The following is a 57671-nucleotide window of genomic DNA, read 5'->3' as shown; positions in this document are numbered from 1 at the left end:
TAGTAGACGCCAAGGGTGCCACCTGCGACGGCGCCCGCATTGGCGTTGTTGGGAGCTTGAATCCCGCCAATGGATGCGTAGACGGTTGAACCCGCTCCCGTCCCACTGTATGTGCCCGAGGTCCAAGTAAAAACGCTCTCAAAGTAGGTCCTCAGAACGCCGTACTCCGTCGTGGTGCGTGTATCTACAAGCAGGTCTGCACGAGAGCGCCAAGTGTAAGCGTTGCTCAGACGGTTGCGAGCTCCCCCAGCACCAGCATTGCCTACATCATAAATACCGTTCGTAAGAAGTCCGGCTTCAGAGCGCACGTACCCCCCCAATTTAATGCACGTTTCTGTACCAGGGATGTAGTAGAAACTGGGTCCGTACAATGAGCAGGTCTTCACGTACTCGATCGACGCTGCCTTGACAGGCAAATCGGCCGCTTGCGCCGCACCCGCTGTCATCATACCCAGCACCGAACCTAGCAAAAAGGCTCTCCAATAGCTCATGAACTCCTCCACGTTGCACCACCACAAAAGTGACCACTCGCTCAGAAAAAAAGTAGGCTTCCGCCGCCGCCAACGGATCGGTGATTTGCCTCGACCTCAACTAACGCTTTAAGGCGTCGTGGTGGAGATAATCCGCCGCTTGTCCGCTTAGCTAGCAGCTTGCGCTCATGTTCGACGCAGAAACTTTGTACGCAACGCACGAAAATGGATGCGCGTCATTAGTGCGTGTTACGGCCACCTCACAACCGTACACGTCGTACAAAACTACGACGTATGAAGCGTGATTTCTGCGGCGACATGTGCACAGTCAGATCGCGCTGTCTGCAGCGAAAAGTCGCGCGTTCATACGGCCATTGGAGCCGTGAAAGTACGCATACGATGAAGACCGCCTGATTGACGCATGCGCGCGGGCACAGTGAGATCTATGATTTGTTGCAGGGCAGCAGTTCATGCGTATCCATCCGAGCTAGGCCGCGGACATGGGCTCACCGTGCATCCTGATGAGCTCGGACAGGTTATCGATGCCGAAGTCGGTAAATGCCATGACCTGGTCGTCCCCTATGCCGTAAACCCAGATGACACCATCCTCTGTGTCCATTCAGTCCTCGTCTTCTCCAAGCTCATTGGCGACGCGACTGAACGTGCATGGCTACGCCGCCTGGGTGGAGGGTGTCGGCGAAGGAGGCGTCCAGTTCCAGGGCAACGACTCGTGCAGGCGGTTCTGCGGCATATCGGGGATGCACGCGAAGACGTCGGCAAGCCAGGCTTTCGGGTCGATGTCGTTGAGACGTACGGCAGCTCACTCCGCGCCGCGATCAGAACCGGCGAACAACCATGCCTTTCTTCCCAGGACAAAACCGCGCAACGCCCGCTCTGCTGCATTGTTTGTCATGCAGATCCTTCCATCGTGGACAAGGCGGGCAAAGCCCTCCCAACGGTTGAGCAGATAGTTGATTGGCTTGATCAGGTTGGACGAACGCGAGAGCCGGGCAGATTCCGCCCGGAGCCAAGCCTCAAGGTCGGTCAGCAGTGGCGCGCTTCTTCCGGAAGCGGGTCCGAACCATGGCGGTCAAGCCGCCGGAGAGTGTTGGGTAAAGCACTGCGGCGAAGTGAATCAATGAGCTGAAAGGGCAAGAGAACAGGGACGAAATGTGCTCTGGTAGGCCCAATGACGCCGCCCGATCTTAGCCTCCCGAATGACTAGAGCGTTTCACGTTTTGATGGAAGCGCATCCAGCGTTGGCGAAGTAGTTGCTGCATTCGTTGAGCTGGATGGAGGTGATGAGGTCGCCGAGGTGTCAGCAAATGTCTTCGAGGGTGCGCTTCTGGGCGATGCGCATCCAGTGCTTGATCTTGGCGAAGATCTGTTCGATCGGATTGAGGTCTGGCGAGTAAGGCGGCAGATACCAGAGTCTGGCACCCACACCGTGGATGATGCGGCGCAGAGCAGCGGACTTGTGGCTGCCGAGATTATCCATGATCACGATGTCGCCTGGCTTGAGAACCGGAAAGAGCTGCTGTTCGACATAGGCTCGGAAGCATTCGCCGTTGATCGGCCCGTCGAAGACGCATGCGACGAGGCTGTCAGAGCGCAAGGCGCCGAGGAAGGTCAGCGTTCGCCAATGGCCGTGGGGTGCAAAACCTCGCACCCGTTCGCCCTTCGGCGCCCACCCGCGCAACGGGGCCATGCTGGTCTTGATCCAAGTCTCATCGATGAAGACCAGATCGAGGCTGGCCTTCCACGACTGCCAGCGGCGGCGCCGGCGCGCTACGTCCGAGCGGGCTTGCTCAAGGGCAAACAGCGTTTTTTTTTGAACCGCAGGCCTTCACGCCGCAGGAACGTCCAGACCGCGTTGTGCGAGACCTCGACCCCTCGGGCAGCAAGTTCGCCTTCAGCTTGTGCAGCGTCAGATGCGGCGTCTGGCTGATCCGCTCCTTGATGAAGGCTCGATGCGGTTCCAGCACCGGCTTGCGGTGTCCGCCCATCTTGCCGGGTGCCACTGAACCCGTCGCATGATAGCGCTGCGACCACTTCACTACCGAGGATACCGCCACGCCAAATCGCGTCGCAACCGCCCAGCAGCTCTCCCCCCACTCACGGCTGCAACAACCCGCTCACGCAGATCAATGGAAAGAGGTCGACTCATCAGATGCTGGCCCCAGACCCAGCCAACATCTTGAATCACAAACCGGCCGGTCGGGGAATCCCTACCGATTCAGCCTAGCCATGAATTGCTCTAGAGACGCTGAAGGCCATGGTGCTTGCCATGGCCGAGAAAGCGGCCCGCGCCGATGCTCTGGAGAGCGAAGTCGCCGATCTCAAGGCCCGCAACGCCGATGCCGATGCGCGCATCGAGCGGCTGACGCAAATCCTGAAGGCCTTCGACCGCGCCCGGTTCGGCCGACGATCGGAGAAGCTCGGCTCGGCGAACGGCGACGATGAACAGCAGGCCCTCGTCTTCGAGGAGATCGAGACCGGCATCGCTGCGATCAAGGCCCAGGTCAGCAAGGGCCGTGCGCAGGCGGATGGCAAGCGTGCACCGCGTCGGCGCAAGGGCTTTGCGCCCCATCTGGAACGGATCGAAACCGTCATTGAGCCGGAAGAGCTGGCTGAGCATGCCGGCAAGCAGAAGGTGCTGATCGGCGAGGACGTGTCGGAGCGTCTGGATGTGGTGCCGGTAAAGTTCCGTGTGATCGTCACGCGCCGTCCCAAGTATGCGTTCAAGAACGCGGACGGCGTGATCCAGGCGCCGGCCCCGGCCCATATCATTGAAGAAGGAGGCATCCCGACGGAAGCGCTTTTGGCCCAGATCGCCGTCGCCAAATATGCCGACGGCCTGCCGCTCTACCGGCAGGAGGCGATCTACGCCCGCGATCATGTCGAGCTCGACCGCCAGCTGATGGCGCAATGGATGGGCAAGCTCGGCTTCGAGCTGGAGATCCTGGCCGACTACATCTTCAGCGAGGTCAAGAAGGCCGAACGGGTCTTTGCCGACGAAACCACCTTGCCGACGCTCGCTCCCGGCTCTGGATGACAAAGACGGCCTACTTATGGGCCTATGCCAGGGATGACCGAACGTTTGGCCGCGACGGTCCCCCGATGGTGGCTTATCGCTTCGAAGACAGCCGCTCCGGCGAATGCACGGTCCGGCACCTCAATGGTTATCGCGGCATCCTGCAGGTGGATGGCTATGCCGCCTATAACAAGCTCGCGCGATCCGATCGCGGCAATGATGGCATCACATTGGCTGGCTGCTGGTCACACTGCCGGCGCAAGTTCTACGAGTTACATGTTGCAGGGAGCTCAGAAGTGGCAACGGCGACGGTCGAGCGGATGGCGAAGCTTTGGCAGGTCGAGAAAACCGTGCGCGGCCAAAGCCCCGACGCACGCGTCGCCGCGCGCCAGCAAGCCTCCGCGGCGATCGTCGCAGATCTCTTCGACCTCTGGCAGCAGAGCTTGCGGCGGATCTCCGGCAAATCAAAACTGGCTGAGGCGATCCGCCATGCCGTCTCGCGCCGCGCCATCTTCGAGCGCTTCCTGGCCGACGGCCGCATCGAGCTCGACTCCAACATCGTCGAACGCGCCATCAGGCCGCAAACAATTACGAGAAAGAATAGCCTCTTCGCTGGCAGCGGCGGACGAACCTGGGCGACCATCGCAACGCTGCCGCAGACAGCGAAAATGAACACCGTCGATCCGTTCGCCTGGCTCGCCCTAGATACGCAGCGACAATGTTCAGTTCTTGACAATTGTTTGCATTCGACGTCCGAAACGTTCAATAACCAGAAGATCTCTGATTGATCGACTGCCAGCCGCCGTCCTTTGACCAGCTTTCGCACACCTAGAGACGGCGCACCCCGATAAAGACATCCACGTCCAGACGTAGAGATGCAAATGAGCGGCGAGCCGTCACGAGATTGCGGTCTCGGCCTTATCGAGCCGTCGCCGCACGCTATTCACGGCCATCTAATAGATTCGCAATGCTGCAACCCGTCGAACTATCGGTGAAAGTAACGTGCCGACACCACATTGAAGGCCCGTCAATACGAGGTCAAGCGTGCTCGGCCTCTGTTTGTTAGTAGGTGTTGCGGTGGCTGAGCTCGCGAGTTTTCGAAACCACCTTCGGTGTGGCGAGCCGACGAGGTTGGCTAAAAACCGCACTCAGATCCTTCAGCGAGTTAGCTAAGAATAGCCTTCAGACTCTGGTCTTCCGGAGATCGGAGCTTACGACAGTCATCGAGTCGAGGTCCGTGCCACGCGCCGATCCAGAAAACGTTCGGCTTGCCCTGCTTTCACGGGGCTCAGATAATCAAGAAAAATTGTCGAGCAGTGGTCGATTGGTGGACATAGCCGTCTACCTTATGCAGCACTCATCGTATAGACTTCACACTGGGCGGGAAAAAGTAGCCATGAAATTCGGTGGCATTGGAGGGTGCTTGACAGAAATCCGTGTTCTCCCCTCGCGGACCGCCTATCTGGCGCAGAGTGAAATTGGCGTGCGAATAGTACGCGGCGAGGGGCCCTACCTGGTGAGTGCCGACGGGACGCGTTATCTGGATGCATCGTGCGGGTCAGGATCTCTCATCTTTGGTCACGGCGACGAGAAGATCATCGAGTCACTTCAAGCTCAAAGTCGTAAGTTGACGGTCTTCCCGTCACGACATTTTAGGTCGGAAATAATCGAACGTTACGTCCTTCAGTTGCTAGATTTTGGTCCATCAACTATGTCGCGGGCGATCACTTTCAGCAGCGGTTCTGACGCGGTAGAGGCATCGCTCAAATTGGCGCTTCAACATCATTTTGCCTCAGGCTGTCCGCAACGGCGCAAGATCCTAGGACGCAATGCCTCCTATCACGGAAATACGATCTCTGGCTTGGCCGCCGGAGGGTTCGTCGCGCGTCGGAAACCGTATGAGCGGGCGCTAGCGCCGTGCGCAAAGGCTTCCCACGCGCATTGCGCCGGCTGCGAGTTCGGGCTTGAGGCTCAGACTTGCGCGCTAGAATGTGCACAATCGCTCGAAAATGCGATCCTAAAGGAAGGTCCCGAGAATATTGCAGCTGTGATCGTCGAGCCGATCGTCGGTGCCGCGCTGAGTGCCGCGCCGCCAGATCCGCGGTATTTGCCTCGGGTTTCGGAGATCTGCCGCTGCCATGACATACTACTCATCGTCGACGAAGTCATGACAGGTTTTGCCCGAACTGGACGTCCGTTCGCAAGCATGCATTGGAACGTAGATCCGGACATTATTGTCTGTGGAAAAGCGATCAGCGCTGGCTACTACCCATTGTCGGCTCTTTTAGTGAGTGACCGGCTTGTTCAGGGACCATTGGCACGCGCGAAGTATTTTCAGAATGGTCAGACATTTGCGTGCAGTCCCGCTGGTGCGGCTGTGGGATTGGCGGTCTTGGACCGATTAGCGAATGGAGTGGCCGCTGCAAACGCGACGCGCATGGGTGAACTGCTGCGAGCTTCGCTTCGCAAGAACCTGCCAGCTGAGCTGATCAGCGGAGTCCGCGGCATGGGATTGATGGTCGGTTTTGATATCAGAAATCCGCAAAATAATTCGCAAGGGCAGTCCGGCGATCGATTTCAGCGCGCCGCGCTTAAGCGCGGATTGGTGATTTACCCGAGCAGCGGTGGCGCCGCGAGCGAAGCAGGCGATCATGCGATGCTGCTGTTACCACTGACAATTTCCGAGTGCGAAGTACAGGAGGCCACATTATCGCTTGTAGCAGCGGCAAACGACGTTCTCGGAAGTGATAACGAGCAGCGCACATGACATTGTCGGACCATCTCCTCCGCACCTTTATGGTGCTACTTGCCTGCGAGCGGACGAGAGAGCAACGAACGCACGTCAAGGATTGGGACGGCTGAGGGGTCGACCTCCCATTCCGGCACTTTTTAGTAGGCTGTTAGATATGAAAGCTGCACGTATACCTGCTTCCCCCCGTGCCTATGAGCTGAACATTTGGTGGGATCGAGTACCCGGCGATCCGACAGTCCAAACGACATTTTTCGAAGATGGGATAGTCACAAGGTTGCTGGCGCGCTGTGCATAACTGCCGCGTCGTTGGGCATAGCGGCACATTTTTATGGAATGGATTCCATCCGGGATCATGCCCGCCAATGCGCTTTTTAGTGCCCTTACCCATAGATCTCAGATGTTGCTGCAATCGGCGGGCTTCCGGATGGTCGCTCTAGATATGCGGGTTTCACCCGCTCAAATATGTCGAACGAGCTTACCGAGGCGCAGGCCACTGAGCCAAACGTCAAAAGCGCCTGCCAACCTGGATGTCTCGTCGCCCAGACGAACGGGCTGTTGAGGCAGTTGCCTGATGCGCAGTTCATGCTTGAAGCGCTTCCTACGTGAAGCGTCTTGCGCGCGTGATGTCGCCGGCGACATTCTTCTAGAAGACCATGATTCACATTGTTAGCTCGTTTGCTCTCCTTGGTGCCCGCGAGCGTGGTCAACAGCAGTTCTTTTGAACTTGTGCAACTGCTTCATTGTGAAGCACAGCTAATCGCCACTGGCGCCGCCATCCTTCAACCTTTTGTCGTGTTTCGCCTTGTGCGGTTCAAGCGCCCATGTAGGAAGCGCGACAAGCCTGAGTTGCAGAAATGCCCCGACGTGGAAGGGAACGAATCGCTTGTCCTGCTTCAGCTGGTCTTCGCTACATGGCACACCGATTGCTAGAACAAGGTGAACTTGTTCAGTATCGAAGGAAGCCGACTTGCAACCTCCTTACGTGATGTTCGCAGGAAGCGTGGTCGATGCGCTGGGTCCGCGGGCTTACAGATTGGTCAGCTACGAACGCATACAGCCAGATTAACTGCTCCACTCAATCCCGGCTAGAGAGAATGGGTGGGAAGCGAGCAAACATTCAAGGAGAAGTGCATGCGAGTAGCAGTTGTGTGGAACGAGCCTAAGATCGATCCATCTCGTCAGCTCAGTTTGGAAGAGTACCGCGCAACAATCAGAAGCGTGGTGGAGGCACTGCATGAGAGCGGCCATGAAACGTTGCTGTGTGAGGGCGACCGAGGATTGCCCACCACGCTTGAGCGGTTCATGCCCGCTGGTCCACAAGCGCGTCCCTCAGGAATGGTATTCAACAGGGCGTACGGAAGTAAGGGCCAATGGCGCTCCAGCCAGGTTCCGAGCATGCTTGAAATGGCAGGCATTCCGTACACTGGGGCGAGTCCGCTCGGGGCGGCACTAGAGCTCGATAAGGTCATAACAAAGAAGCTCATTCGTGCTGACGGGGTGCCGACGCCAAACTTCTGTGTAATGACCCGCGGTACCGAAAGCGCCGGCGACCTGAGATTCCCGCTGATAGCGAAGCCACGCTACGAGTCCGACAGTTTGGGGTTAAAGATTGTACATGAGCCCAGCCGACTGAGGCAAGCCGTAGAAGAGATCGTCACGGATTATTCGCAGGATGCAATCGTGGAAGAATACATCGATGGGCGAGAAATCAGCGTCGCTCTACTAGGAAACGAAGAGATTGAGGTGTTGCCTCCGGTGGAGCATGACTTCGGTGACCGCGAAACACGTCTCATTACCTGGGAAGACAAGCATCATAAGACGGTGGGCGGGCCGGAGAAGGTGTGCCCGGCGCAAATTGAGGGTAAGCTTGCAACGATGCTGCGAGACATTTCGATTGCGAGCTTCCGCGCCTGCCTTGGCCAGGACTACGGTCGTGTTGACCTCAGGATCGACCGTTCCGGGCAACCTTTTGTCCTTGAAATCAATTTCAGTCCATCACTCAACATCATGCATTCTTACGTCCGAGCTGCGACGGCCGCCGGTTACAGCTTTCCGAGCTTGGTCAATCGTATCCTCGATCTCGCCCATACGCGGTATTTCGGAATTGGTATATCCGGGGGCTGAATACGCGTTCAATTGTGGACTGCCCCCGGTACTGTCTTCATTGTAGATTCAAGCTATGCGCATGCTCCCGTTACCGCCTTGACTCAACCGCGAAAATTGCAATGAAATCGCCCATCACAGGCGTTATCGAGGATAACTATGAGCGAATGCCTCGACAGATGAGGGTCGTCGCGCGGTGGCTACTCGATCACCCGACGGAGGTCGCGTTGTTGTCCATGAGAGAGCAGGCCCGCCGCGCCGGCGTATCGCCGGCGACCCTGACAAGGCTTGCACAGCGCCTCGGCTTCGATGGTTTCGATCGATTGAAGGATAAATTTGCGGAAACCATTAGAGAAAGTTGCGCTCGGCGCGCAGGACAGCTGTCGGCACGGGAGCCTGACGGCGATGCCGCTCTCATTTGTGATACGATCAATGCCTTCCATGGCCACTTGAACGACCTCGCCAACCCATCCACCATTGCGGCGCTGGCAGCCGCCGCCGAACTCATTGAAAAGGCGCAAAGCGTCTTTTGTCTCGGTTTCCGCTTAAGCTTTCCTGTGGCTTATCTGCTGCATTGTGTTGGTTCAATGCTCGGCTCGTCAACGGTACTGATCGAGGGACTGGGTAAAACGCCCAATGAAGCGCTGCGATCTATCGGGCCAAAAGACGTTTTACTGACGGTTGCAGTGTGCCCATACGCGCCCTATACGGTGCGGGCTGTCGAGTTCGCGGTGTCACGCGGTGCAACGCTAGTCGCTCTGACGGACAGCGAAATATCGCCAATCGGCAAGCTTGCCGCAGTCGCAATTCCAGTGCGGACCGAAGCGCGTTTATTTTGTCACATGATGACCCCCTCCTTCGCTGCGGCCGAGTGCCTCTTGAACCTGATCGCGGCCAAGCGCGGCAGTCGCGCGCTCGAAGCATTGGAGGCTAATGAAGCACACCTCGCGGCATTCGATACTCATGTAAGATCGTGTCGCCGCGAGCCGTGATGGAGAGAGGAGAGCTTCTGATGTAAAGCGCTAAGTTCAGCGGCCGACGACGGTATATCTAGGCGTTCGAGACTTCATACGGTGTGCAGGCAGGGCGGTATCGCGGGATGGTGGAGCGACTGAATCATCAGCGTCAGTTGGAATTGCCTCTAACCTGACCTTTAGGATGATCGCAATCACGTCGGGTCGACTAATCTGGCTTGCGTTAAATTGATCTCGCCACGGTCGCACGTTGTCACGCTCGCCAATTTCAGTGCTCTGAGTTCTCGACCACGGTTTTGCTTCGCAGCACAAAGCTGTGTCCCAAGCGGCGGCTCGGCGAACAGGGCCGCATGCCGGCGCTGGCTTCGCCGAGAGACACAATGGATAAGTGCCGGCCCTCTCTGGCTGCGGACCGTTGAATGGAACTGCTCGGTCAAGCTGTGTCTTCAGAGATATCATACGCCGGCTTTGATCTAGCCGACTTAGCATTCTGCTCTGGTGACATCGCGCCTCGAGGTTATAAGCGACGACCGATCTTTCGAAGACTTGTGGCCACCGCTGGACCGAGGTGGGCTGTTCACCACCTAGCGCGGTGTAAGCGAGTTAAGGTCCCGTTCGTGCGTGATAACCGTCATCTTCATTTAACCTCCATGCTAGCACATTGCAAGGAGGCGAATGCCTAGGCAACTTCGCCTATGACCCTATCATCCTCGAAGCGACTACGGCAGCTCAACCTATCTAGCTTAGCGCAATTCTTGGGTTGTGGGGTGCGGCCCCAGTCTCCGCCATCCACGATCACACGGAACTTCGCCGGCACAACATCCAGGCGCTCCGACACGTTCTAGCCGATCAACGCTTTTGCTTGCCCGCATGCTTAGCCAGCTCTTCCGGCTCAATGACAGTTTCGAACCGTTCCAGATGGGGCAAAGCCCTTGCGCTGGCGCGGCGCACGCTTGCCTTCCGTTTGCTAACGGCGCTTGCTGACCTGGGTCTTGATCGCTGCGACGCCGGTCTCGATCTCCTTGACGACAAAGGTCTGCTGTTCATCGCCGCCGTTCGCCGAGCCGAGCTTTTCCGATCGTCGGCCGAACCGGGCGCGGTCGAAGGCCTTCAGGATCTGCGCTCAGCCGCTCGATGCGCGTATCGGCATCGGCATTGCGGGCCTTGAGATCGGCGACTTCGTTCTCCAGAGCAGCGGCGTGGGCCGCTCTCTCGGCCATGGCAAGTACCATGGCCTTCAGCGTCTCTAGTCATTCGGGAGGCTGAGATCGGGCGGCGTCATTGGGCCTACCAGGGCACATTTTGTCCCTGTTCTCTTGCCCTTTCAGCTCATTGATTCACTTCGCCGCAGTGCTTTACCCAACACTTTCCGGCGGCTTGACCCCCATGGTTCGGACCCGCTTCCGGTCCATCCCATCCGCCAGTGCCATCAACTGCGCGGGATTCCATCTGCACCCAATCATGCCCGATTCGCGGCCAGCAGAACTTCGCCCTCTTGGGACGCATTAAATAAAGGCACACGCCGGAGCCATCCCACCATACGATCTTGATTCCGTCGGCACTTTTGGCCCGGAAGACATATAGCGCACCGTCGAACGGATCTGAGCCTGCATCGCGCACAAGCGCAACAAGGCCGTCGATCCCCTTGCGGAAGTCGACTGGATGCCCGGCCTGGAACACCTTCACGCCGGAGAGGATCATGCGGAACGGAGCGCCTGGTTCACTCGCTGCAGCTGCGCCTCGTCGACGTCCGCACCGGCGCGCATGATCACCTCGCCAATGGCAATTTCGATCACTGCGCCTGACACAGACACCACGACACTCCCGTAACTCGAGTGCCGCGAGCGACAATGCCGCTCGGCCTGAGCATCGCGATGCTAGGCAAACACCTGCGACGGGTGAATCCCGAACCGCCGGGCGATCGCCGAGACGCTCGCGCCAGGCTCCAGCGCCTCCATTTGGGCCTTAAACTCGTCCGACCAGCGTCGGCGAAGCTGCCGCGGCGCTCCCTCAAGACGGTCGGCGACCGCTTCGATCATATGGAAGGTTCTAGTTCCAGAACTAGACGCAGACATAGAAGGTCACATCGGCTCACAAACTCAGCAGCCGTTAGCCGATTGCTCCCCCCCTGCGCCAGACGGGGTCTCTTGGCCGCTTACTTTCTTTCCAACCAGCTTACGATTGCGCGACCGCATATCGACCGGTCTCTCGATGACATTCCGACAAGCGGTTCTACAGGGCACTCCGTTGACTGAAAGACAGGCGGGCGCATGAGATATTGAGGCCTGATCGCGCATTCAGGCAGGTTGCGTAGCTTGCTGCCAAGATTCGGCAAGCACCAAGGCGCGCTCGCTTTCTCATCCGCAACCCGCTATTCGCCCCACGCGTTCGCGAACAAGCATCACCCAGAGGCAACTGGACAAATGTATGGAATCAGTTGAGAGAGATATGTAGTTAGGGTAACGTAATGCTCCTAGCTGCCGGAAGTGCCCATAACAGCCATGTCGGCGATTACAATGCTGGCTAGCTACCCGCCTAATGCAGACGCTTGGTGATGCGTCGTGTCTTTAGATTTCACCCTTCGGGCAAATCATCCAACCAGCAGGCACCATCGACGTACCCGCGGGAAAAGATCTTTCCGATCTCTTCGAGGCTCTTATTTTGATGATAACGCATATACACGCGTCCGTCGGCTCCTATATCGAGGATCTCTATCTTTCCTGAGTAGTGGGACATAATGTATTTGAATGTCTTTTGAATGCCGCTGAGGCGTTGGTTGGCGCCACGTACAATTTCTATTCCGCGACTCAGTGGAACCTGAAAATGCGATGCCCCTTTCACCGGCCTGCCCTGAAACAAATAATAGGGGCGGACACCCATCTGGTGGCACTTGGCGAATGTCTCCGCTAGAATCTCGGGATCATCGTTGACCTTCGCAAGAAGGACGGACTGGTTGAGGAACTGCACGCCTTGGGTAGATAACAGGTGAATGTTGCGCTCCGCATCGAGCGAAATTTCGCCTACGTGATCGAAATGTGTCACGATCACTCCGACCTTGCCTGCGTCTCGGATCCGTTGGAACAAGGCCGGTAGAGCGGGATCCTCAAACCGACTGGGCTGGAACGCCACCATCTTGGTGCCGAATCGAATTGATTCCAAATGCGGGATCGGTAGCAGGTGATCAAGAACTTTGCCGAGCCTCACGGTGCTGAGCACGAACGGGTCGCCTCCCGAGAGCAGCACATTAGTCATTTCCGGATGAGCGCCAACATATTCTGCAATCCGGGCGAAATTAGGTGCGATTTCATCGGAATTTTTACCAACGAGGCGTTTACGAAAGCAAAAGCGGCAATATGAAGCGCAGCGGTCTGTGACGAGCAACAACCCAGTCTGAGCGTACTTGTGCTGAAGCCCGGGCAAAACCGTATTGTCATGCTCGCCGCTCGTATCGAGACTGCCAATACTCTCGAACTCCTCTAATGTGGGCTCCACAATGTACTTCAACTGCTCATAGTAAGCACTGTTGGCGATCTGTTCACGATAGAAGTCCGTGACATGATGGCGTGTCATGCTGGTGGCTTGGAGGTCACTCTCGGTAACGAGGCGCTCCCCCTCGATGAACTTCACGACCACCGTGTGCGGTCGTGGGACCCCGCCATTGATCGGGATAGTTCGCGAACATTCCATATGAATTCCTCGTATGACGATAGGGCTGCCGGTATGGCTAGCACGAGCCCCTTGGCTCGTCCCAGCAAACGTCGTGCCACTAGGTGGGCATGAGGCCTCAAGAGGAAACAGACTCTTCTCGCTTGATGGCCCGCCGCATATGCAACGAAGGCGGCTGCCAGATTCCGGCTTTCAGGAGATTCCCAAGGCGGATTTGATCTTCCAGAAGAGCATCGATCAAAGCGGTACCCATCGAGCATCAGCCGCTCGATGCGCACTGAGCAGGTATCGTTCAGAGACCAAGGACCGCCTTGGCGATGATGTTCTTCTGGATCTCATCAGATCCGCCATAGATAGACACTTTGCGCAGATTGAAATAAGCGGGTGCGATCGCCGCCGTCCAGTCAGGTCCGATCGGCGGTTCGTCGGATCCTCCCAAATCTTCATCCGACTGATAAGGCAATACATAGGGGCCAGCTACTTCCATCAGAAGCTCCGAGGTCGCCTGCTGGATTCCCGCGCCTTCGATCTTGAGGACCGAGCTCGCCGGGTCCTGTGTTCCCTTCTGTCGCTTCGATTCGTTTGCAAGCACGCGAAGCTGCGTAATCTCGAGTGCCTTCAGTCGAATCTCGAGTGCGGCAACCTTTTCACGGAATTCGGCCTGGTCGATCAGCCGCTTGTTACCAGAACGAATGGATGAGGCGAGATCCTTGATACGCCGGATGCGCTCCTTGGAAACGCCGACGCAGGCGATGTGGAAGCGCTCGTTGCCAAGGAGGAATTTGGCATAGTCCCAGCCGCGGTTCTCTTCGCCGACGAGATTTTCGGCCGGCACCCGCACGTCATCGAAGAAGACCTCGTTCACTTCGTAGCTGCCGTCAATCATCTGGATAGGCCGTACGCTGATACCGGGCGACTTCATGTCGACCAGGAGGAATGAAATCCCTCGCTGCTTCTTCGCCTCCGGATCAGTCCTCACCAGGCAGAATATCCAGTCCGCCCATTGTGCCTGCGTCGTCCAGGTCTTCTGCCCGTTGACCACGTAATATTCGCCGTCCCGTACAGCCCGTGTCCTGAGCGAGGCGAGATCAGAGCCCGAACCAGGCTCCGAGAAGCCCTGGCACCACCAGTCCTCAAGTGTGACGATGCGCGGTAGAAAACGCCTCTTCTGGACATCGGTACCGAACGTATAGATGACAGGGCCCACCATATTCACGCCAAAGGCGAGTGGTGCAGGCGCCGGCGCCTGGCTCATCTCCTCGGTAAAAATGTACTGCCTCATAGGATTCCAGCCGGTGCCGCCATGTTCAACTGGCCAGTTGGGCACAGCCCAGCCCTTATCGGCCAGGATCCGCGTCCAGCGAACCATTTCATCCTTGTTCGGCTGGACCCCAACGACAAGCTTTTCGCGGATATCGGCGGGAACTGCAGCCCGGAAGAATGTTCTGACCTCGTCGCGGAAGGCGAGTTCGTCGGCAGTAAAACTCAGATCCATCGTTGCTACCATTCCAGAAGATGTCGAACAGACCACCCGCGGCAAGCGGCGCCATAGATTGTCACCACCGAGTACTTGCAGCGTGCTTGCCTTCGAAGAGAATATATGGCGGACGTCGCCGACGGAAATCGTGCCATCATGACAAGCTGGGCGCGATAGAGGCCGCTCCGGGCGCGAAGTGTCGACGCCCCCCCCCCAAGGGAATAGACGCGCGAGCCATATCGATCGCCGCGAGTCCACCCCAAACCAGGCACCGCTGCACCCTCACTGAACCATCCTGAAGACAACGGACCGCTGACCTCAGGCCACATTCCGAACAGCTGGAGCCACCATCTTTTGACTTTCGACATAGCGTGCCTGGTTTCGCGAACCGCCTCTTCGAGCCGGCACTCGCAGGGATCTCGCCCGCCTGACGATTTAATGATCGCCAACCAGAGGGACCTCTATCCTCAGCTGCACTCCTTCAGCGCAAGCAAATTATCCTTCCAAACGCCATCAGAGTACGTTTGTAGGAACTTGTTACCGGCGGCGCTGGTCCGCACACCAACTTCAGCTCTCGTGCCTCCCTCGGCAGTATGGAAAGAGTGAGTTCGTTGCTCGATCAGGCGCACGACGTTGAATACGGTATCCTTCCAACGCCCGGTCCCGTCCGGGTTGGGTCCACCCACGTGTGTGATGTGCTCGTGGGGACTCCGGCGATCAGGCTTATTGACGCAATCGATTCTGTAGTCTGCCATACTGCTACACCTTTCATAAGATTTGGTGACCCGTCCGAAGCTCCGGGTCGTTAACTCAAGGAAGGAGCCGGCTAGGTCCCAGATCAGAATACGACTAACTAGCCGGGCTTCGGCCCATGTTCGATATCAACGCAGCCGGGATGTGCTCCCAATTCGATCGGCTGGCCGCCTGAATGGCCGCCGGAAGGCCTCTATTGACGGAAGCCCGTGCCTCGATTGATCCGCAGAACTTTGATCAGCTGCAGCCCGACCGGGGAGATGACGCAGGGCTGGGCCCTCGCTGCAAGGCGCACCGACCGGAGCGAACCTGTGCAAATGATGCGGTTGCTGTACAGGGAAGATCGAAGACGACGTTGCTGAGGTAAATTCAGGCTGACAACGAACCAGCCTCGATGACTGGAAAGGCGAAACTGATTGGAGCAAAACGTGGTACCTTACTGTCTCCCCGCGAACTCTTGCGAGAGTTGCCGATTCCATACTGCCCTGTCTTCGAAGTCGGCCGACAAAGCTGCTGCATGAGCAGTAGTCACGCTGAGCGAACGATTAAAGGAGCTTGTCTGTACGAATCGTACTCCCTACCCATTTTCTTGTTCTTTGGCTTTCTTCGGGACGCGGCAGGACAGCTCTTCTTCCAGTGCGCCGCCGCCCGCTGCGTCGCCCGCATAGACCACTATATTGGTCCAAGTCCTCCGGCCGCACCGAATTCTATTTGGAAGCAGGAGGCCGGGGTCGTACGCATCCGGCCAGCACCCCGGGCAGTCGCGCCGGTCTGCCGCGGCGCCTCAGGCAGCAGCCGCTTTGGACTGTTGGGTCGCCTTCCAATTCCACGGGAGCAGGTCGGCGACTCTGTTGACAGGGTGATCTGGAAGCCTGGCCAACACGTCAGCGAGCCAGGCTTGCGGATCAACGTCGTTCATCTTGCAGGTTTCGATCAGGGTATAGACAGCGGCGGCACGATTGCCGCCAGCATCTGAACCGGCGAAGGTCCAATTTCGTCTTCCGACAGCCACACCGCGTAACGCTCGTTCGGCAGCGTTGTTCGAGAGGCAGATGCGGCCGTCGTCCAGGAAGCGGGTGAACGCGGCCCAGCGGTTGAGCAGGTAGTTGATCGCCTTTGCAGTATCGTTGCCTGATGAGAGCAACGTTCTCTGCTGGCGCATCCAGATTTCGAGATCGGCGACGATCGACCTCGACTTATCACGACGTACCGCAAGTCGCTGTTCCGGCGTTTTGCCGTTGATGGTCCGCTCGATCTCGAACAGGATATCGATGCGTCGCACGGCCTCGCTGGCAATCGGCGCCTCTCCAGATTTCGCCAGCTCGAAGAACTTTCTGCGGCCGTAGCTCCAACAGGCCGCTTCAAGGATCGGAGCCGGCTTCCTTTGGGCCTTGTAGAGCTGGTTATATCCATCAAAGGCATCGGCCTGCATCAGGCCCACGTAGCCGGCAAGATGGTTTTGCGGATGCTCTCCAGCCCGGTTGCGTGAGTAGTAGAACAGGGCCGCAGGCGGATCCGAGCCGCCAAACGGCCGGTCATCGCGAACATAGGTCCAGATCCGACCGGTCACCGTCTTAAGCTTGGCCAGTACCGGCACCGTCGTATCGTCGGCGTGGATGCGTTCCGCGCTCATGACGTGGATCCGGATGGCCTCAATAATGGGATCGAGTGCTACCACGCAGGCGCCGACCCGATCCGCCAGGGTCGAGACGTCGATCTCGATCCCTTCGCGAGCATAGGTCTTGCTCTGTCGGTTCAACGGCTGATGCAGCAGGAACTTGTTGACCAGAACCATCGCCAGCAGGCTCGGCCCGGCAAAGCCTCGCGGGATCGGATGGGAGGGCGCCGGAGCCTCTGTGATCGCTTCGCAATCTCGGCAGGAGAACTTTTCGCGGACATGCTCGATAATCTTCCAGCGCCGCGGCTCGCATTCCAGGGTCTTCGAGACCACCTCGCCGAGCTTGTGCAGTCGCTCGCTGCCGCACTTACCGCATACGCAAGGCGCGGGTTCGACGACACGTTCGATGGGCAGATTGTCCGGCAGCGGACGTCGCGGCGGCCGCGGATCTTGCGCGCGCTTCTCCTTAGCGGCCCCTGGCGCGGCGATCTCCGCCTTGGTTTCCTGCTCGGCCTGGGTCTCTTCAAGATCCTCGATGGCGAGTTCGAGCTGCTCGACCAGCAGCTTGCCGCGCTCAGAAGATTGCCCGTACTGTTCGCGCCGTGCCTTGGCCAGCATCAGCTTCAGCCGCTCGATTTCCAGCCGGCCGACCGTCACCTCGCTCTTCGCCAGCGTCAGCTGCTCGCGTTGCGCAAGGATCATCGCGTGCGCAGCGGCAAGATCGGCGGGAAGCGGATCGGAGGGCATCGTCACGATGACCAACCAACCATATTCGGCGCAAAAAATCCCGCTGGATTCCTGCCGTGAGTCAAAGAGCCACAGCTTAACCAGAAGCCTGCGGACGCCAAGTTGCCTGCGGCATTCGCCAGTCGATGCCGGACAGGAGATAAGAGAGCTGCGCAACGCTGATCGTCACAACGCCGTCCGCCATTGACGGCCACAAAAAGCGGCCGCGCTCCAGCCGCTTCGTGAACAGACATGCGCCCTGGCCATCATGCCAAATGATCTTGATCAGGTCGCCGCGGCGGCCCCTAAAAACGTAAAGATCGCCAGCGTGTGGATCCCGCTTCAAGCTCTCCTGAACCAGACGCGCAAGGCTCGGGAAGCCTCGGCGCATATCGGTATGGCCGGTCGCAAGCCACACCCGTACATTACCCGGTATGGCGATCATCGGCGCTCAAGCACCTCGAGGACCCGCGCCAGTGCCTCCGGGTCGACGTGCGCATCCACCCGGATGCGTCGCCGGTTGCCAAGATCAATCTCGATCAATCCAGTACGCGCGGACGCTACGGAGCGCACCCGACCGTCACCCGCAGGCAAAAGCTTCGCAGTTTCCTCCACCTCCGTAGCGACGACCTGCACCGGCGCAAAAGATGGTACGACCTGCTCTGATGTCCGTGCTTGTCGACGCCAGGTAAACACCAGGCTCGCCGCGACTCCGTTGCGGCGCGCAACCTCAGTCACCTTCGCGCCCGGCACCAACGTCTCCTCGACAATCCGTGCCTTGTCGTCCTGCGACCAGCGCCGCCGCCGCTCCAGCCCGCCCAAAACCTCGACCCGCATCGCCTGATGACCTTAAAGCTAGACTTAAGGCTACACGCTTCGCGAATTACCTCGCGTCACGCAAGACGGCGCCCGTCGGATGCGTACCCGGGGTCCGCTGACTTCGACTATCCAATGACCCCAACAAAAAGCGGCCCCAGGTAGGGGAAGCCCTGGGTACAGCTCGCCCGGGATCGCCGATCAGCGATTACATTTCCCGCCGACCGCGTGGCTGCACCTATCCAAGGTACCGCCTGCCCGTTTAGTCCGAGACGCGCTCAACTTCGCTCTTCTCTTCGCGCGCTGTCATCTAGACAGCCCATCGCCCTCCGGCTCTTTCCGACCGCAATATAGATCTGCAGGGTTCATGATCATGACGTCGCACACGCCGTTTCCACCGTCCAGCGCACGATTATCTATCCAGCGGCCCGCATCGAAAATGCCGTCCCCCCGTTATATGCAAGATGATGACCGGCCCTGACACCTCCAACGCATCAGGGCGTCCCGTGACAGCCCATCTCCCCGTGCGTCCTGTTCGCTGGTACAACCTCGCAAGATCAAATTGGGCGGAGCAGCGCAAGGCCCCTTGAGAGATTGCAGCTGTTTGTTGTGCAAAAGATCATGCAATCCAGCATGCTGTAGAACTGCGAGTTCATTCTCCTTGCCAACGGCTGTACTCTAGTGCCCCTCGCCAATTTTAGTCGGTGAGCGATCCTGCTATACTCCGGTGTTGGCCGCTTTGCTGGAGACCCGCATAACTGTGGTATGCTCCTGACAATTGACCTGTGACAGGTTGATTTCTCTTTGAGCCGCGGAGGCACGATTCATTGCATGAGGGTGCGAGCGATCAAAATGCGTTCCTAGCGGCCCATCGTTCCTCCGCGTGGATGAGGTGACGCCGACCTACGCGAGGTGATTGCGGGGCAGTCCACGTGTACGGAGAATGGATTCCTTGGACCCAATTGCGTAGGGTTGGACGCCCCTCGTGATCCATTATGATAATGGATAAACCAGCAGTCCTGATAGCCAATCTGTGTTCAGTTTGAGAAGCCGGTTGGCCCTGGCACCGTCTGACAACGGCAGAGCATTGCGCCAACCAGACCTTCGCATCCAGGCGTCGATCTTTAACATCTTTCAAGATGCTATCTCCCTGGTCGGGAGTCTCGCGACCGTCCGCGCCCTCGTCTCGTCGCGCGATCAGCGTCCCGGTTCACGCAGTCCTGGCCTGTTTTATTGTCTCGGCCAGAGAGACTTCAAAGATGTCAGCGCCCTGGTTCAAGGTCTCCGGGTCGATCGTGAGCGCAGGCAGGAATTTTATCACCTGATCACGCGGGCCGCACCGCTCGATGATCAGCCCCTTTTCAAATGCCTTGCGTGTCGTCGCCTCAGCAATTTCAGCATTGTTGCAATCAAATCCGAGCGCCATCCCCCGTCCGCGAACAGCAAAACTGTTTCCATGTTCGGATGCAATGGCATCAAGCCGGCGGCGCATCAGCTCTCCCATCCGCTGCACTCCTTGCGAAAAGGCCGGGCTACGCCAATAAATGTTCAAAGCTGCGGTGGCGGAGACGAGTGCAAGATTGTTTCCGCGGAACGTGGCCGTGTGTTCTCCCGGTTGCCACGCGTCTCGATCCTCCTTGATCAACAACATCGAGAGCGGTAGGCCGTACCCACTCAGCGACTTCGACAGCACAATAATGTCGGGCGACAGTCCCGCGAATTCGAAGCTGAAGAAATCCCCTGTCCGTCCGCAACCCATCTGGATATCGTCTACTATGAAAAGGGCACCAACATCCCCCGCTATGGCCTGAAGTGACTGCAGCCATTCCCTGCCGGCTACATTTATTCCCCCTTCTCCCTGTACAGTTTCGACGAGAATGGCTGCCGGAGAATCGACGCCGCTGCTGTCGTCCAGCAGTACCTTGCCCAGATAGTCTGACGTATCAACACCTGGCCCGAGGTACCCGTCATAGGGCATGAAAGTCGCGCCGGACAACGCCACGCCGCTGGCTACGCGATAATAACGACCACCAGTCACCGCACTCGCCCCTAAACTGAGACCATGATACCCATGCGTGAATGAGATGACGTTCTGACGTCCTGTGACTTTGCGTGAGAGCTTCAAGGCTGCTTCAACGGCATTGGCCCCTGTTGGCCCGGTGAACTGAAAGCGGTAGTTCTGCAAGCCGCGTTCGCGAAGTATGACAGAATGGAACGTCTCCATGAATTCGCGCTTTGCAGGAGTGGCCATATCAAGCCCGTGGACAATGGCATCCGACGCCAGATACGCTGCAATGGCAGCTTTGATTTCATGATTATTGTGACCGTAGTTCAGCGCTGAGGCGCCCGAGAGGAAGTCAATCACCTCCCGGCCACCATCCGTCAGCATGATGGAGCCGCGGGCCCGGCTGAAGACGTCCGGAAGTGAACGGGAGTAGAGACGGACGTTCGATTCCAGGGTTTCGAACGCTCGAAGGTTAGCTGGCTCACCAATCACCTCACCCATCGCCTTCTCCTTTACAGCAGGACGTTCTTGAACAAGCAGACTTTCGTCGGATCACGCTGATGTGGACGCAACGACTTTATGGACGTGCGTCCGCCCCCTGCATCGGCCGGCACGACGCAGATGATCCCAAACACGACGTCATCTATTTACATGAGAACTGAAAATCGGGGACCTACCAGGGCCGGCAGTACCGCAGAGGAATCCGGGCGGTAGGATCCACACCTAGGAACAGGGCACGGCGCGTCTACCGTGATAGTGCAGCGAAGCTCTCAAACCCGCCTCAATTCGATCGGCACGGCTATCAATTACAATTGGAATTCCCGCGCGGCAAGTGGATAAGTGACTCGTCTCGCCCCACCCCCGTCCGTCCGAAGATGTGACGGCGACACACGAGCAGCGAGACTGCTGTGCTCGTGCACCACCAGCACCAGCCGGCTACGCACGAAATGCACGTTCAAGGTGCGGCAAATACATTGCCGGGCGCGCCCCTCTGGGGCCTTCAGGATTCCAAAGATTGCACGCAATGCATCAAATTGACGATGCAGGGACAGGACAATCCAGACCGCAGTGTCAACGGATCAACCGAGAGCATTTGAATGAAGATCGCTGAAGCGATAGCCCAGCAACACGGCATCGTTGGCAATTACTGAAGGATTGATGGCGCTTTTGGCGCCCCTTAGTGGCCGGAGAGCCACCTGATCTGACAGTTTTGTTCAATCGAATCGCTCAGTATGTGTGGGTGCCATCGGGCACAGCAATCTGTCGCAGTATGTTTGCGCGAGGATGCTAGAGTCGTTCGACCCGCCTGTCGAAGTTGGTCAATGGCGCGTGGACTTCGTGCTGGCCTGCGAACATGCCGGTGCTATTGTTCCAAAGCAACCCAAGAACCGCATCCGCCTGCCACCGCATTGCTCATGCACATCGTCTATGACATCGGCGCCGAAGGTACGTCGCGTCATCTTGCCGATCAACTCAATGCACCGCTCGTCCTTAGCCGGCTCGTTATCGGCTGCAACCGCCCCTTGACGCACCGGACTGCATTCCGATCGTAAGCGACGGCATAACGGTGCCGGCAATCTGCTGCTGTCTGATAGTGATCGCCGTCAACGCTATGCAAGAGATCCACAACCATTCTATCGGGAAGTACCCCTCCTGCTGGATCGCCGCGAGGCTTCACGCCGCAGCGGGCAGGAGGAGAAATGCGACCTTTGCAACTCGGTGTACTGTCGAACCGTGAGCGCAACTTTGCTGAGCGTTTCCTTGGTTCCTTTTGGAAGCAATCCAACGATGCGCGATTTCGATGCACGGCGAGGCACGCGGCTTGCCTCACCTGCTCCTTAATATCCAAAATGATCTGATCGCCGATCGCGAGGGTCATCGCGTATGGCCCTGCCTGATCGCCGAGACCCTGCTTGAGGCCGCGCGAAAGATCCCATCAACGGCTGACGTTGCGACGACCGGCGTTCGCTCCAGCCGAAAGACTCTATTCGTTGTTTATCGAAGTGCAGAACTTTTCCGTTCGAGCCGACAGCGCCGGGTTCAGGGAAGGGTCAGACGCCGAGATCGCTTTCAAGTATGGCTATCATTTCGATCGTGCGAAACCGGTCGCGATCCCCAAACAGCTGCAACGGTGTACTGCGGCGCGGGCATTGAGGTGCCTTACACAACGATAGCGGCGGAATCCGCCCGTTCCAGGCTGTAGCCGAGAAGCTGCCATCGAGCTTGGGTGCTTGCGCGAAAATAAGGATCGCCGTGCGGAGGCTCGCGTGGTGCGCCAGGGCGCGATCTGTCCGGAAGAAGACCCTTGACGATCAAAAATGTGTCGATGCGTTGCAAACGCGACAATTGCCCGAAATTTCGCGGCAGATTTCGCCGACATAGCTGGCCCAACTCATGCACCGGAGGGATGTAGTTCGATCAGCCAGCCGGAACAGCGCAGCGGCTTGAGCCCCGGCTGGGGGATACGCCCCGCCCGGAAGACAGGCGGATATGCGCCCGTAGCGCCCAAGGAGAGGTGGTACCCATGATGATCGAGACGGTTACAGGCGCTATCCCGGTCGAGAGCCTCGGGCGTACCCTGATGCATGAACATCTGTTTATCGCCTTTCCGGGGGCCTGGTTCGATCCGCTTGCGAGATACAGCCGCACGGAATTGATTGCGGAGGCCGTCCGGCGGCTGGTGCAGCTGCGTACTGAACATCAGGTGCGCACATTCGTCGACCCCTGCCCAATCGAGCTCGGGCGCGACGTCACCCTAATGAAAGAGGTTTCTGAAAAAGCAGGCATGCAGATCATTTGCACGACCGGGTTCTATTACGAGGAACGGGGGCTGCCGTTCTACTGGCGCGCCCGCACCGAAGATGAGATCGCGGAGCTCTACATCCGCGAGATCACCCATGGGATCGGCGACAGCGGCGTGAAGGCCGGCGCGCTCAAGGTCTCGACGGGTTCGCCGGCGGCCACCGACCAGGAGAAGAAATTTCTCGCCGCGGCCTGTGTCGCACAGAAAGCGACGGGAGTGCCGATCATTACCCACACGACAAATGGCTGCGCCGGCCCTGAGCAGCAGCAGCTGTTCGCAGCCGGCGGCGTTGCCGCCCATCGATGCCTTATCGGCCATTGCTGTGGCAATGCCGATCACCTTTATCACCGGAGGATCGTGGATGGTGGCTCCTACATCGGGTTCGATCAGATCGGAGCGAACCACTTTCAGCCCGACGACATTCGCGCGAGCAATTTGGCGAAGCTCGTGCACGACGGTTTCGGTGCACAGGTTATGATGAGCATGGATCGCCTCTGCGGACACCTCGGCAAGTCCTGCGTGCGGCGGCTGACTTCCGAGGAGATCGCCAGGATCGAAGACCTGAAATCGCGAAGACTTTGGCAGGAGCATACCTACATGTTCACCGACTTTATCCCGATGCTGCGCGCCCGCGGCGTAAGCGAAAAGGCCATCATCGGTATCCTGGAAGACAATCCTCGACGTTTCTTTGCCGGCGCGGCTCTGCCGGCAAACCCGGCGAATTAGAGCGCGCCGCCCACGCAAGGGACGGAGCCGATCCCAGCACTTCAGCTGAATGATTGCAGCTGCAGCAAGCACAAATTCAGGGCGGTCAAGCGGCTTCAGTCCGCAGCGCACCGGTTCGTAAATACGAACCAAGTCGCAAATTGAACCGCTCTGGCTGGGTCGCCACTGAAGGCTCTTCGAAGCCGGAAAGATCGAAGACTGGCTGGGAACATTCATCATGGAGCAGACTGATGATGGCGTTGTCGCTGAGTTCTCTCGCGGGCCAGGGCCGCTGTCACGATTCCGCACACAGCTGCACAGGTGGTGAGGGCGTCCTGCTGGCGACGCCGCGCTCACCTGAATCACGCGTCCTCGGAGGCCGCGATTTCCAACCGCGGCGAAAATTGGCCGCCGGTCATTGCAATGAGCCACTCGCCGGCGATCAGGCCCCCGGGCACTGTCGCATTTTGATTGCGAACGATCGCCTGACGAGCAACGCCAGCCGCCGAGTGCCCCGTACGACCGGTTCGCACTACGTTAGGATGCCAACGCAAGTCTTGGGCCCTGCCGCAGGCTTCTCGGCCTCGATATCGATAGCCTGCGTCCGCTCACGGTAAATGAAAGCGCTGCCGCACGTGCGTGTGGCTCACCTCGGGAAGAGCTCACGCAGCTTGAGTTTCCAGAACTTGCCGGTCGAGTTTCGGGGTATGCTGTCGACGACTTCGTAGCGCTCGGGCAATTGCCATTTTGCGAAGTTTTTCGCCAGCAGATGCTCGTTCAGCTCCCTTGTTTCGAACCGGCCGCTAGGCCTGAGTACGACGCAGGCAAGCGGCCGCTCGCTCCATTTCTCGTCGGGAATCCCGATCACCGCGGCCTCGGCGATCGCCGGATGCTCCATCAACGCGCTTTCAAGGTCCGCAGAGCTGATCCACTCACCGCCGGACTTGATGAGGTCCTTGGTGCGGTCCGTAATGCGCACGAAGCCGAGCTGGTCGATGGAGGCGACGTCACCGGTGCGCAACCAGCCATCCTCCGTGAACTTGTCCTGCGTTGCGGGCACGTCATGATAGGAGCCCGTAATGAAGGGCCCGCGCACCTGGATCTCGCCGACGGTCCTGCCGTCCCACGGACGTTCGCCCTCATCACCCCACAGGCGCAGGTCCACAAGCGGCAATGGCACGCCGGCCAGGGTCGCGCGGCGATACTTCTCGTTTTCGTCAGCATCGCGCAGTTCGGCCCGACGATATGACCTGGTGCAGACGGGCGATGTTTCGGTCATGCCCCATCCCTGCTCGAGCCAGACACCGTACTTGTTGAAATCGCGGATGAGAGATTCAGGGACCGCAGCGCCGCCCGTCATCGCGTGCATCGCTTTCGGCAGCTTCCACCGCCCCTTGTTCGGCGAACCCTCGGCCTGTGACGCCTCGAAGGTCTGCATCAGGGTCATCCAGATCGTCGGCACACCGACGGCCAGGGTCGGCGGTTCGACCTGCATCAGATCAAGAAGGTCATCCGCATGCAGATGCGGCCCCGGGAAAACGAGCTTTGCACCTAGATTCACCGCGCCGTAAGGGATGCCCCAGGCGTTCACGTGGAACATCGGTGTGACCGGCAGCACGACGTCCGTGCTGCGCAAGGCCCAGAACTCGGCGAGGCTTGCCACTAGCGTGTGCAAGATCGTCGAGCGATGCGAGTATACGACGCCCTTCGGGCGTCCGGTCGTGCCGGACGTGTAGCACATCGAGACCGGATCGGTCTCTTCGTGCGGAACGTATTCAAAACCGGCCGCATCGCCACGTGCCAGCAGGGCCTCGTAATCGTCCATCTCCGGCGGAACCTGCGTCCCGGAGAACGGGAACACGATCACGCGCTCGAACCGATGCAGATGTGCGAACTGCTCGTACAATGGCAACAGGATGTCGTCGACGATAAGGAAACGATCCCGGGCGTTGGCTGCGATCCAGCCGATCTCGTCCGGCGGCAGGCGCAGGTTCAGCGTGTGCATCACGCCGCCCGCGGCCGGGATTCCAAAGTAGCATTCGAGATGAGCATGGTGGTTCCAGCACAGGGTAGCGACGCACTCCCCCTTCTTCAGGCCAAGCTGTCGCAGCGCCGAGGCAAGCGAGCGCGTGCGTCGGTAAAACTCACCATAGCTGTGCCGACGCAGGCTCCTATCAGGCAACCGGGAGACGATCTCGTTTTGGGCGAACAGCTTTCCCGCGCGCTCCAGCAGGTGGTTGAGCGAGAGCGGCACATCCATCATCGTGGTTTGCAAATTGTGTCTCCTTGCTTCGAAGTAATGTATGGGCGTCGAAGCGGCGGCCTGTCATGTTGCCGGCACATGTCGCTGCCGTGCAACGACACGATCAAGGATACCTGGCACGAATACATCGTGTCTTCCGACCAGATCTAGGCAGGCGAGGCATGTAACAGACCGAGGCCTGGTCCGGATGCAAGGCCTGTGCGATTCCGGCCACACCTAGCCGAACCGGAAACTGAAGAATCGCCGCAGGCAGGTGCGTCGATGACCATCTACCCTTGTTGATGCTGTCCACCCCGGGCACTCACGCGACCTCGAAAAGGCCGGCCGCGCCCATGCCTCCTCCGACGCACATCGCGACCACGACATATTTCACGCCGCGCCGTCTGCCTTCGATCAGGGCATGCCCCACCAGCCGTGCACCGGTCATGCCATACGGGTGGCCGATCGAGATGGCTCCGCCATTGACGTTGTAGATGGCAGGATCGATGCCGAGATGATCTCGGCAGTAGAGAGCCTGGCAGGCAAAGGCCTCGTTGAGCTCCCACAGGCCAATGTCGCCAACCTTCAGCCCGTGGAGCTCCAAGAGCTTCGGAATGGCATAGATCGGACCAATTCCCATTTCTTCGGGAGCACAACCAGCGACTGCGGTGCCGCGATAGATTCCGAGCGGCTGCAGGCCGCGCTTCTCGGCCAGCGACCGTTCCATGATGACGCAGGCTGAGGCACCATCCGAAAGCTGGCTCGCGTTTCCGGCGGTCACAACACCGCCCTCGATCACGGGCTTCAGTCCTTGCAGGCTCTCAACGGTTGTTTGCGGCCGGTTTCCTTCGTCAGCAGTGATGGTTACATCTTTGTAGGTTGTCTGACCTGTTGTTTTATCGAGAACCGCCATTGTGGTCGTGACAGGAGCGATTTCCGCGTCCAGTCGCTTCGACGCCTGGGCCTCCGCAGTGCGCCGTTGGGATTCCAGGGCGTATTGATCCTGGACCTCGCGGGCGATGCCGTACTTCTTCGAGACAAACTCGGCGGTCTGCAGCATCGGCATGTAAATGTGAGGCGCCCGCGCAGTTGCAGCATCATCATGCGTGCGGCCGGACCACTGGTAGTACTCGTTCTGAATGGCAGAGATGTTTTCTAGGCCGCCGGCCACCGTCACATTCATGCCGTCAAGCACGACCTGCTTTGCAGCCGTCGCGACGGCCATCAGGCCCGAAGAACATTGGCGGTCGAGCGTCTGGGCCGACACCTGAACAGGCAGGCCGGCGGCAATCACGCCGAGACGGGCAACATTCATGCTCGAGGTGCCCGCAGCAAGGCAACATCCGATCACGGCATCCTCGATCTCGGCGTCATCGATTTTCGCGCGCATCACCGCGTGATGGATGGCATGGCCGAGAAGCGTCGGCGATTTGATGTTGTTGAACGCGCCCTTGAATGCGCGCCCGATCGGCGTGCGCGCCGTGGAAACAATGACTGCTTCGCGCATGAGGCGATGTCCCTTCGGTTGTCTTTTGCGTCTAGATCGATACGGCGGATGCCGGCGCGGGCAGCCGCAGCTCCGTCTCCGCTTCGGAAACGAGACGATGGCCGCTGGTCAGGCGCTGCGCCACAGTGACGGCGGGGCCGTTGATTTGCGTCACCTCGCCTTCCACCTGAAGCGTCTCCCCGGCGAAGGCCATCGACTTCATTTTGAACGACAGGCGTGCCACGAAGGCCTGCGGTCCGGCCCAGTCGACCACGGCGCGTGCGAACAATGCGCCGAATGCCTGCCCGTCGATGACGACGTTCGGCAGTTTCATGGCCGAGGCGAAATTGATATCGTAATGGAGGCGGTGCCAGTCCCAGGTGGCGGCGCCGTAGGCCATCAGATCGACGGCCGTGAAGGTTTTCTCAAGCACCGGCAGAGCTTCCCCCGCCCGTACCATCGCCACGCTCCTGGTCGGCCTGATCATGCATGCCCCATGGGCTGGTAGACGACCGTCTCGCGGTTGATGGCGACTACCTCGCCCGAGGCATCCATGCAGCGGACGACCGAACTGACAAACAGCTGCGTGCCGCCACGCGACGAAGCGCGCTCCACGATGTCTTCCAGTGTCCAGGTGACGGAGATGCGATCTTCCGGCAGGACCGGCCGCATAAACTGATACTCGTTGCCAGCGCGGATCATGCGGCAATCGGTGATCGGCAGATGCCACTCGTGACCGATGTAGCCATTCGCGTCCGGCCTGCGATGGGCGTACTGGCAGGTTTCGCAGACCAGCGTTGGAGGCGCGATCACGGATGGATAGCCGGCTTCCTGCGCGTAAGCTTCGTCGAGATAGAGCGGGTTCTCGTCACCCAGGGCCAGGGCGAAGTAGCGGATCGAGGCACGACCAAGTTCCTCGCGTGCCGGATAGTGGACTTCGCGGCCGATCCATGCCCTGAGTTCGTCGGTCAGCAGTGCCATGGGTCAGTCCAGGACGGCAAGGGCATCGACTTCGATCCACATCCCGGGATGCAACAATGCTTCAGTGACGAGGCCTGTCGAGGCAGGCAGCGGTTCGTGGAGCATCTTTGAGCGCACGCCAGCAACTTCGCGATAGCGCTCCAGCGAAGCTGGAGTCACGTACTCGATCGTCTTGACCAGGTGACGTGGTTCGCCTCCGGCAAGCCGCACCAGCTGGAGCACGTTGTTATAGGTGTATTCAGCCTGTGCGACGACGTCTCCCTTATGCAGGACACGTCCGGTCGTCGGGTCAAGGGCGCCCTGGCCCGACATGTAGAGCAGCTTTCCGGCCCGCACGGCCGGGCTGCAGGCCAGTCCGTCGTAGCGCTTCCAGCCGGGATTCACCGCCACCGGCGTTTCACGCGTGGCGATGAAGTCGCACTGGATCATCGCCTGCGGATGCAGCAGCCGCGGCATCACGATGTCGACTGCGGCCGGAAAGACGGGGCCGAGCCGCTCGTGACGCACCTGCGCGGCGTTCTCGTAACCGGGCAGCGCTCGCGGCGTGATGTAAGTGGCGGTTTTCACCACGCGATCGAGGCCAAGGCCCAGCGCGGAAAGCGTGCGCGCGGCGCGGTCGTACACGATCTTGGTCTGGGCAGCGAGGTCGCCGGCGCCCACGATATTTCCCTGATCGTCCACAGGCTGGACCGACGGCAGGAAGACGGCGCCGGGGACAGCGCCAGGTGCGGCCGCTGCGGTCACCTCGATCTCGATGAAGGCGTCCGGCCTGAGCAGGCTTTTCACCGGGACGGTATTGACCACTGGCTGATATCCGTCGAACAACTCCCGCCGCACGGCCGCCGCTTCGGCATAGCGCTCGATGCCCTCGGGGCGCACATATTCAACGATCCTCGTCACATCGCCGTATCCGAGGCCGCCACCCTCCAGGATCGCCGCAATCTTGGCGTAGACGGTGCGGACCTGCCCGGTCATTTCCCCGCGCACGACCATGCGCTTAGTTGCCGGGTCATGCTCGGAGGCTGTATGGCCGGACAGGTAGGTACCCGCGGGCGTCTTCAGGCCGAGGGAAAATGAGTAGCGCCTGTAGTCATACCAGGGGAAATGCCCGGGGTTTATGGGCGTAATCGCCATCGGATCGTCCACTTCGTCTTTGCTGTAGCCGGAGGCGGCGCCTTCAGTAGCTCCGCGGAAGCCCGAGGCGCTCCCCGATGAAGTTGCGCACCATCTCGTTGGAGATGGGGCTGAACGGCCCGAGACGCGCGTCGCGGAACAGACGCTCCAGGGGCGACTCCTCAACCAACCCGAAGCCGCCCAGCACGCGCATGCAGCGGTCGGTCGCGCGCACCGCGACCTCGCTCGCCGCGAGCTTGGCCATTGCCGCCTCCGTCGCGCAGCCATGCCCATTGCTTTGCAGCCAGGCGGCCTTCGCGGTGAGCAGGCGGATCTGCTCGAGGTCGGCGGCAGTGTCAGCCAGCGGATGCTGCACTGCCTGATAGGCACCGATCGGCCGACCGAAAGCCGTTCGATCTTTGGCGTATTGCACGGTCAGATCCAGAGCGGCGGCTGTGATGCCGACGTACATCGCTGCGCACAGGATGCGTTCCTCATCCAGTGAGCGCAGCAGCGTATGCCACCCGCGGCCCCGTTCTCCGACCACTGCATCGGCCGGCGCACGGGCGTCGTCCAGGAACACTTCGCAGGTACAGGCGGCGCGCTGGCCCATCAGCTCGAGGCGGCGCACCTGCACGCCGTCCTGATGCCTGGGCGTCAGCACCAGAGACAATCCCCGGGAGCGCTTCGTGCCCTCGGCGGGATCGGTACGGCACAAAACCAGGATAGCGTCGGCATCATCGGCAAGCGAAGTGTAGAGCTTCTGCCCGCGCACCACCCACTCATCGCCTACCAGCGTAGCGCGTGTTTTCAGGCCAAGGACGTCTGTCCCTCCACCAGGCTCGGTCATCCCGAAGCTCATCAGGAATTCGCCGGCGGCGAGTTTGGGCAGGAGCTCCGACTGCTGCTTCTTCGTGCCGGATTCGCGCAGCACCCGTGCCGTCATCGAAATGAGCAACCAGTCGGTGGCAAGCGACGGGAAGCGGCGCGCGATCTCCTCACACAGGATCGCGCCGGTCATCACGTCAGCGCCACTGCCACCATATTCCGCCGGCACCGAGAGCCCGGGCCAGCCGAGTCCGGCGAGACGCTTCCAGAGATCACGCGGGATGCGCCGCGCGCGATCCATCGCGCGAATCTCCGGCTCTTGAAGCTCACGATCAAAGAAAGCGCGGACGCTGTCGCGAAGATCCTCGTGCTCTGGAAGCCGCTCGAAGTTCATCGGCTGCCTCGAAGGAGAAATGCCTGTTTCGTCATTGCTAATGCGCCTTCCTCGGCCAAACCCAGAATCTACTTGATGTGCGTTCCATTTTTCGGTACGATATACCGATATTCGAAATAATGACTCGTTTGGCAATAAAAGTCAAGCGAACACGCGTATTTGCTTGGGGAGCTGGGAATGGACTCGCAAAGGACAGCTGAAGATCCGGCCGGTCCGCTTGAGCGCTACATGCAGATTCTCGAGGTACTCGCAGCCTTTCCAGGCTCTCTCACCTTGAGCGATGTCGCCGTGCTCCTCGAACTACCGAAGACCACGGCGCATCGCTTGCTGAGAGGTCTCGCTCGCTCCGGACTTGCCAAGGGCGGCGGGAATCGTCCTTACGAACTCGGCGAACGGCTCATGAGGCTCCTTCACGCGTCCGCCGACGACGGTTGGCTGACGTCGCTTGTACGCCCCCATCTTCGTGCATTGACCGAGAGCACCGGAGAAACTTGCTATGTCACACGCTTGATCGGCGCGCGGGTTGTCGTCGTCGCGTCTCTTTCACCTGACGCGCGATGGCGAGGTTACGTCCAGCCTGACATCGAGATGCCGATCAACGCTGCGGCATCGGCAAAGGCAATCATGGCATATCAGTCGAAGGCTGTGATCGAGGAGGCCCTCTCACACGAACTGCCGATGCTGACGGCCAATACGCAAAGCGACCGCGCGTGGGTCGAACAGCAACTCGCTGAGGCACGACACCGAGGTTACGCGACCTGCATTGGAGAGATAGATGAAGGCCTTGCCGCGATCGCCGTACCAGTAAAGCTTTCGAACGGAATGGTTTTGCACTCCGTGGCCATGACTGGCCCTCTACAGCGCATCATGAACGACCAATTGGCTGAGAGGCTCAGAGCTCTGCGCGGTGCGGCCGATACGCTCGCGGTGTCACTTTCTATCGGAGAGCAATTAAAACCGAACTCGAGATCAGCCGCCCCTGAGAAACCTGACCGAGTTTCAGGTCGCCGTCGTGGTCAATAGCGGTGCATCTGCGCAGGAGATCACGGAAGTTTCAAGCTCTGCCCGCGGCATGACGAGGCCAATCTTTGCACCTCTCAGGCCGTAGTGAAATGTAAAAGGAAGCAATGAACTGTCTACCCTATAAAAGGAGATCGCCGTGTCCCTGCGGTTCAGGAGTCCTCGCTCCGAGCGATATCATCGAGGGGGTAGATTGCCCATGCCGGGGGCCTCCCCAGTCGTGGCAAGACTTTACAGGCAAAGTTGAACAGACGTCGTCGCTCTCGACGCACGAGACCATGCCGTGTTTGGGTTTGCGAACTGCTCTACTTTAAGTCCGCGCTCGCGGCGATCTGGCCGGCAATGAAGATTGGGTAGTTACCGGCCAGTAGGGTCTCTACGGTTAGCCGCACTCGTTCAGCGCAAGCAAATTATCCTTCCAAACGCCGTCCGCGTACGTTTGCAAGAACTTGTTGCCTGCGGCACTAGTCCGCACGCCGACTTCGGCTCTTGCCCCACCTTGGTCCGTGTAGAATGAATGAGTTCCTTGCTCGATCATGCGGACAACGTCCGGAACTGTGTCCTTCCATCGCCCCGACCCGTCCGGCTTGGGCCCACCTACGTGCGTGATGTGCTCGTGGGAGCTCTTACGATTTGGCTTATTGACGCAATCGATCCTGCAGTCGACCATTACGGCTATTCCCTTTCACAAAATATGATGACCTGTCCGAAGCACCAAGTCATTGGGTTCTAAAATCCAGCCAGCTAGATTCTGACTAAGGACAGAACTAGCGGGGCTTCGGTCCTGATTTGAAAATCCGTCACCAGCGGACCGGCGCGAATTCCCCACTCGATCGGAATGCCCGCCGCAGGCCGCCGCCAGCCTTCTATAAAAAGACATCCTAGTCTCGATCGCTCCGCAGAACATCGGTTCGTAGCGACGCCGTCGTAGAAATGAGCGATAGCAAGTCGTAGCTGAACAGCTGCTTCTTCGATCAGGAGGCGCCTGCGCGGATCACTCGGTCGCTGGTCAAGCCCAATTGAATGCACTCCCCGACGTCTCTTCAGTCGGACAGCTAACTAGCGTCGACGGAGTAAAAGGAGAAACCAACTGGAGCAACGTGGCACCTAGAGGGCCTTCGCGATCTCTTTTCGTCATTTTTGATTGTATACCGCTCCGGCCTGCGACCCACGTTGACGTGTAAGTTGTCTGGATAAGCAGTAGCCAAGCCCGGCAAGCTAATACAGGAATTTGTCTGTACGTAACGTACAGGTCCATCCCTGCTGTGGTATCGCTTTCAATTTATTCGTGACGCGCGCCGAAGCATCCCTTTTAGTTCTTCCGGTGAGTTGCACGTAGGGTCGCCCGCGTTGGCCAATGTGTTTGCTTGTTCATGACGTCGATCCGCCCCCACTTGTCCAATTGAAGAGCAGCACTTATCGCATTCATTATCGCTTGATCTGAAATGGGGTGTCCTATCGAGGGCGCGATACGGCTGCTGCAGGCTCGCCTGCCATTGCCAATCAGCGTAGAAACCTCATCGCTGACATGGCGTGGCTCTGCTCGGGTCAAGTACCAACAACCGTGCCGGCGAGGACGAGCGGCGAAGAATACTCGCACTCAACCTCGCTCCTCAGTTCTTCGTGGGTTATCCAGACCAGCCAGTCGTCTTCCGCAATATCCTCCTCTATCAGCTGCAATTTCGACCCGCCCGGCTCATGATGCGTCACGTCGTAGACGCCCTTTTCCACTGTCCAGGGCGCGACAAGTCCGCATATGAAGTCCGGGGCCCACATGGCAAATGACATACCGCGCGCTATCCCGCCGATGATTTTGGGGATGCCCTGCCCTCTAAGGTCTCCCCGGATCCAGGTATCCCCGTGGTAGGCAATTTTCCCGGTCATCTTCTTCGCGCTGGGAGCTGTGCAGGTACAACGGTCCTGGGGATGTGCATGCATGACCGGATCAGCGTAAAATGCCTTAAGCGATTGAAGATGTTCTGCAAAATTGCTATGTGAAAGATCATACAGGCGGGCAGCCTGCAGAACCGCTACCTCGTTCTTCCTGTCAACGCCCGTTATCCAGTAGCCCTCACCCGGTTTGATTGGTGAGCGATCGGGTCTGAAATTTGGGTACGTCGGCGGTTTTGTCGGGGTCGCCCGCGTGATCGCAACATATTCCTGAAAATCGAAACCTGTCGAAAGCCTGATGCCTCTCTGGGTCGCGGCGGCGTCATATACTTGCAGAAGGCGCGAGACGTGCAACGGATTAACAACGCTTTTCATCGCTGCACTTTATCCTTTCGTGATCAGCGGCACCCTGACGGCGCGTTACCGGTTTGTGGTTCATCATTGATCATGGATCGGTGCACCTACCTGTTCTGGTGAGCCAGGTTTTATTCGATGTTTGAGGAAGTTGTGATGGGCGCCTCAACCATCGTCGTCTCCTGGCAGACAAGAGATCCCTGAACAGGCCGCTTTCGTCAGGCGGACCGCTCCCTGTTCTGACCGGACGCCGGCGTCAGCTGGAGGAGCCGGGCCTTGTCGGGCGCATACGCTCATGTCTGGAGCGTTTCGAACATGGAAGTGATCGTCGGCGTTGCCGCCGGCGGCGGTTACAACGGCGCAGAAGCTCCTGGTCGTCAATGAGACGCTGCAACCGTCATGTCGATCAGCCATGACGCCCATTGCAATGGTCCTCCTTGAGCCCTTTCTTTCAACTGAAACGGCTGAAGAGCGAAGGAGAGCAAGAAAGTCGTACATATGGAGGAGCAGGATGTGGTACCCGCGTCCGGCGCGCGGCGGCTTAAGAAACGGGATCGAGACCTCGAATGCCTGCTGGGCCGCAACACCATGGAGCGCGAGGTCCTTAAGGAGGTTCTCGACCTTACATGGACGGAAAAACCGACCTTGCTGTCGCGATCGCAGACACCGGAGAATACCCCTAGTGAAAAGGATCCAGAGATCCTCGACGTGGCCCGTTCCCACCTGTGCGGGCCTGACCGCGCGCATTGGGGAATGCCATGCTCATACAACGCCCATACTTGGCGGATTCACCACCAAACACTGCTCATTGTGCAGCTGGAATAACTGTCTGAAGCGTAGCCACGCCAGTCCGTTTTCAGCGCGGTCTCGAACGCAACATATGAGCGTGACACTGCGAGGGACGGAATGGGCGAGCCCCGGATGTAAGCAGCCTAATCTATCATCCGTCGTTCCGGCCGCTACCATGAATTTTGATAGTGGCTTTAGGGATGGGAAGACTGCCGAATGAAAACGCCAACCTCGCGTCAGGCCCAACTCGAAAACGAGGAACTGAATCATGAATGTCACCGCGCCAGTCCGTTACACCAATTACAGCTTGAACCCGGGTGACGATCTGAACGACCTTCGCATGTCCGCGGCCGTGCGGCCATTGTATGAGCGGGTGCGAGAATTCATCCGCGAGACTCTAGAGCCGATTTCGGATGAACTTGAGAAGCTGCCCGAGAACGCGGCCGACCGCTGGATCTTCGTTCCGGCGTACCTCGAGATGCTGGAGAAGGCGAAGTCAAAGGCCAAGGCGGAGGGCTTGTGGAACTTCTTCCTGCCCGATGCGCACACCGGTGAGGGAATGAAGAATCTGGACTTCGCCTACATCGCCGCCGAGCTTGGCAAGAACCTGCTTGCGCCTGAGACCATGAATTGCGGGGCGCCGGATACCGGGAACATGGAGGTACTGGAGCGCGTCGGCACGCCAGAGCAGAAGGACAAGTGGCTGAAGCCGCTGCTCAACGGGGAAATCCGCTCGGCCTATGCCATGACCGAACCAAACGTGGCTTCATCCGACGCCAGGAACATCGCGACAACCGCCAGGCTGGTCGGTGACGAGTGGGTGATCAACGGCGAAAAATATTTCATCTCCGGCGCAGGCGATCCGCGCTGCAGGATCATGATCGTGATGGCAAAGACCAGCCCGGATGCACCACGGAGCAGGCAGCATTCGCAGATCCTGGTGCCGACGGACACGGCCGGCGTCGAGATCCTCGGACCGATGCACGTTTTCGGTCAGGACCACGCGCCGCGCGGCCACATGCATCTGCGCTTCAACAATGTCCGGGTACCGAAGGAGAATATTTTGCTCGGAGAGGGCCGCGGCTTTGAAGTCTCACAGATCCGTCTCGGTCCGGGCCGCATTCATCATTGCATGCGTGTCATCGGCAAGGCGGAGAAGGCACTTGACATGATGGTCCGGCGTGGACTTACCCGCGAGGCCTTCGGCAGGAAGATCGCCCATCTCGGCGGCAATCTGCAAATCATCGCGCAGGCGCGCTGCGAAATCGAAGCCATGCGGCTGATGGTCCTCAAGGCCGCGAAAGCCATGGATGTGCTCGGCAACAAGGAGGCACGGGTCTGGGTCAGCATGATCAAGGGCATGGTGCCGGAGCGGGCATCGCGAATCATCGATCAGGCGATCCAGATGCACGGCGCGACCGGCATTTCGAACTGGACGCCGCTCGCCGAGATGTACACGGATGTCCGCCAGTTGCGTCTGACCGACGGCCCCGATGAGGTCCACTGGATGGTCGTCGGCCGACACGAACTGAGCATGGAGTAGGAAGACGGAACGAGCGACCAGATTCGACTATGTACCGCTCGTTCGGTCGGCCTGCCATGGCGGGCGCAGAGAAGCCGCGCCGCAGTCTTCACGACATTAAATCGATCGAGCAAAGAGCAATTTAGCTAAATCCTCCTACCAAGGCCATTCCTGGATGCACCAGCGCATGAGAGCCATCGATCTAAGAAGTCAGCCGGCCTTGCCGCTATCCACTCAACAGTTTTGCGTGAACCTAGGTACGCAGATCGATGCCTTCAAGGAAGGTGAGCTTTCCGGCGACGATCCGCGTCGATAAAGACAACTGGTTCATTCGCGCGATCTTGACCTGCGAGCCAAAGCGCGGCGTCATACTGGACTTCTCGCGGTCTGGCAAGCCGACCGACAACGCCTGCATCGAAGCCTTCAACGGTCGTTTCCGTGCCGAACGTCTTAACCCTCATTGCTTTCTCAGCCTTGCGGACGCTCGAGAAAAATCGGGGATGATTGGCGCAGCTCCTACAACCGAGCATCAGAACACATCTGACCATGTGATTGAGGAGAAGAGATTTTGTTAAGCGGGATGAGATCCCGTGACAGCGCCCGAACCAACGACTTCATGAGGTGCTTCCTCGATGGCATCATCGACGCGCAGTCCGCCGAAGGCGATTCAGTGAGAGAGTCGTTTTGCGCTGCAGATAATGATGCCCGATCTTGTCAGAGATCATGATCGATCTCCTTCGCGGGCAGCGTTGCTGTCCTCGCAGCACGGTCTAAGATTAACTGCGTCATCAGGTTCGTGAGGGCCGCCCGGGCTTCCGCAGGCAGCTCCAACAATGCGGGCACCGATGGCGCCATTCGACAGGCCAGACTCGAACATATCCATCAGCGCTGCAGTCGCGATTGGCGATTGTGTGAGTATCTCTTCCTTGCCGTCTGCCGTGACATGAGTCTCCTCCCGATTCTGGCTGTAAGAGGCTCTGGATGCGCCAGAAAGGGGCAGTTGATGGCGTTCGATCCTTCAACGCCAGCCCGAGACCCAGAGAGGATCGCAAGTGCATCGATGCTGGGCCGCCAAAAGCTCGGTGTCAGAGCATGACGCCCGATCGAACATCCATGACAGTTCGGCCAAGGTCTGCTTGCGACCCGTCCAGGATCCAGCGGACCACGACATCCTCAGTTTTTCCGACCTTTCCAGGAACGCAAATTCGGCGACCAAACCAGGGATGACACCGATAAGGAACCTCGCGAAGGACGGTTTGTGGCCGTTCTTGAGCCTTGTTGTGCAATGAAGAGCGCCTTACAGGCGATCGGCAATCGACCGCCGATTTTGCTGCAGGGCCGCGTCGGCGGCAACCGATCCGCAAACGTGATTAGAGACCTAAAGCACTACTTGCTGAGACTCACGGACGGCTGCTTGATTATTTTGACACGCGGCACACTGCACCGGCCGTCGACGCTGACGGGTATCTCGCCCTCCACGGCGGCGCGACGAACAATGCGGCGCTGCTTACCGTAATCATCGACCGCATAATGCATCGTGGCGCGGTTATCCCAAATAACGATGTCACCCTGCTTCCAATTCCAGCGCACAGTGTTTTCCGGCGCGGTAACATGAGATTCGAACAACTCGAGTAGCTTCTGGCAGTCATATTTTGGGACATCCACGAAACGCGCCACATATGAGCCGAGTACCAGCGTGCGCTCGCCGGTCTGGGGGTGGATACGCACCACGGGATGTTCGGTCTCGAACCTCGCTCTGGTAAGATCCTCGCCACCCATGTCATTATCCGCTTCGGTACGTCGGGCGACCAGCGTAAGGCTGTGGACGGCCCAGAGCGCGTCGGCAAGCCGCTGCAACGGCCGAGGCAAGTCGAGATACGCGGCTGCGGTGTTTGACCACACCGTGTCGCCCCCGACTGGCGGGATGACAACGCCACGCAGCACCGAAATCTTGGGATAGGCATCCAGGCAGGACCAGTCGACGTGCCAGACGTCCGTCTGGATGTTCCTGCGCGCCGAATCGATGTCAAGGACCGCTATCGTTCCCTCGGTAGGAATCATCTCTGGATGTAGCGCAGGCTTCCCAAAACGTCGGGCAAAGCGTTCCTGCTCAACGTCGTCAAAATGCCCCTGGTCGCGAAAGAAGATGACCTTGTGCTCGAGCAGGAGGTTCTTGATCGCAGCGATGGCTTGGTCCGGCAAATCGCTCGACAGCCTGATATTCCTGATTTCCGCGCCGACACGCGCCGACCGTTTGATGACCTCCGTCCCCGGAATGACGCTATTGCTCGTATCCCTTTCACTCATGGTGGCATTCTCCAGTTCACTCATGGTGGCATGCTCCAGGTTGTGGCTTTTTGCTCAGGCAGCTATTTTTGGCTGTAACACGAAATCCATTCATTCGTGGCATTGTGACCGATCGGTCCGATTTTCAAATGCGCTGTCGGCGGGCCCCTGAGCGCCTTGTTGAATGTCGCGAGGACGATCATTCCAAATCCGGAGCAGGAATAGAAACGCGGTCACACCGAATGAGAGCAGGTTCTTGGCAAGGAGAGGCAGCGGGGCGGCAAACCGAGCCAGCATTCTAGATCAGTGAAACTGTTCCTGTGCTGCACGACGGGTCTCCTTGCGGGGACGATTCGCCGTGGGAATGATCATGACTAAGTACTCTCCGCAAAACTGCGACAACGCCACATTCGCAAGACCTTCACGCGTTTTCTCCGGCATATATCTGATCGGACACCAAGGTCAGGCGCTTTCGCTGGCGCGTGCTTGACCGCTACCGCTTGCTCCATGCCGCCACATCCTTGCCTCTCCTCCTGTTCGCTGGCCACCACAGTTGCAGCTCTCCGCGGCAACCGCACCTACTTCTCCTGGTGGGCCGCCCCACTGATCCAAATCAGCGCGGGATCGGAACTGGAAACAGTCATGGCATCAAAATCGACACGCTAGTTTTGCCGATGCATTCGGCTTCGAAGGAAACAGCGCAAATCCTGCCAGGCCGCTTTTTTGGAGTTAATCTCCGGCGCGCGACCGCTGCTCCTCCAACACGCGAAAAACTACTCCTCAAAATACCATCTGAAACTTGCCTTGGCACTCCACTTGGGCAAACATTGCCGCTGGCACGATTGACAGCGAGGAGCTCTTCACCTTCATGCAGCGCAGCATGGCCATTGGTAATCCTGCAGATTGCCAAGTCGCCGAGCATAACCTCACAGCTTCAACTAGATCTCGAATAGTTTGCGGGGCGTTTTCGTCAGGACTTCAACACCAGACTCGGCCACGCGAAATGTCTCACTGATAACGTAGCCGAAATCTTCGTCGATCCAGTTACCCAGCATGAGATGAAAAGTCATGTTCGGCCTGAACTCCGTCATGTCACCCTCCTTGAGGCTCATGACCGATTCGGTCCAATCGATGCCTATACCGTAGCCGCAACGGGAGTCCTTCTGGAAGCTCTGCTTCTCGATCGTGCTATTGAATGCTTGGGCGACGTCGCTGCAGGTTGCTCCAGGTCGAACCTTCTCCAGCGCGGCCTCCAAGCCGGTCAACTCCGCCTCATGGATTCGGCGCAAACGATCCGAGGGCTTGCCGATCGAAAAGGTTCGCATGATCGCGGCCGTGTAAGTATGCCGCACACCGCCGAGTTCTAGATTTATTTGCGAACCCTGCCGGAAGACGTCATCGCTCCAGGCAATGTGGCTTGTCCCGGTGCGGGGCGAAGAGCACATAAAGATGCTCGCGATCTCTGTTCCGTGTTTACCATTGACGCCGAGCGCCAGTGTCCGCAGAATCTCGGCGGTCGCCTCAGCTTCGTGTACGCCCGGACGTATCACCTCCGACGCACGCAGCATACCGGCATCGGCAATGGCGGCGGCCTCCCTCATCAGCGCTATCTCAAGACCCGACTTGACAGTTCGGATCCACGTTACAGCATTCGTACAATCCACGACCCTCGCTTGCGGTAGTCGCGCCTTGAACTTTTCAGCTGATTGCGCCGGCAATTGTCCTAATTCGAGCCCTACGCCACGCTTCGCAAGACCCGCTTCATGAAGGAAATCGATGATCGCGTCGAAGCCGTCCCTCTCTGGATTTCCGATAAGCTCTTCAGGATAGCCCCTTATGCTACGCCGTTCCAGGAACGTGAGGTGAATGGCTGCTGGCGTATCCTGGCGACGCAGGATGAACATTGGTTCCTCTTTGTGAATCGAAACCACCAACCCCTGCGGAACATAGGCAGAGCGCGCGGTATAGCCCGTTAGATAATTGATGTTGCGATCAAGGGTAACGACGAGCCCATCGATGTCGCGGCGTGCCATTTCAGCTTTCACCGTGTTTAGTCTGCGCAGATATTCCGATCGCGGGAATACCTGCGGTCCTTTGCTGATCGCCATAATCGTAACTCCATCATGCCTGGTTGGGTTGGATGGGGAAGCGGAGATCCGAGTGGCGCCGGGTCGTTTCTCAGCTCTCGAATAGCGAGCCGACAGCCCCAGCTTGCGCCAAGGCAAGCGAGGCGATGGCAGTATCCTGGACTCCAGTGCCGGTCAGATCGACGATTGTGACCTGCTCCTCGCTCAAGCGTCCCATTTTCGAGCCAGCGACAATCTCTCCAAGTTCTGGGAAACTTCGGTCGGCTGGCACTATGCCGGCCGCAATAGCATGGTGCAATTCGCCAAGGCGGCGTGTTTGCCTTAGGCTGTCGGCGACATAGAGGCCCGCCCGGGCGATCGCATTCGGATCAATCTCATTTTTATGTTCGGCGTCCGATCCCATCGCTGTGATGTGCTGCCCGGGCTCCAACCATAGCGCACTCAGGATCGGTTGATCGGCGGGGGTCGTAGTGACGATGATATCCGAGCCCGCCACAGCCATTATTGGTTCGGCATATGCCGTTACGGGAAATCCGAGCTCCACGGATAGCTCCTGGGCCACCGTTTCGGCCCTCGGCACATTGCGCGACCAGATACGGGCCTCACGAATCGGCCGAACTAGCGTGAGCGCTTGCAGCTGCAACCTGGCCTGGATTCCTGCACCCAAGACTGCCGCAACGGAGGCGTTCCTCCGCGCAAGATACTTTGCTGCGACAGCACCTGCAGCGGCGGTCCGCACGTTGGTCAAATAGCCGTTGTCCAGCAACAGCGCTTGCACCAAACCCGTTTTGCTGGAAAGTAGCACCATCATGCCGTTGGTGCTCGGCAGACCGAGCCTCGGATTATTGAAGAAGCCAGGGCTGATCTTAACAGCAAAGCCATCGAGCTCCGGAACATAGGCGGTTTTGACGTCAACCTCGCCTCCATGTTCTCTAATATCCAGCCGCAGGATTGGCGGCATCACCACCGCCTTCGTGGCGAACGAATGGAACGCACCCTCGACGCATTGAACTGCCACAAGATCGAGCGGCACGATTTGCCTAAGCTCGCGCTCGGTCAGAACCTTAATTCTCGGCATCAGCCATCTCCCCCGAGAGGATCAATCATCCCACTTACAACACGGCGATGCAGCTCCATATCGATGTTGCGGCCTGAAAGTACGAGAGCGATCGGACCTCGCAATCCAGCGACCTTGTTGGCGAGCAGCGCCCCGATACCGACGGCACCGGCGCCTTCCAGGATCTCGCGCTCCTTCTCGTAAGCATGACGAATGCCGGCCGCAATCTCACTCTCGCTCAGCAATACCAGATCGTCGAGCAACGTGCGACACATGTCGAACGTCAGCTTGTTGTCGAGGCCGATGCCGCCGCCCAATGAGTCGGAGAGGCTCTGAACTTCCTCCACCTGGACCGGCCGACCAGCGTCGAGGCTCGCCTTCATCGCCGCGCCGCGCTGCATACTAACCCCTATGACTTTCGCATGCGGCCGCAAGGCTTTGACGGCTGCTGCGATGCCGGCCGCAAGCCCGCCGCCGGAAACCGGCACGAGCACCGTGGCGACATCGGGCATCGCTTCGACGATCTCGAGACCAATTGTCCCCTGCCCAGCAACAATGTGTCGATGATCGAATGGAGGCAGCAAAACGAGCCGGCTTTCACGCACCAGACGCTCGACCTCCTCCTGCGCCTCGTCCTGCGACTCTCCAATGATCCGCACGTCCGCGCCGAGGCGGCGGATCTCGGAAACCTTGTTCTCTGGCACCAGCCGGGACATGCAGATCGTCGCGCTCGAACCAACGGCGCGGGCCGCATGAGACAGCGCCCGACCATGATTACCGGTAGAGACGCAGACGACCCCGCGTGCCCGCTCGGCGTCGGTAAGTTTGAGAATCGCATTGGTCGCACCGCGTATCTTGAAGCTGCCTGTCGTTTGATGATGCTCAAGCTTCAGACCGACCGGCACGCCGCAAATGTCTGATAGCGTCGGCGAAGGTACGAATGCTGTGGGAAGGATGTGGCCAACTATCCTGCTGCGCGCATCCTGAATAGCAAGGAGATCGATCATAGATAATCTTCCATCAAGTAAGTGAGCCGCTATGGCCCCAATGTTGAGCTCTGATTGCAATTGCTTTCGATCAGGACAGTCTGGCCTCTGTTAGTTGCCAGCAGCTTCATCTGAGCGGGGTGAAATCGCCGGTGAGCGAATCATTTTGGTTCCGGTCTCGGCTTGAAATGGCTTCACATGGGGCTCGATATTGGTGTTTTCGCTGGTCAACTCCATCGACCAGGCCGTCACCTTACCCGAGGTTCGCGCCATAACGCGGGCGGCGTTCGATGGAATTCAGGGCTCAGACGAGGGCTGGCAAGCTTTCCCGCATGGGGCGTGCCACTTACAAAACGACGGCTCAATTGTTTCCCTACACATTGCCGTTTCCATCCATCCCACAAATATTATTTCGTCCCTAAGATGAATTTCCTCATTGTGAGGCCCCAAGCGGCTGAAATCCTGCACTCTAGGGGAGAATGCGAAGCTTTGTGTCACCCACGAGCCTTCCGGCTCCAGTCGGTGCGGGACTTCGTGCATGCCGAGAAGCTCAGCTTCGAAAAAAGTGGCGGCTGGCGAACGCGATCGACCCGTGGTCGCGCGGCGGCGGGCCTAGTAGATAAAATATTTAGCAATGAAGCGCTTGCCGCGATAACGGCTCTGACAGTTCCTGCTTGATTGTGAAAACGCGGCTCTGGACAAGCCAAATTCGCGGCTGAGTTGAGCCGGCTCGCAACTCTAACCAACGCGTAGACGAATCGCAGAAGCCTTCATCGGGCAGTGGCCTCCCTTGGAATCGGGCCGACTCTATAGCGATTCCGTTCGCTCCATCCAGTTTGGATAAAAAACTCGCCAGCTACCCTGCCCGCTCAGCAACTCAGGCTATTCTGATCCTTGAGATCCTGGAGGGCGACCATCGCCCTGGCGTATGGATTCACGATCCAGAAGCGCGGAGATCTCGCTCGTCATCACATTATCCTCAGTATCGAAGCGATCGATCTGGCTTGGCAATGCATCGTTGCATGATCCTGATCTACGACGCCGGTCAAGCCGCTCAATCTGACAGTTTTGCGCATTCGGGTGGTTCGGTATTGGTGGGCACAGATCAACATGTCGCGGTATGCCAGATTTCCACAGCAGCATGCTCTCGCCATCCGACCCGCGGGCGGTCGAGGTAGTCAATGTCGACGACCGAGCCAGCCTTGTCCTGACCTGCGAGCATGCGGGTGCGATAATCCAAAAGCAACTCAAAAACCTGCGCCTGCCTGCGGCCGACCTCCGCAGGCACATCGCCTACGACATCGGCGCTGAGGACGTGGCGCGTCATCTTGCGGACCAGCTGAAGGCATCGCTCCTCCTGCAGCCCCATAGCCCGCTCGTTGTCGACTGCAACCGTCACTTTGGTGCGCCGGATTGCAATCAGCAGGTGAGCCCGTTCGTGCCGGGTGACCTGCGACTGTCTGAAGCTGATCGCCGGCGATACGCGGAGATCCATGAGCCATTCCATCGGGAGGTCTCGCACCTTCTGGATGGCCGCGCGGCCGTCGTGACGTCCACTACCCTGGTTGCGGTACCTAGCCTCCGCCACGGCTGGAGGGAGGAAGCGAGCGACCCTGGTAGCTCGGTATGCTGTCGAGGCGCAATCGGGGCTTTGCCGAGCATTTCCTCCGTGCCTTCCCGGAGCGCCCCGACGGCACAATCGGCGCACAATGAGCCGTACTTGATCGACGATATCAACGACTTCACAATCCCGGTGGACGGCGAAGCACGTGGTCTGCCACACCTGCTGCTTGAGATCAGCAACGATCTGATCGGTGACGCCGACGGTCAGCTCTTGTGGGCCGCCTTGATCACCGAGACATCGCACGACACCAAAGCGAAAGAACCCATCCATGGCTGACTTTCCGACCACGCGCGAGATAGCGCTTAAGCCGAATGAGTCGGCACTATTGTTTATCGATGTGCAGAACTTTTGCGTTCGACGCGATGGCGGCGAGTTCAAGGATGTGTCTGACGTCGATATTGCCGGCAAGTATGCCTATTATTTCGATCGCCTGAACTCGGTGGCGATCCCCAACATGCAGCGGCTGCAGGCGGCGTTCCGCGCGGCGGGCATTGAGGTGCTCTACACGACGATCGAAAGCCTTACCAAGGACGGGCGCGATCAGAGCCTCAGCTACAAGATCGTCGGCTATGACATTCCGAAAGGCTCGTGGGACGGAAAAGTGATCGACGAGATTGCGCCCGGTGACGATGAGATCGTCTTGGCGAAATCGTCTTGCAGCGTCTTTGTGTCGACGCATATCGATTACCTGCTGCGCAATCTCGGGATCAAGCAGCTCGTGCTCTGCGGGCTAGTGACCGACGAGTGCGTGGAATCCGCAGTCCGCGATGCCTGCGACCTGGGCTACCTCGTGACGCTCGTGCCAGATGCCTGCGCCACCTATACCCAGGAGCGTCACGACAATAGCGTGCGAATCATCAAGGGATATTGCCGGTTGCTCCACACGAACGCGCTGATCGAAGAGATTTCGGTCGCCTGCCTAGGCTGACCTAACGGCAGTGCCCGACTGATCATGCAGAGGCAGACGAACGAAAAGCTTCAGATCCGCGCTCGATCTCTCCTTCGGCTTGTTGAGTGTCGCCGGCGGCAGCGCATGGGGTCGTCTTGGCGTGAACAGCAGATGCCGCGCGCCCCGCAGGCTGATCCTCAATGACCGACGCCTGCGTTATCGGACCAAGCTGAACGATGAACTCGCGAGGCAGATTGCGAGATCAGCGCGTGCATCTCGCTTCTACTTGACCCGCCGCCGCACGATCAACGAGAGTTCAGGAAGTCGACCAGTAGATCATGGACGCGCGTCCTGATCGAACAGCGTGCCCGATGGGCCCAAATAGACAACCTTCTGAGGTCTGCGGTCCTCTAATCTACGGGAATGACTGCGACATGCACGTCGAACCTCTCATCTGACCTGTCGAGTTTACGACATGCTGTCGGGTCCACGACAGGTCTGCTGTGCAGATCGCCCTCGCAAGGTCAATATCTCGCAATTGGCACGAGCCTTGAATAGACAATCACTTGCTCAAGCAGTCGCAGGGATGACTTATGAAATTATGCCCGCCCACTTCACCGCGTGCAGCGTGCGTGATCGACATCATTATCCATCTCGGCGCGCACTTGCGCGCGATCCTGCGATCGCGATCGACCGAGAGCGGATAGCGATTGACAAGGATCATATCCCGCGAGCTGACGAACCGACCTTTGGGCGCGCGCCGACCAACTGAGCTGTCCTTTACGTAACAGGCGCTGACATCCGCCGGCGGAAGCGCCGGTCGAGCAAAGGAATTGATCGCACATGCGGACGGTAGCCACAAAACCCCACGCCAAGCAATTGGTGCAAGCGATGGCACGCCTCGTCTGCGACGCGCGCGCCGGTTGCCCGACAGTCGGCCGCGTATGGGGAATTTAGAGCAAGACTCCTCGCAGTAAGATCCCTCTTCCAAGTAGAGGACAAGGGGGTCTCTTCCTCGGTCGAGGCACACCGGGAATGTTTTTCGTGGAACAATTAGCCGAAAGAAAGGCGGCCTTTTCCAGGCACAGAGTTGATAGACAGACCAAGCGCCGTCATCTCGCCGTTGAGCTGAGCGAAACTGTAAAGCTGTCGTTGCCGATGGCGTTGACGCAGCTGGCACATATGGCGATGGTGACGACCGATCTCGCCTTTATTGGACGTATCGGCACTGAGGCGGTCGCCGCGGCTGCGCTAGCGGGCACGGTTTATTTCATCAGTCTCTATTTTGGCATGGGCATGCTGGCGGCGGTCGCACCGCTTGCGGCGCAGGCGTTTGGGGCGGATAACTTGGGCGTGCTGCGACGCTCGCTGCGCATGGGGCTGTGGGCGGCCCTGCTGTTATCTCTTCCGATCATGGCATTGGCGCTGCATGGCGAGCAAATGCTACTCGCCGCTGGGCAAGCGCCTGATGCAGCGCGGCGCGCACAGCAGTACCTGTTCGGACTGGCTTGGGGAGCCGCACCGGCAGTCTGCTTTCAGGCCATCCGCAGCTTCATGGGCGCGGTCAACCGGCCCGGGCCAGTCTTATGGATCGCGCTCGTGGCCATCCCCTTGAATGGCTTACTGGTGTATCTGCTGATCTCTGGGAAGCTTGGCTTTCCACCGCTGGAGCTCTTTGGTGCTGGTCTTGCGACTGCCTTGGTGAATTGGGCAACGTTTTTGGCCGGCTTGTGGTTCGTCACAATGCGCCGCCCGTTCCGGGCCTATTACCCGCTTGCCGATTTCTGGCAATTCGACTGGGCTTTGTTGCAGCAGCTTATCTTCCTCGGCACACCGAGCTCGATCGCCTTTCTCATGGAATCAGGGCTTTTTCCTGCTGCAGCGCTTCTGATTGGCGTGATTGACGCGAACGCGATTGCCGCCCACCAAATCGCGTTCCAGACCGCCGCAACCCTGTTCATGATCCCTTTCGGCATAGGCATGGCTGCAACCGTGCGGGTTGGTCATGCGCTCGGCCGCAATGACTACCCCGGCATCAGGCGAGCAGGTCTTGTCGCGATGTTCCTCGGCGTTATGATCGCTGCGATGCTGGCGCTAGCCGTGGTCGCCGCGCGTTTTAAGATCGCCGAATTGTTTCTGGGCAAATCGGCCGCCGATGCCGACCCAACGATTGAACTTGCTGCACATCTCCTTTTGGTCGCCGCAAGCTCCTTCATTCCGGCCGCATTGCACAGCATTGCCTCGGGCAGCTTGCGCGGACTAAACGACACACGGGTGCCGCTCGTGTTCGCCGCAATCGGCTATTGGTTGATCGCCGCTTCGCTTTGCTACGTGCTCGGCTTGAAAATTGGCCTCGGCGCCATTGGCGTCTGGATTGGTTTATCAATCGGGACGGCGGTTTACGCGGCACTCCTGGTCCTGCGTTTCCAGCTGTTGACGAACAGGCTTGCTGTTCAGAGCCAACATTTAGCATCGATCCACGGTCATCGCGGCCGCCATTCGTGATTTCAAAAGTCTCAAGTGCCAATCTTTCAGAAATGAAAGCTGTGGCCGCGCGGACCAGTCGAGCAGAACTGCGGTGAGATGCTCATTTTTCATTAAAAAAGCTGATGCGCCTTGAGTGCGTCTGACCGCAATCTGGGCAAAAAAGTCGGACCGATATTGATCTGCTTCAGAGCATACTCGGACCACACAAGTCAACGAAAGTGATGCGCCCCGCGCGAGGCTTGCTTCACAACCAGCCCCGGATGAGGCCCCGGCTTCCAACGGACCTTCAAGTAGCCGGCTGTTCAGTGTTGGTTTTTTGGTCGCTCGGGACTGGCCGAGCTCCCTTCCAATCCTCTTTGTCACCGCTACCGCGTTTCACGCCAGTTCGTTCCAACGCCCTTGGCAGCACCGCGGCAAGCCCCTTCGGAAAGAACACCAGGACAACAATCATGGCCACCGCAATCAGCATGAAGCGGCCTTCTGCGAAGTTGTCGATATTTGCCAGGCTTTCCGAGATGAAGGTTAGAACAATCGCCGCGACTATCGGACCGTAGATGGTGGACGTGCCGCCGACGAGCACCATGCTCAACACCAAAGATGATGTCGAGAAGTAAAAGATTTCCGGCGAAGCCACGCGCAGATAGATTACGTAGAAGCCGCCAGCGAGGCCGGCGAAGAAAGCGCTGGCGACGAGAGCCTTCAGTCGCTGCCCAGCGATCGGGATTCCGCGAGAAACGCCATACTGCTCGCTGTCGCGCAGGGCCTTGATCGATAGGCCGAAATTGGAGCGCACCAGCAGGCGCAGCGAGATGGTCGTTACGACCAGGAGGGCGAAGGCGACATAATAGTAGCCGAACTTGTAGTCGCGCAGAAAATTGTAATCCCGCAAGTGAAGCGTCGGCACGCTCACAAGCCCTAGTGTACCGCCCGTAATCTGCGACTGGCTGATTACGAGCTGGAGCATGAGTTGACTGAAGGCCACCGTGACAAGCACCACATAGACGCCCTGGAGACGAACGACGGGCAGGGCGACAATCGCGGCGACGAATGAGGCGGCAAATCCGCCGATCAGCATCGCGATCCATGGATCGATCCCGAGAAGCTTCGCCGTCAGGCCCGTCGCATAAACTCCAACGCCGAAAAACGCAATGTGGGCAAAATTGAAAATGCCGGCATAGCCCAGCGTGATGTCCCAACTTGCGGCGACGATTCCGTAGATGAACGACATGATGAACAGGTGTCGCAAATAGGTGTCCTGGACGAAGGTCGGAACAAAAGCCCCAGCGACGAGGAGGGCCGCGAGCAACCAGGTCTTGCCGTTGAGGAGCCACGCCATCAGCGCACCACCTTTCCAAGCAGCCCCTGCGGCCGGACCAGCAGGACCAAGATCAAGAGAAGGAAGATCATGGAGGGCGTCCAGTAAATGCCAATGACGAAGGTGAGCGCAGCCTCCACGATACCCATGAGGTATGCCGCCAGGACCGTTCCTCCGAGCGAGCCGAGCCCGCCGACGATCACGATGATGAGGGCCTTGATCAGGGGATCGGAACCGAATTCCGGGGTCATTAGGCGGACCGAGCCTAGGAGCACCCCCGTCAACCCGGCAAGGACGGCTGACAGGGCGAAAGTAATGATGAAAAGGCGCGAGACGTCGATGCCGATCAGCCGAGCGCCATCCGGGTTCTGCCCAACCGCCCTGATGCCGCGTCCTATCCTCGAGCGGCTGAGGAAGAGCCACAGCGCGCCGAGCAACAGCGGCGCCACGATGATGATCAGCGCTTCCTGGGCCGAGATCGTGGTAGAGAGGAGCTGCACGTTGCCGGCCACGACCGGTGTCAATTGCTTGATCCTAGCTCCCCACAAGAGCTGGATCCCTTTCTGCAGGAAAATCATCGCGGCAAGCGTCGTCATCACCGTGATCAGAAGTATATCGCGATGATCGTAGAACGGCCGAACCAGCACCCGTTCGAGCAAGATGCCGACGCCGATCATGGCCGCGACCGCGACCGCGATACCCGCGGCGGCCCCAAGATCGAGACCGGCCGCGTCGGATATCGTCCAGGCGACATAGGCACCGAGTGTCATCAGCACCCCGTGCGCGAAATTAAATATGCCGAGCGTGGTCCAGACCAATGACAGCCCGCTCGCCATCAGGGCGTAGCCGGACCCGAGCACGATCCCGCTGACGAGAACGGCGCTGATAATATCGATCGTCATGATTCGTTTTCCGACCCGAAATACATGTCCATGATCTGTCGATGGTCGACCTCGGCGCTGCGGTTGATCTCGCGGCCGATCTCGCCGTGGTCGACGAGATACATGCGATCCACCAGCGACAGGATGAAGGCGATATCCTGCTCGACGAGCAATAGCGGGGTACCGCGCCTCGATATCTCCGCGATCGCCTCGGCAAGCTCGTCCTTGAGTTTGGGCGACAGCCCAAGCGTCGGCTCGTCGAGCATCAACATCCGCGGCGCGCACATCAACCCCACGCCGATCGACAGCATTTGCCGCTCGCCGCCCGAAAGCGTCTTGCACTGTTGGTGACGGCGCTCGGCGAGCCGCGGAAAAAGGCCGAGCACGTAGTCGAGGTTGAGCTTCATGTCCTGCCGCGCGCGCGGGGTGAAGGCTGCGAGCTCGAGCGTCTCCATGATCTGCATGTCGGGGAAGAGGTGATTTCCCTGCGGTACGTGAATCAGGCCGCGCGCGACGATTCTATGCGACGCGAGCCTGTCAATCCGCTCGCCCAAGAAGTGCACGGTCCCGGCCAGAGGGCGGATCACGCGCGAGATCGCGTTGAGAAGCGTGGTTTTGCCGTGCCCGTTGGGCCCGAACAGCCCGACACGCTCCGTCGCGCCGACGTGGAGGCTCATGCCGTGCAACACGTCGGAAGCATCATAGCCGGCGCGCAGGTCGACGATTTCCAGCGCGTTCGTATCGTCGCCCAAAGCCGCATTGTCGCTCAAAGTCCCGCCTCCCGCTTGCCGAGATAGGCTGCGACGACCTCCGGGTTGCGCACCACTTCTTCCGGCTTGCCCGAAGCGATGACGGCGCCGTGGTTGAGCACCATCAGACGCTCGGAGACTTTCAGAAGCAGCGGCAGGACGTGTTCGATCAGAAGGACAGCTATGCCGCGTCCGCGCACATTGCCTATGAGATCGGCAAGCCCGGAGATCTCGGGCCTGGTCAGTCCGGCGGCGGGCTCATCGAGAAGAAGAACCTTGGGCCGGCCGGCGATTGCGGAGGCGATCATCAACTGTTTGCGTTCAAAGACCGAGAGGTCGGACGCAGCTTTCGCCCGTCGTTCAGGCGCCAATGACACATCGTCGAGCGCCTGCTCGGACGCATCTTTTGCCTCAGACGAGGTCATCTGAGCGCAATAGACCGCGCTAGCATAGACGTTCTCGCGCGCGGTCAGCGTGGCAAACTCCGCATCCTTCTGAAACGTGCGCAGGACGCCGGCGCGGCTGATCTGATGTGGCTTCAGGCGATGGATCGGCTTGCCGGAGAGGAGCACCTCCCCCTCGCTCGGCGGAAATGGAATGCCGGTGATGACGTTGAAGAGTGTACTCTTTCCACTGCCGTTCGGACCGGCGATGCCGAAGATCTCATCCTTTTGGAGCGAGAACGAAACCTTGTCGACGGCAACCAGTGCGCCGAAGCGCCGGGTCACTTCGCGGATCTCGAGCAGCGGCTCGCTACAGTTTTGTGCCAACATCGTATGTTCTTCGGGCTCGCGTGAAGGCTGTGGCCCGCGCCGGTGTCCAGCGCGGGACGGCACGGATTGGCGCTATTGCTTCATCCAGGGCGGCATGCGGAACTCGCCGTTGAGATACTGCTTCGGGGAGAAAAGGACGTGCTTGCCGTCCCAGATCTGATAGAACAGTACGGGAAGCGCCGCGTCGCCTTGGACCGCAAGGTGTGTCTTTGGATCGAAGGACAGCATGCCTTGCGCGACTTCTTTGCGCGTCTCGCCGATCGCTTTTCCGATAGCGAGCCGATTGGTCGGGTCACCAACTTTTTTGAGCGCATCGGCGTAAATCATCACCTCTTCGTAGACCGCCGGTGCAGTCGAACCCGGTTCGTAGCCGTACGCTTTCGTGAAGCTCTTGATAATCTCAGCTGTCCGGGGATTCGGGATCGGGCCCCCGATCAGATTATAGATAACACCGGTGCTCTTCTTTCCTGTCAGCTTGAGAAATTCCGGTATGGCAGGCGCGTATTGAATAAAGACGATACTGTCAGTCGGCTGTTCCAGAAACTGGGTAACGAACTTCGCTGCATTGCCCGTCTGAGGGTCGATATTCATGATCACAGCTGGATTGTCCTGGCGAACCTTGGCAAGGAACGTCCGCCAGTCATCGATGGCCCCCCACGGCACAAGATCGGCAGATGTGATTGTCCAGCCGGCCTCCTTGAAGCTCTTGATCAAGCCGTTCATGATCGTCTTCGAATAGGGGATGTCGGGCGCGATCAAAGCCACCTTCTTATTCGGCAGCTTCAGCTTGCCGTTCTTCTCCAGACCCTGCAGGACCGGGATCATGTCCGTTTCATAGGCGTCAAAGGAGGGGCTCAACGACCAGACCGTTGGGAACTTGTCTGGATGCGGCGCGATGATGTCGCGCGTCTGATTGGCGCTGCCGTAGAGCATGTACGGCATGTCCTGTTCGGCCATGATATTGATTTCGAAATTGCCGGCGCTCGCATATCCGGTGACTATGACATTCAAGTCACGATCGCCGGTCAGCCGTTCGATTGCGCTCGTCACCTTGTCTGCGCTCGAGTCCTGCGCGTCGCCGACTACCACCTGCAATTTATAGCCAGCTGCGCCGCCTTGCGCATTGATCGCGTCTACGGCAAGCTTGGCTCCGTCGACCATTTCCCTGGCGTCTGCCGCCGATCCACCGGTCAACGGCGCAAGCACGCCGATCTTGGCAATCTTGTCAGCCGCATGGGCAGGCGCGACCGCGACCAGACTGGCAACAGCGAGACTCGCCATAAAACTAGAAAGCTTCGTCGTCATATTCCCCTCTCCTCGCTTCATCTTCGCCCTACTTAACGCCGCACCATTCGATGACGGCGGCCGCCAAGGTCTTGGTCGTCTCCTCCACCGAAGCGATGTCGACGTACTCGTCGGCGCCGTGGAAACCATCGCCGGATGGACCACAAATCATCGAGGTCACGCCCGCGCCGGCGTAGTGCGCGGCATCGGCGGCGCCGATCATCCCCGTGATCTTCGGCGCGCCGCCGAGCTGCTTCCGCCGCTTCAAAAGCGACAGCGCGAGCGGATGATCCGGCGGAGTATCCATCGGCGGAAAATGCAGACCGCCAAGCTCCCATTGCACCTTGATGGGATTTTCCTGCAGCCAAAGGTCCTGCTGGCAGAAGGAGCGGACGAACGCCTCGAACTCGGCCCGGATATCCTCCTTCCTCTGATTGGGGAGGAACTTGTAGTCGAGATCGATGACTGCCAGATCAGGGATGATGGCTGGATTGCTCATGACGAGCGGCAAGCCGTCCGGTCCAAGGCCCGCGCCGCCGCGTATCGCGCCGACATTGATCGTGTTCATGCCGGGCGGCAGCAACGGATGCTGACGATGGCGGCATCGTGAGCTTTCGAACATCGAAAGAGCGTCCAGGAAGCGTACCGCGAGATCGATCGCGTTCACGGCTCGCCGCGGGCGATCGGGGCCATCGCGTTGCGGCCAGATCTCGTTGTAGCGCGTCGCCGAATGACCCGACTGGCCGGTGATGGTCACGCGTATCCACTCGAGACCACCTTCGCAAACCTGAATCTGGCCCGAACTCGCCTCCGTGATGATAGCGGCCCTCGCCAGATGGCCCCTCTTGACCGCGTCGATCGCGCCGAAGCCGCCGGCTTCCTCGTCGACGACGGAATGCATGGCGATGCGTCCCTGGAGCTCGATACCCGCGGCGCGAATCCCTCTGATGGCTCCGATGGCCGCGGCGACGCCGCTCTTCATGTCGACCGCGCCCCGGCCATAAAGCCTGCCGTCCCTGATCTCGCCGCCGAATGGAGCGACCGTCCAATCGCCGCCGACCGGCACCACGTCGACATGACCGCACAAGATCAGGCTGCGCTCTTCCGAACCCGAGATTTGACCGACGACGTTCGGCCTGTCCGGAAAAACGTCCCATCGGTCGATCGACATGCCGATCGAAGTCAACTCGGATTCGATCAGATCTTGAACGGCGGCTTCGTGGTTCTGGTCCGAATCATTGACGAACTTCGGATTGACAGACGGAATCCGCACCAGCTTCTGGGTCAGATCGGTCGCGTAGCTTCGCTCGCGGTCGAGCGCCTTCCACGCGGCTTGCACCGCGGCTTCAACTTTCTCCATTTCGACCCTCTCCTCAGGTCACGAGCACTTTCCGCATCACGTCGCTAACGCGACTGTCTCGTTCCGCCGATTTCCTCGATCAGCGCGTCCGTGCTTAGTTGGCGGCAATATCCCTTGATCGCGCGCAGTGTGCTGTCATGGTGCTCCTGGGTGTAGGTGGCGCAGGCATCTGGCACGAGCGTCACGAGGTAGCCCAGGTCGCAGGCATCGCGGACCGCGGATTCCACGCATTGATCGGTGACGAGCCCGCAGAGAACGAGCTGCCGGATTCCGAGATTGCGGAGCAGGTAATCGATATGGGTCGACACAAAGACGCTGGAAGACGATTTCGGCAGCACGATCTCGTCGTCGCCGGGCGCGATATCGTCGATTACCTTTCCGTCCCACGAGCCCTTTGGCACGTTGAAGCCGGTGATCTTGTAGTCGAGGCTTCGATCGCGACCGTCCTTGGTGAGGCTCTCGATCGTCGTGTAGAGCACCTCAATGCCCGCCGCGCGGAACGCTGCCTGCAGCCGCTGCATGTTGGGGATCGCCACCGAGTTCAGGCGATCGAAATAATAGGCATACTTGCCGGCGATATCGAAGTCAGGCACATCCTTGAACTCGCCGCCATCGCGCCGAACGCAAAAGTTCTGCACATCGATAAACAATAGTGCCGACTCGAGCGGCTTAAGCGGTATCTCGCGCGTGGTCGGAAAGTCAGCCATGGATGGGTTCTTTCGCTTTGGTGTCGAGCAACGTCTCGGCGATCAAGGCGGCCCAGAAGCGCTGACCTTCGGCGTCACCGATCAGATCGTTGCGGATCTCAAGCAGCAGGTGCGGCAGACCACGTGCTTCGCCGTGCACCGGAATTGTGAAGTCGCTGATATCGTCGATCAAATACGGCTCATTGTGCGCCGATCGTATCGTCGGATTGCGCTTCCGGAAGGAAGAGAGGAACCGCTCGGCAAAGCTCCGATTGCGGTTCGACAGCACACCGAGCTGCCAAGGCCGCTCGCCCCCTCCTGCGAGCCTTCGCGTGAAGCTGTGCACCGTGACCAGTATCGTGGGCGAACCGAGCTCCACGCGACGATCCAAAAGGCGCGAGACTTCCCGATGGAATGGCTCGTGGATCTCCGCGTATCGCTGACGGCGATCACCTTCAGACAATCGCAGGTTACCCGGCACGATCGTGCCGTCGCTCACCTCCGGAATGCAGTCCGGCGCCTCGAAGGGACGATTGCAATCGACGACCAGGCGGCTGTAGGGCTGCAGGACGAGCGGCGCGTCGAGCAGGCCAGCAAGACGACGCGCCACGCTCTCGGCGCCGATATCATGGGCGATGTGCCTGAGTAATTCGGCCGCCGGCAGCCCGAGGCCCTCAAGCCGCTTTGGAATAAGGGCTCCGGCGTGCTCGCAGACCAAGACGGCGTCCGCGCGCCCGTCGGCATTGACCACTTCGACCGGCTCCGGGTCGGATGGCGAGATCACAGTCATGAAGTTTCTGCAATGCGACAAAGCATCATTCCGGGCTGTTGCATGGCACTCATGGCCAATCTGCATACCGAGAGCGAACGAAATTATTGGATCAATGTCAAACAATATTTTCTCTTTGACATATTTTTTTCATAGCCCTATTTCCCTGACTGGGCTTTTTATGGCCGACGTTGCCCAAAACAGGCTGGGTTCGATGACCACCGTGCGAGAAACGATAAGGCGGGAAAGCGCTAATCTGACCGGGAGCGAACGCAAGATCGGCGATGCGGTCCTGGCGGATTATCCCTTCGGTGCCCTTCAAACTATTCAGGAACTGGCCGAGCGCACAGGTGTCAGTGCGCCATCGATCACGCGCTTCGTCGGCAAATTGGGCTTCGCCGGCTATCAGGAGTTTCAGCGCCAACTGATAACGGAAGTGCGGGAAAGTCGAAGGTCTCCAGTGCAGCTGAAGGCGACCGAAAAGCTCGGTACCGCCGGTTCCTTCTTGACCGACTACGCGCGCCGCGCCGCGGAACGCATCCACGAAATGAGCGCAAGCGTACCTCAAGAACAATTCGACCGCGTCCTGGCGCTCCTCGCGGACCCCGCTCGGGCGGTTTTCCTGGTGGGAGGACGCATCAGCGACAACGTCGCAGGTTTCCTGTCGGTGCACCTCAAGCAGATCAGACCGAAGGTCCATCATCTTCCGCCCAATCCGGAGCACTGGCCGGACTTGCTGTTATCGATTCGCAAGCAGGACGTCTTGGTGCTGTTCGACTTTCGCCGTTATCAGCGGGATCTGGATTGCCTCGCCGAGATCGTCGCGAAGCAATGCCGACCGTCGATCGTGCTGATCACCGACAAGTGGATGTCGCCGATCGCGCGTCACAGCGATCACGTGGTTGCCCTGCCGATCGAAATCGAAACGGCATGGGACACGCTCGTCTGCGCGATCGCCTTCGCCGAAGCGCTGATCGTCAAGGTCTCGGAAATGAACTGGCCCACGACGAAAGATCGGCTCGAGGCTTGGGACAGGCTTCGCTTGTCACCCCCTGGCCAGTCCTTGGAGGAAAGCGATGATCGCTGAGGAAATGGTGATTGCCTGCTGCACCGATCTTGCAGGCAAGCTTCGAGGCAAGGCGTTCCCGGCTTCGCAGTTCGAGGCGCGCAAAAAACGAGGCATCGGCTGGACGCCGACCAACGTCCAGATCACCTGTTTCGACACCATCGCCGAAAGTCCGTTCGGCTCACTCGGCGATCTCGTCCTCATTCCCGACGAAGCCGCGCGCGTGCGAGTACAACTCGATCCGGACATGCCGACGGAACATTTCGCGCTGGGGGACATTCGCCATACCGATGGCCGACCCTGGGAGTTCTGTACCCGTTCGCTTCTCAAATGCGCGCTTGATCGTCTCGAGCGCGTTTCCGGCCTCACGTTGTTCGGCGCTTTCGAGCACGAGTTTCAGTTTCGGAATGCCGCCAAACTGATCGGACAGGCATACACCGCCGACGGTTTTCGCGTCGAGCGGCGTCTCGCCGAGACGCTCGTGGCCGCGATGCGAGCGGCAGGCTTGAATCCCGACACGTTCATGAGGGAGTTCGGAGCCGGGCAATATGAAGTCACGATGGGTCCGTCTCGCGGCATCGCCATCGCGGATCAATCGACGATCGTACGCGAGTTGGTGCGTTTGGTCGCGAGCGCTTCCGGCAAGGACGTCACGTTCACCCCGATTCGCGACCCCGCCGGCGTCGGCAATGGCGTGCACATCCACCTCAGCTTCCTGAACGGGGAGGAGCCGGCCACGTGGGATCCGAAAGGCAAACATGAACTTTCCAAGACCGCAGGTCAGTTCATTGCCGGTATTCTGAAATACCTGGATGCGATCGTCGCGATCACGGCGCCGAGCGTCGTTTCGT

43 protein-coding genes and 5 pseudogenes (2 of these 48 cut by a window edge) are annotated in these 57671 nt (G+C 59.0%); 14 read left to right on the top strand and 34 right to left on the bottom strand.

Features of this window, described 5'->3' with window-relative positions; all coding sequences use genetic code 11:
* The 4 genes and pseudogenes from ACVINW_RS18805 to ACVINW_RS18790 all read right to left on the bottom strand — a co-directional run.
* Nucleotides 1-491: the beginning of a porin gene (locus tag ACVINW_RS18805; protein ID WP_456752679.1), read on the bottom strand. The gene continues 1048 nt to the left of window position 1, outside the view; only the first 491 of its 1539 coding nucleotides appear in the window; it begins with the start codon at nucleotides 489-491; the stop codon falls past the left edge of the window.
* Between the two features lie 466 nt (nucleotides 492-957).
* Nucleotides 958-1089 (bottom strand): hypothetical protein, encoded by a 132-nt coding sequence (locus tag ACVINW_RS18800; RefSeq protein WP_456752678.1) that lies wholly within the window; start codon nucleotides 1087-1089, stop codon nucleotides 958-960.
* Nucleotides 1090-1140: 51 nt separating this feature from the next.
* Nucleotides 1141-1533, bottom strand: a pseudogene (locus ACVINW_RS18795) (IS66 family transposase); the annotation flags it as partial.
* Between the two features lie 168 nt (nucleotides 1534-1701).
* Nucleotides 1702-2637, bottom strand: a pseudogene (locus tag ACVINW_RS18790) (IS630 family transposase).
* A gap of 108 nt (nucleotides 2638-2745) precedes the next feature.
* Between ACVINW_RS18790 and tnpC (ACVINW_RS18785) the strand changes: the two are divergent.
* The 4 genes and pseudogenes from tnpC (ACVINW_RS18785) to ACVINW_RS18770 all read left to right on the top strand — a co-directional run bounded on the left by tnpC (ACVINW_RS18785) (nucleotide 2746) and on the right by ACVINW_RS18770 (nucleotide 9351).
* Nucleotides 2746-4292, top strand: a pseudogene (gene tnpC / locus ACVINW_RS18785) (IS66 family transposase).
* 608 nt (nucleotides 4293-4900) lie between these two features.
* A complete protein-coding gene (locus ACVINW_RS18780) occupies nucleotides 4901-6271 on the top strand; it encodes an aminotransferase family protein (RefSeq protein WP_456752677.1) in 1371 nt (456 codons plus the stop codon).
* Between the two features lie 1116 nt (nucleotides 6272-7387).
* Nucleotides 7388-8380, top strand: a complete 993-nt coding sequence (locus ACVINW_RS18775; protein ID WP_456752676.1) for a D-alanine--D-alanine ligase family protein — start codon at nucleotides 7388-7390, stop codon at nucleotides 8378-8380.
* Nucleotides 8381-8481: 101 nt separating this feature from the next.
* Nucleotides 8482-9351, top strand: coding sequence for a MurR/RpiR family transcriptional regulator (locus ACVINW_RS18770; RefSeq protein WP_456752675.1), 870 nt, complete (start codon nucleotides 8482-8484; stop codon nucleotides 9349-9351).
* An 826-nt stretch (nucleotides 9352-10177) separates the two neighbouring features.
* Here ACVINW_RS18770 and ACVINW_RS18765 read toward each other — a convergent pair.
* The 10 genes and pseudogenes from ACVINW_RS18765 to ectB all read right to left on the bottom strand — a co-directional run.
* Nucleotides 10178-10615 (bottom strand): annotated as a pseudogene (locus ACVINW_RS18765) (transposase domain-containing protein); the annotation flags it as partial.
* Between the two features lie 47 nt (nucleotides 10616-10662).
* Nucleotides 10663-11034 (bottom strand): IS66 family insertion sequence element accessory protein TnpB, encoded by a 372-nt coding sequence (tnpB, locus tag ACVINW_RS18760; RefSeq protein ID WP_456752674.1) that lies wholly within the window; start codon nucleotides 11032-11034, stop codon nucleotides 10663-10665.
* A 176-nt stretch (nucleotides 11035-11210) separates the two neighbouring features.
* Nucleotides 11211-11372, bottom strand: a complete 162-nt coding sequence (locus ACVINW_RS18755; RefSeq protein ID WP_456752673.1) for a transposase — start codon at nucleotides 11370-11372, stop codon at nucleotides 11211-11213.
* Between the two features lie 535 nt (nucleotides 11373-11907).
* On the bottom strand, nucleotides 11908-12960 hold the full coding sequence (locus ACVINW_RS18750; protein WP_456752672.1) for a KamA family radical SAM protein: 1053 nt from the start codon (nucleotides 12958-12960) through the stop codon (nucleotides 11908-11910).
* 331 nt (nucleotides 12961-13291) lie between these two features.
* On the bottom strand, nucleotides 13292-14494 hold the full coding sequence (gene pimC / locus ACVINW_RS18745; protein WP_456752671.1) for a pimeloyl-CoA dehydrogenase large subunit: 1203 nt from the start codon (nucleotides 14492-14494) through the stop codon (nucleotides 13292-13294).
* Between the two features lie 449 nt (nucleotides 14495-14943).
* Nucleotides 14944-15231, bottom strand: a complete 288-nt coding sequence (locus tag ACVINW_RS18740) for a DUF3892 domain-containing protein (protein ID WP_456752670.1) — start codon at nucleotides 15229-15231, stop codon at nucleotides 14944-14946.
* 782 nt (nucleotides 15232-16013) lie between these two features.
* Nucleotides 16014-17594, bottom strand: a complete 1581-nt coding sequence (gene tnpC / locus ACVINW_RS18735; protein ID WP_456756436.1) for an IS66 family transposase — start codon at nucleotides 17592-17594, stop codon at nucleotides 16014-16016.
* Between the two features lie 76 nt (nucleotides 17595-17670).
* Nucleotides 17671-18018, bottom strand: a complete 348-nt coding sequence (tnpB, locus tag ACVINW_RS18730) for an IS66 family insertion sequence element accessory protein TnpB (protein WP_050382259.1) — start codon at nucleotides 18016-18018, stop codon at nucleotides 17671-17673.
* Entirely contained in the window at nucleotides 18015-18410 is a 396-nt protein-coding gene (tnpA, locus tag ACVINW_RS18725; RefSeq protein WP_253589780.1) for an IS66-like element accessory protein TnpA, read from the bottom strand. Before tnpA ends, tnpB (ACVINW_RS18730) begins: the two co-directional genes overlap by 4 nt.
* A gap of 1189 nt (nucleotides 18411-19599) precedes the next feature.
* The gene (gene ectB, locus ACVINW_RS18720; protein WP_456752669.1) at nucleotides 19600-20895 is read right to left on the bottom strand and encodes a diaminobutyrate--2-oxoglutarate transaminase; all 1296 of its coding nucleotides are present in this window, start codon (nucleotides 20893-20895) and stop codon (nucleotides 19600-19602) included.
* Between the two features lie 2023 nt (nucleotides 20896-22918).
* Between ectB and ACVINW_RS18715 the strand changes: the two genes are divergently transcribed.
* Nucleotides 22919-23923, top strand: a complete 1005-nt coding sequence (locus ACVINW_RS18715; protein ID WP_456752668.1) for a phosphotriesterase family protein — start codon at nucleotides 22919-22921, stop codon at nucleotides 23921-23923.
* Nucleotides 23924-24548: 625 nt separating this feature from the next.
* Here the strand turns inward: ACVINW_RS18715 and ACVINW_RS18710 are convergent.
* The 6 genes from ACVINW_RS18710 to ACVINW_RS18685 all read right to left on the bottom strand — a co-directional run bounded on the left by ACVINW_RS18710 (nucleotide 24549) and on the right by ACVINW_RS18685 (nucleotide 30946).
* Entirely contained in the window at nucleotides 24549-26177 is a 1629-nt protein-coding gene (locus tag ACVINW_RS18710) for a long-chain fatty acid--CoA ligase (RefSeq protein ID WP_456752667.1), read from the bottom strand.
* Nucleotides 26178-26466: 289 nt separating this feature from the next.
* Nucleotides 26467-27651, bottom strand: coding sequence for an acetyl-CoA C-acyltransferase (locus ACVINW_RS18705; protein WP_456752666.1), 1185 nt, complete (start codon nucleotides 27649-27651; stop codon nucleotides 26467-26469).
* Between the two features lie 31 nt (nucleotides 27652-27682).
* Nucleotides 27683-28090, bottom strand: coding sequence for a MaoC/PaaZ C-terminal domain-containing protein (locus ACVINW_RS18700; protein WP_456752665.1), 408 nt, complete (start codon nucleotides 28088-28090; stop codon nucleotides 27683-27685).
* Nucleotides 28091-28113: 23 nt separating this feature from the next.
* A complete protein-coding gene (locus ACVINW_RS18695) occupies nucleotides 28114-28611 on the bottom strand; it encodes an FAS1-like dehydratase domain-containing protein (protein ID WP_456752664.1) in 498 nt (165 codons plus the stop codon).
* A gap of 3 nt (nucleotides 28612-28614) precedes the next feature.
* Nucleotides 28615-29745: a RidA family protein gene (locus ACVINW_RS18690; RefSeq protein WP_456752663.1), complete on the bottom strand. Its 1131-nt coding sequence runs from the start codon at nucleotides 29743-29745 to the stop codon at nucleotides 28615-28617.
* A gap of 43 nt (nucleotides 29746-29788) precedes the next feature.
* Complete coding sequence (locus tag ACVINW_RS18685) at nucleotides 29789-30946, bottom strand: acyl-CoA dehydrogenase family protein (RefSeq protein WP_456752662.1); 1158 nt, start codon at nucleotides 30944-30946, stop codon at nucleotides 29789-29791.
* Nucleotides 30947-31123: 177 nt separating this feature from the next.
* Here ACVINW_RS18685 and ACVINW_RS18680 point away from each other — a divergent pair, with 177 nt between their 5' ends.
* Nucleotides 31124-31969, top strand: a complete 846-nt coding sequence (locus ACVINW_RS18680) for an IclR family transcriptional regulator (protein ID WP_456752661.1) — start codon at nucleotides 31124-31126, stop codon at nucleotides 31967-31969.
* A gap of 379 nt (nucleotides 31970-32348) precedes the next feature.
* Here the strand turns inward: ACVINW_RS18680 and ACVINW_RS18675 are convergent, their stop codons facing one another.
* Together ACVINW_RS18675 and ACVINW_RS18670 are read right to left on the bottom strand one after the other, a co-directional pair.
* Complete coding sequence (locus ACVINW_RS18675; RefSeq protein WP_456752660.1) at nucleotides 32349-32636, bottom strand: DUF3892 domain-containing protein; 288 nt, start codon at nucleotides 32634-32636, stop codon at nucleotides 32349-32351.
* 878 nt (nucleotides 32637-33514) lie between these two features.
* Nucleotides 33515-34231, bottom strand: coding sequence for a hypothetical protein (locus ACVINW_RS18670; RefSeq protein WP_456752659.1), 717 nt, complete (start codon nucleotides 34229-34231; stop codon nucleotides 33515-33517).
* Between the two features lie 477 nt (nucleotides 34232-34708).
* Here ACVINW_RS18670 and ACVINW_RS18665 point away from each other — a divergent pair, with 477 nt between their 5' ends.
* From ACVINW_RS18665 to ACVINW_RS18655, 3 genes and pseudogenes are all read left to right on the top strand, one after another.
* Entirely contained in the window at nucleotides 34709-35035 is a 327-nt protein-coding gene (locus ACVINW_RS18665; protein ID WP_456752658.1) for a hypothetical protein, read from the top strand.
* 232 nt (nucleotides 35036-35267) lie between these two features.
* Nucleotides 35268-36542 carry an acyl-CoA dehydrogenase family protein gene (locus ACVINW_RS18660; RefSeq protein WP_456752657.1) on the top strand — a complete coding sequence of 425 codons (1275 nt, stop codon included), beginning with the start codon at nucleotides 35268-35270 and terminating at the stop codon, nucleotides 36540-36542.
* Between the two features lie 257 nt (nucleotides 36543-36799).
* Nucleotides 36800-37059, top strand: a pseudogene (locus ACVINW_RS18655) (integrase core domain-containing protein); the annotation flags it as partial.
* 848 nt (nucleotides 37060-37907) lie between these two features.
* On the opposite strand, the gene ACVINW_RS18650 reads toward ACVINW_RS18655, so the two are convergent.
* The 4 genes from ACVINW_RS18650 to eutB form a co-directional block, all read right to left on the bottom strand.
* On the bottom strand, nucleotides 37908-38828 hold the full coding sequence (locus ACVINW_RS18650) for a TauD/TfdA dioxygenase family protein (protein ID WP_456756435.1): 921 nt from the start codon (nucleotides 38826-38828) through the stop codon (nucleotides 37908-37910).
* Between the two features lie 917 nt (nucleotides 38829-39745).
* Nucleotides 39746-40915, bottom strand: a complete 1170-nt coding sequence (locus ACVINW_RS18645; RefSeq protein WP_456752656.1) for a M24 family metallopeptidase — start codon at nucleotides 40913-40915, stop codon at nucleotides 39746-39748.
* 70 nt (nucleotides 40916-40985) lie between these two features.
* The gene (gene eutC, locus ACVINW_RS18640) at nucleotides 40986-41972 is read right to left on the bottom strand and encodes an ectoine utilization protein EutC (RefSeq protein ID WP_456752655.1); all 987 of its coding nucleotides are present in this window, start codon (nucleotides 41970-41972) and stop codon (nucleotides 40986-40988) included.
* Nucleotides 41972-42958 (bottom strand): hydroxyectoine utilization dehydratase EutB, encoded by a 987-nt coding sequence (gene eutB, locus ACVINW_RS18635; protein ID WP_456752654.1) that lies wholly within the window; start codon nucleotides 42956-42958, stop codon nucleotides 41972-41974. Before eutB ends, eutC begins: the two co-directional genes overlap by 1 nt.
* A gap of 1099 nt (nucleotides 42959-44057) precedes the next feature.
* Here eutB and ACVINW_RS18630 point away from each other — a divergent pair.
* The 3 genes from ACVINW_RS18630 (at nucleotide 44058) to ACVINW_RS18620 (ending at nucleotide 47955) form a co-directional block, all read left to right on the top strand.
* Nucleotides 44058-44837, top strand: coding sequence for an N-formylglutamate amidohydrolase (locus ACVINW_RS18630; protein WP_456752653.1), 780 nt, complete (start codon nucleotides 44058-44060; stop codon nucleotides 44835-44837).
* Complete coding sequence (locus tag ACVINW_RS18625) at nucleotides 44830-45489, top strand: isochorismatase family cysteine hydrolase (protein WP_456752652.1); 660 nt, start codon at nucleotides 44830-44832, stop codon at nucleotides 45487-45489. The genes ACVINW_RS18630 and ACVINW_RS18625 overlap by 8 nt, the downstream gene beginning before the upstream one ends.
* A 996-nt stretch (nucleotides 45490-46485) precedes the next feature.
* Entirely contained in the window at nucleotides 46486-47955 is a 1470-nt protein-coding gene (locus tag ACVINW_RS18620) for an MATE family efflux transporter (RefSeq protein ID WP_456752651.1), read from the top strand.
* Nucleotides 47956-48223: 268 nt separating this feature from the next.
* On the opposite strand, the gene ACVINW_RS18615 is transcribed toward ACVINW_RS18620, so the two are convergent.
* The 8 genes from ACVINW_RS18615 to ACVINW_RS18580 form a co-directional block, all read right to left on the bottom strand.
* Nucleotides 48224-49273, bottom strand: coding sequence for a branched-chain amino acid ABC transporter permease (locus ACVINW_RS18615; protein WP_456752650.1), 1050 nt, complete (start codon nucleotides 49271-49273; stop codon nucleotides 48224-48226).
* The gene (locus ACVINW_RS18610; RefSeq protein WP_456752649.1) at nucleotides 49273-50154 is read right to left on the bottom strand and encodes a branched-chain amino acid ABC transporter permease; all 882 of its coding nucleotides are present in this window, start codon (nucleotides 50152-50154) and stop codon (nucleotides 49273-49275) included. Before ACVINW_RS18610 ends, ACVINW_RS18615 begins: the two co-directional genes overlap by 1 nt.
* Complete coding sequence (locus ACVINW_RS18605; protein WP_456752648.1) at nucleotides 50151-50903, bottom strand: ABC transporter ATP-binding protein; 753 nt, start codon at nucleotides 50901-50903, stop codon at nucleotides 50151-50153. Before ACVINW_RS18605 ends, ACVINW_RS18610 begins: the two co-directional genes overlap by 4 nt.
* The gene (locus tag ACVINW_RS18600) at nucleotides 50900-51655 is read right to left on the bottom strand and encodes an ABC transporter ATP-binding protein (RefSeq protein WP_456752647.1); all 756 of its coding nucleotides are present in this window, start codon (nucleotides 51653-51655) and stop codon (nucleotides 50900-50902) included. The genes ACVINW_RS18605 and ACVINW_RS18600 overlap by 4 nt, the downstream gene beginning before the upstream one ends.
* A 72-nt stretch (nucleotides 51656-51727) precedes the next feature.
* Complete coding sequence (locus ACVINW_RS18595; RefSeq protein WP_456752646.1) at nucleotides 51728-52960, bottom strand: ABC transporter substrate-binding protein; 1233 nt, start codon at nucleotides 52958-52960, stop codon at nucleotides 51728-51730.
* A gap of 28 nt (nucleotides 52961-52988) precedes the next feature.
* Nucleotides 52989-54299 (bottom strand): M20 family metallopeptidase, encoded by a 1311-nt coding sequence (locus ACVINW_RS18590; RefSeq protein WP_456752645.1) that lies wholly within the window; start codon nucleotides 54297-54299, stop codon nucleotides 52989-52991.
* A gap of 44 nt (nucleotides 54300-54343) precedes the next feature.
* Complete coding sequence (locus tag ACVINW_RS18585; protein WP_456752644.1) at nucleotides 54344-55006, bottom strand: isochorismatase family cysteine hydrolase; 663 nt, start codon at nucleotides 55004-55006, stop codon at nucleotides 54344-54346.
* Nucleotides 54999-55775, bottom strand: coding sequence for an N-formylglutamate amidohydrolase (locus ACVINW_RS18580; RefSeq protein ID WP_456752643.1), 777 nt, complete (start codon nucleotides 55773-55775; stop codon nucleotides 54999-55001). The genes ACVINW_RS18585 and ACVINW_RS18580 overlap by 8 nt, the downstream gene beginning before the upstream one ends.
* 160 nt (nucleotides 55776-55935) lie before the next feature.
* Here ACVINW_RS18580 and ACVINW_RS18575 point away from each other — a divergent pair, with 160 nt between their 5' ends.
* Together ACVINW_RS18575 and ACVINW_RS18570 are read left to right on the top strand one after the other, a co-directional pair.
* Nucleotides 55936-56841 (top strand): MurR/RpiR family transcriptional regulator, encoded by a 906-nt coding sequence (locus ACVINW_RS18575; RefSeq protein ID WP_456752642.1) that lies wholly within the window; start codon nucleotides 55936-55938, stop codon nucleotides 56839-56841.
* Nucleotides 56831-57671, top strand: partial view of a glutamine synthetase gene (locus ACVINW_RS18570; protein ID WP_456752641.1) — the 5' portion only. The gene runs 470 nt beyond the window's last position; the window shows 841 of its 1311 coding nt (coding positions 1-841); it begins with the start codon at nucleotides 56831-56833; its stop codon lies off the right edge, out of view. Before ACVINW_RS18575 ends, ACVINW_RS18570 begins: the two co-directional genes overlap by 11 nt.

The organism is Bradyrhizobium sp. USDA 4461 (assembly GCF_054055655.1).
This window is presented reverse-complemented; position numbering and strand designations above follow the sequence as displayed.

Bases quoted from the DNA above. Each gene is read 5' to 3' on its own strand.
- ACVINW_RS18650 (WP_456756435.1), bottom strand. From the start codon at position 38,828: ATGAGTGAAAGGGATACGAGCAATAGCGTCATTCCGGGGACGGAGGTC.
- tnpB (WP_456752674.1), bottom strand. From the start codon at position 11,034: ATGATCCTCTCCGGCGTGAAGGTGTTCCAGGCCGGGCATCCAGTCGAC.
- ACVINW_RS18705 (WP_456752666.1), bottom strand. From the start codon at position 27,651: ATGCGCGAAGCAGTCATTGTTTCCACGGCGCGCACGCCGATCGGGCGC.
- ACVINW_RS18740 (WP_456752670.1), bottom strand. From the start codon at position 15,231: ATGGCAGACTACAGAATCGATTGCGTCAATAAGCCTGATCGCCGGAGT.
- ACVINW_RS18625 (WP_456752652.1), top strand. From the start codon at position 44,830: ATGGCTGACTTTCCGACCACGCGCGAGATAGCGCTTAAGCCGAATGAG.
- pimC (WP_456752671.1), bottom strand. From the start codon at position 14,494: ATGGATCTGAGTTTTACTGCCGACGAACTCGCCTTCCGCGACGAGGTC.
- ACVINW_RS18775 (WP_456752676.1), top strand. From the start codon at position 7,388: ATGCGAGTAGCAGTTGTGTGGAACGAGCCTAAGATCGATCCATCTCGT.
- ACVINW_RS18580 (WP_456752643.1), bottom strand. From the start codon at position 55,775: ATGACTGTGATCTCGCCATCCGACCCGGAGCCGGTCGAAGTGGTCAAT.
- ACVINW_RS18800 (WP_456752678.1), bottom strand. From the start codon at position 1,089: ATGGACACAGAGGATGGTGTCATCTGGGTTTACGGCATAGGGGACGAC.
- ACVINW_RS18685 (WP_456752662.1), bottom strand. From the start codon at position 30,946: ATGAACTTCGAGCGGCTTCCAGAGCACGAGGATCTTCGCGACAGCGTC.
- ACVINW_RS18600 (WP_456752647.1), bottom strand. From the start codon at position 51,655: ATGTTGGCACAAAACTGTAGCGAGCCGCTGCTCGAGATCCGCGAAGTG.
- ACVINW_RS18630 (WP_456752653.1), top strand. From the start codon at position 44,058: ATGCCAGATTTCCACAGCAGCATGCTCTCGCCATCCGACCCGCGGGCG.
- ectB (WP_456752669.1), bottom strand. From the start codon at position 20,895: ATGGGTGAGGTGATTGGTGAGCCAGCTAACCTTCGAGCGTTCGAAACC.
- ACVINW_RS18665 (WP_456752658.1), top strand. From the start codon at position 34,709: ATGGAGGAGCAGGATGTGGTACCCGCGTCCGGCGCGCGGCGGCTTAAG.
- eutC (WP_456752655.1), bottom strand. From the start codon at position 41,972: ATGCCGAGAATTAAGGTTCTGACCGAGCGCGAGCTTAGGCAAATCGTG.
- ACVINW_RS18615 (WP_456752650.1), bottom strand. From the start codon at position 49,273: ATGGCGTGGCTCCTCAACGGCAAGACCTGGTTGCTCGCGGCCCTCCTC.
- ACVINW_RS18755 (WP_456752673.1), bottom strand. From the start codon at position 11,372: ATGATCGAAGCGGTCGCCGACCGTCTTGAGGGAGCGCCGCGGCAGCTT.
- ACVINW_RS18715 (WP_456752668.1), top strand. From the start codon at position 22,919: ATGATGATCGAGACGGTTACAGGCGCTATCCCGGTCGAGAGCCTCGGG.
- ACVINW_RS18690 (WP_456752663.1), bottom strand. From the start codon at position 29,745: ATGGCGATTACGCCCATAAACCCCGGGCATTTCCCCTGGTATGACTAC.
- ACVINW_RS18660 (WP_456752657.1), top strand. From the start codon at position 35,268: ATGAATGTCACCGCGCCAGTCCGTTACACCAATTACAGCTTGAACCCG.
- ACVINW_RS18670 (WP_456752659.1), bottom strand. From the start codon at position 34,231: ATGAAAAGCGTTGTTAATCCGTTGCACGTCTCGCGCCTTCTGCAAGTA.
- ACVINW_RS18585 (WP_456752644.1), bottom strand. From the start codon at position 55,006: ATGGCTGACTTTCCGACCACGCGCGAGATACCGCTTAAGCCGCTCGAG.
- ACVINW_RS18590 (WP_456752645.1), bottom strand. From the start codon at position 54,299: ATGGAGAAAGTTGAAGCCGCGGTGCAAGCCGCGTGGAAGGCGCTCGAC.
- ACVINW_RS18575 (WP_456752642.1), top strand. From the start codon at position 55,936: ATGGCCGACGTTGCCCAAAACAGGCTGGGTTCGATGACCACCGTGCGA.
- ACVINW_RS18610 (WP_456752649.1), bottom strand. From the start codon at position 50,154: ATGACGATCGATATTATCAGCGCCGTTCTCGTCAGCGGGATCGTGCTC.
- ACVINW_RS18680 (WP_456752661.1), top strand. From the start codon at position 31,124: ATGGACTCGCAAAGGACAGCTGAAGATCCGGCCGGTCCGCTTGAGCGC.
- ACVINW_RS18675 (WP_456752660.1), bottom strand. From the start codon at position 32,636: ATGGTCGACTGCAGGATCGATTGCGTCAATAAGCCAAATCGTAAGAGC.
- ACVINW_RS18695 (WP_456752664.1), bottom strand. From the start codon at position 28,611: ATGGCACTGCTGACCGACGAACTCAGGGCATGGATCGGCCGCGAAGTC.
- tnpA (WP_253589780.1), bottom strand. From the start codon at position 18,410: ATGCGGGTCGAGGTTTTGGGCGGGCTGGAGCGGCGGCGGCGCTGGTCG.
- eutB (WP_456752654.1), bottom strand. From the start codon at position 42,958: ATGATCGATCTCCTTGCTATTCAGGATGCGCGCAGCAGGATAGTTGGC.
- ACVINW_RS18780 (WP_456752677.1), top strand. From the start codon at position 4,901: ATGAAATTCGGTGGCATTGGAGGGTGCTTGACAGAAATCCGTGTTCTC.
- ACVINW_RS18595 (WP_456752646.1), bottom strand. From the start codon at position 52,960: ATGACGACGAAGCTTTCTAGTTTTATGGCGAGTCTCGCTGTTGCCAGT.
- ACVINW_RS18700 (WP_456752665.1), bottom strand. From the start codon at position 28,090: ATGGTACGGGCGGGGGAAGCTCTGCCGGTGCTTGAGAAAACCTTCACG.
- ACVINW_RS18645 (WP_456752656.1), bottom strand. From the start codon at position 40,915: ATGGCGATCAGCAAAGGACCGCAGGTATTCCCGCGATCGGAATATCTG.
- ACVINW_RS18620 (WP_456752651.1), top strand. From the start codon at position 46,486: ATGTTTTTCGTGGAACAATTAGCCGAAAGAAAGGCGGCCTTTTCCAGG.
- tnpC (WP_456756436.1), bottom strand. From the start codon at position 17,594: ATGCCCTCCGATCCGCTTCCCGCCGATCTTGCCGCTGCGCACGCGATG.
- tnpB (WP_050382259.1), bottom strand. From the start codon at position 18,018: ATGATCGCCATACCGGGTAATGTACGGGTGTGGCTTGCGACCGGCCAT.
- ACVINW_RS18770 (WP_456752675.1), top strand. From the start codon at position 8,482: ATGAAATCGCCCATCACAGGCGTTATCGAGGATAACTATGAGCGAATG.